This window comes from Staphylococcus muscae (genome assembly GCF_003019275.1).
Lineage (GTDB): Bacteria > Bacillota > Bacilli > Staphylococcales > Staphylococcaceae > Staphylococcus > Staphylococcus muscae.
The window spans coordinates 1,326,445-1,384,115 of the sequence record NZ_CP027848.1 but is presented as its reverse complement, the minus strand read 5'-3'; the positions used below and the strand labels follow the sequence as shown (position 1 = coordinate 1,384,115).

Annotated in this window: 54 protein-coding genes, 1 tRNA gene and 1 riboswitch (2 of these 56 only partly in view); of the genes, 33 read left to right on the top strand and 22 right to left on the bottom strand. The window is 38.8% G+C overall.

All coding sequences use genetic code 11. The features are described 5' to 3' along the window. Positions 1-112: the 3' end of a pyruvate, water dikinase regulatory protein gene (locus tag C7J88_RS06915; RefSeq protein ID WP_095118032.1), read on the top strand. Its footprint begins 701 nt before the window's first position; only the last 112 of its 813 coding nucleotides appear in the window; its start codon lies off the left edge, out of view; its stop codon occupies positions 110-112. A 68-nt stretch (positions 113-180) separates the two neighbouring features. On the opposite strand, the gene C7J88_RS06910 is transcribed toward C7J88_RS06915, so the two are convergent. Beyond that, complete coding sequence (locus C7J88_RS06910) at positions 181-372, bottom strand: hypothetical protein (protein WP_095118031.1); 192 nt, start codon at positions 370-372, stop codon at positions 181-183. Positions 373-565: 193 nt separating this feature from the next. Between C7J88_RS06910 and C7J88_RS06905 the strand changes: the two genes are divergently transcribed. Continuing rightward, on the top strand, positions 566-1,894 hold the full coding sequence (locus tag C7J88_RS06905; protein WP_095118030.1) for a sodium-dependent transporter: 1,329 nt from the start codon (positions 566-568) through the stop codon (positions 1,892-1,894). A gap of 46 nt (positions 1,895-1,940) precedes the next feature. On the opposite strand, the gene C7J88_RS06900 is transcribed toward C7J88_RS06905, so the two are convergent. Continuing rightward, positions 1,941-3,281, bottom strand: a complete 1,341-nt coding sequence (locus tag C7J88_RS06900; RefSeq protein WP_095118029.1) for a carboxylesterase family protein — start codon at positions 3,279-3,281, stop codon at positions 1,941-1,943. A 173-nt stretch (positions 3,282-3,454) separates the two neighbouring features. Between C7J88_RS06900 and C7J88_RS06895 the strand changes: the two genes are divergently transcribed. The 3 genes from C7J88_RS06895 (at position 3,455) to C7J88_RS06885 (ending at position 7,044) form a co-directional block, all read left to right on the top strand. Further along, positions 3,455-4,351 (top strand): PLP-dependent cysteine synthase family protein, encoded by an 897-nt coding sequence (locus C7J88_RS06895; protein WP_095118028.1) that lies wholly within the window; start codon positions 3,455-3,457, stop codon positions 4,349-4,351. A gap of 3 nt (positions 4,352-4,354) precedes the next feature. Then, positions 4,355-5,506 carry a bifunctional cystathionine gamma-lyase/homocysteine desulfhydrase gene (locus C7J88_RS06890; protein WP_095118027.1) on the top strand — a complete coding sequence of 384 codons (1,152 nt, stop codon included), beginning with the start codon at positions 4,355-4,357 and terminating at the stop codon, positions 5,504-5,506. 548 nt (positions 5,507-6,054) lie between these two features. Then, entirely contained in the window at positions 6,055-7,044 is a 990-nt protein-coding gene (locus C7J88_RS06885; RefSeq protein ID WP_308671359.1) for a LysM peptidoglycan-binding domain-containing protein, read from the top strand. Between the two features lie 48 nt (positions 7,045-7,092). On the opposite strand, the gene C7J88_RS06880 is transcribed toward C7J88_RS06885, so the two are convergent. Beyond that, positions 7,093-7,365: a hypothetical protein gene (locus C7J88_RS06880; RefSeq protein WP_095118025.1), complete on the bottom strand. Its 273-nt coding sequence runs from the start codon at positions 7,363-7,365 to the stop codon at positions 7,093-7,095. A gap of 284 nt (positions 7,366-7,649) precedes the next feature. Between C7J88_RS06880 and isaB the strand changes: the two genes are divergently transcribed. After that, positions 7,650-8,177: an immunodominant staphylococcal antigen IsaB family protein gene (isaB, locus tag C7J88_RS06875; protein WP_095118024.1), complete on the top strand. Its 528-nt coding sequence runs from the start codon at positions 7,650-7,652 to the stop codon at positions 8,175-8,177. Positions 8,178-8,226: 49 nt separating this feature from the next. Here isaB and C7J88_RS06870 read toward each other — a convergent pair whose 3' ends face one another. From C7J88_RS06870 to C7J88_RS06860, 3 genes are all read right to left on the bottom strand, one after another. Continuing rightward, the gene (locus C7J88_RS06870) at positions 8,227-10,278 is read right to left on the bottom strand and encodes a Mur ligase family protein (protein WP_095118023.1); all 2,052 of its coding nucleotides are present in this window, start codon (positions 10,276-10,278) and stop codon (positions 8,227-8,229) included. A gap of 238 nt (positions 10,279-10,516) precedes the next feature. Continuing rightward, positions 10,517-11,275 carry a YibE/F family protein gene (locus tag C7J88_RS06865; RefSeq protein ID WP_095118022.1) on the bottom strand — a complete coding sequence of 253 codons (759 nt, stop codon included), beginning with the start codon at positions 11,273-11,275 and terminating at the stop codon, positions 10,517-10,519. Beyond that, positions 11,272-12,381 (bottom strand): YibE/F family protein, encoded by a 1,110-nt coding sequence (locus tag C7J88_RS06860; protein WP_095118158.1) that lies wholly within the window; start codon positions 12,379-12,381, stop codon positions 11,272-11,274. The genes C7J88_RS06865 and C7J88_RS06860 overlap by 4 nt, the downstream gene beginning before the upstream one ends. A 166-nt stretch (positions 12,382-12,547) precedes the next feature. Between C7J88_RS06860 and C7J88_RS06855 the strand changes: the two genes are divergently transcribed. The 9 genes from C7J88_RS06855 to C7J88_RS06815 all read left to right on the top strand — a co-directional run bounded on the left by C7J88_RS06855 (position 12,548) and on the right by C7J88_RS06815 (position 24,082). Then, positions 12,548-12,640: transfer RNA gene (locus C7J88_RS06855), tRNA-Ser, on the top strand. A gap of 295 nt (positions 12,641-12,935) precedes the next feature. Beyond that, entirely contained in the window at positions 12,936-14,558 is a 1,623-nt protein-coding gene (locus C7J88_RS06850) for a poly(glycerol-phosphate) alpha-glucosyltransferase (RefSeq protein WP_095118021.1), read from the top strand. An 18-nt stretch (positions 14,559-14,576) separates the two neighbouring features. Further along, complete coding sequence (locus tag C7J88_RS06845) at positions 14,577-14,834, top strand: hypothetical protein (RefSeq protein WP_095118020.1); 258 nt, start codon at positions 14,577-14,579, stop codon at positions 14,832-14,834. A 211-nt stretch (positions 14,835-15,045) separates the two neighbouring features. After that, entirely contained in the window at positions 15,046-16,920 is a 1,875-nt protein-coding gene (gene nrdD, locus C7J88_RS06840; protein ID WP_268233733.1) for an anaerobic ribonucleoside-triphosphate reductase, read from the top strand. Further along, positions 16,917-17,456: an anaerobic ribonucleoside-triphosphate reductase activating protein gene (nrdG, locus tag C7J88_RS06835; protein ID WP_095118018.1), complete on the top strand. Its 540-nt coding sequence runs from the start codon at positions 16,917-16,919 to the stop codon at positions 17,454-17,456. Before nrdD ends, nrdG begins: the two co-directional genes overlap by 4 nt. A gap of 92 nt (positions 17,457-17,548) precedes the next feature. After that, a riboswitch (SAM riboswitch) is annotated at positions 17,549-17,648 on the top strand. A 105-nt stretch (positions 17,649-17,753) separates the two neighbouring features. Next, complete coding sequence (locus C7J88_RS06830) at positions 17,754-19,037, top strand: O-acetylhomoserine aminocarboxypropyltransferase/cysteine synthase family protein (RefSeq protein WP_095118017.1); 1,284 nt, start codon at positions 17,754-17,756, stop codon at positions 19,035-19,037. A 179-nt stretch (positions 19,038-19,216) separates the two neighbouring features. Beyond that, the gene (adcA, locus tag C7J88_RS06825; protein ID WP_095118016.1) at positions 19,217-20,830 is read left to right on the top strand and encodes a zinc ABC transporter substrate-binding lipoprotein AdcA; all 1,614 of its coding nucleotides are present in this window, start codon (positions 19,217-19,219) and stop codon (positions 20,828-20,830) included. Positions 20,831-20,952: 122 nt separating this feature from the next. Then, the gene (locus tag C7J88_RS06820; protein WP_095118015.1) at positions 20,953-21,891 is read left to right on the top strand and encodes a S41 family peptidase; all 939 of its coding nucleotides are present in this window, start codon (positions 20,953-20,955) and stop codon (positions 21,889-21,891) included. Positions 21,892-22,246: 355 nt separating this feature from the next. Further along, on the top strand, positions 22,247-24,082 hold the full coding sequence (locus C7J88_RS06815; protein WP_095118014.1) for an LTA synthase family protein: 1,836 nt from the start codon (positions 22,247-22,249) through the stop codon (positions 24,080-24,082). A 347-nt stretch (positions 24,083-24,429) separates the two neighbouring features. Here C7J88_RS06815 and C7J88_RS06810 read toward each other — a convergent pair whose 3' ends face one another. From C7J88_RS06810 to C7J88_RS06800, 3 genes are all read right to left on the bottom strand, one after another. Continuing rightward, positions 24,430-24,531, bottom strand: coding sequence for a type I toxin-antitoxin system Fst family toxin (locus C7J88_RS06810; RefSeq protein ID WP_106904261.1), 102 nt, complete (start codon positions 24,529-24,531; stop codon positions 24,430-24,432). Between the two features lie 241 nt (positions 24,532-24,772). Then, positions 24,773-25,708, bottom strand: a complete 936-nt coding sequence (locus C7J88_RS06805; RefSeq protein WP_095118013.1) for a ketopantoate reductase family protein — start codon at positions 25,706-25,708, stop codon at positions 24,773-24,775. A 123-nt stretch (positions 25,709-25,831) separates the two neighbouring features. Then, positions 25,832-26,521, bottom strand: coding sequence for an SDR family oxidoreductase (locus C7J88_RS06800; protein ID WP_095118012.1), 690 nt, complete (start codon positions 26,519-26,521; stop codon positions 25,832-25,834). A gap of 244 nt (positions 26,522-26,765) precedes the next feature. Here C7J88_RS06800 and C7J88_RS06795 point away from each other — a divergent pair, with 244 nt between their 5' ends. Further along, positions 26,766-28,088: an anaerobic C4-dicarboxylate transporter family protein gene (locus C7J88_RS06795; RefSeq protein ID WP_408640782.1), complete on the top strand. Its 1,323-nt coding sequence runs from the start codon at positions 26,766-26,768 to the stop codon at positions 28,086-28,088. A gap of 355 nt (positions 28,089-28,443) precedes the next feature. Here the strand turns inward: C7J88_RS06795 and C7J88_RS06790 are convergent, their stop codons facing one another. Then, entirely contained in the window at positions 28,444-29,385 is a 942-nt protein-coding gene (locus C7J88_RS06790) for a nucleoside hydrolase (protein ID WP_095118010.1), read from the bottom strand. Between the two features lie 157 nt (positions 29,386-29,542). Here C7J88_RS06790 and C7J88_RS06785 point away from each other — a divergent pair, with 157 nt between their 5' ends. The 3 genes from C7J88_RS06785 (at position 29,543) to C7J88_RS06775 (ending at position 33,608) form a co-directional block, all read left to right on the top strand. Then, a complete protein-coding gene (locus C7J88_RS06785) occupies positions 29,543-30,304 on the top strand; it encodes a class I SAM-dependent methyltransferase (protein ID WP_095118009.1) in 762 nt (253 codons plus the stop codon). Positions 30,305-30,437: 133 nt separating this feature from the next. Next, a complete protein-coding gene (locus C7J88_RS06780) occupies positions 30,438-32,009 on the top strand; it encodes an MFS transporter (RefSeq protein ID WP_229709385.1) in 1,572 nt (523 codons plus the stop codon). A 183-nt stretch (positions 32,010-32,192) separates the two neighbouring features. Then, positions 32,193-33,608, top strand: a complete 1,416-nt coding sequence (locus C7J88_RS06775) for an alkaline phosphatase (RefSeq protein ID WP_095118007.1) — start codon at positions 32,193-32,195, stop codon at positions 33,606-33,608. A 249-nt stretch (positions 33,609-33,857) separates the two neighbouring features. Here the strand turns inward: C7J88_RS06775 and budA are convergent, their stop codons facing one another. Then, entirely contained in the window at positions 33,858-34,562 is a 705-nt protein-coding gene (gene budA, locus C7J88_RS06770) for an acetolactate decarboxylase (protein WP_095118006.1), read from the bottom strand. A 134-nt stretch (positions 34,563-34,696) separates the two neighbouring features. Here budA and C7J88_RS06765 point away from each other — a divergent pair, with 134 nt between their 5' ends. Both C7J88_RS06765 and C7J88_RS06760 read left to right on the top strand, forming a co-directional pair. Further along, positions 34,697-35,395, top strand: a complete 699-nt coding sequence (locus C7J88_RS06765; RefSeq protein WP_095118005.1) for an MOSC domain-containing protein — start codon at positions 34,697-34,699, stop codon at positions 35,393-35,395. A 312-nt stretch (positions 35,396-35,707) separates the two neighbouring features. Beyond that, entirely contained in the window at positions 35,708-37,315 is a 1,608-nt protein-coding gene (locus tag C7J88_RS06760; protein WP_188595405.1) for a BCCT family transporter, read from the top strand. A gap of 39 nt (positions 37,316-37,354) precedes the next feature. On the opposite strand, the gene cudC is transcribed toward C7J88_RS06760, so the two are convergent. After that, on the bottom strand, positions 37,355-37,906 hold the full coding sequence (gene cudC / locus C7J88_RS06755) for a choline uptake/conversion transcriptional regulator CudC (protein ID WP_095118003.1): 552 nt from the start codon (positions 37,904-37,906) through the stop codon (positions 37,355-37,357). 221 nt (positions 37,907-38,127) lie between these two features. On the opposite strand from cudC, the gene betB reads away from it, so the two are divergent. The 3 genes from betB to C7J88_RS06740 all read left to right on the top strand — a co-directional run bounded on the left by betB (position 38,128) and on the right by C7J88_RS06740 (position 43,409). Next, a complete protein-coding gene (gene betB / locus C7J88_RS06750; protein ID WP_095118002.1) occupies positions 38,128-39,624 on the top strand; it encodes a betaine-aldehyde dehydrogenase in 1,497 nt (498 codons plus the stop codon). 49 nt (positions 39,625-39,673) lie between these two features. After that, positions 39,674-41,380, top strand: a complete 1,707-nt coding sequence (betA, locus tag C7J88_RS06745; RefSeq protein ID WP_095118001.1) for a choline dehydrogenase — start codon at positions 39,674-39,676, stop codon at positions 41,378-41,380. A 421-nt stretch (positions 41,381-41,801) separates the two neighbouring features. Continuing rightward, positions 41,802-43,409, top strand: a complete 1,608-nt coding sequence (locus C7J88_RS06740) for a BCCT family transporter (protein ID WP_231910262.1) — start codon at positions 41,802-41,804, stop codon at positions 43,407-43,409. Between the two features lie 87 nt (positions 43,410-43,496). Here the strand turns inward: C7J88_RS06740 and hisIE are convergent, their stop codons facing one another. From hisIE to C7J88_RS06695, 9 genes are read right to left on the bottom strand one after another with little or no spacing between them, the layout of a single operon-like run. Continuing rightward, positions 43,497-44,126, bottom strand: a complete 630-nt coding sequence (gene hisIE, locus C7J88_RS06735; RefSeq protein ID WP_095118000.1) for a bifunctional phosphoribosyl-AMP cyclohydrolase/phosphoribosyl-ATP diphosphatase HisIE — start codon at positions 44,124-44,126, stop codon at positions 43,497-43,499. Next, positions 44,117-44,881, bottom strand: a complete 765-nt coding sequence (gene hisF / locus C7J88_RS06730) for an imidazole glycerol phosphate synthase subunit HisF (RefSeq protein ID WP_095117999.1) — start codon at positions 44,879-44,881, stop codon at positions 44,117-44,119. Before hisF ends, hisIE begins: the two co-directional genes overlap by 10 nt. Beyond that, positions 44,878-45,582, bottom strand: a complete 705-nt coding sequence (hisA, locus tag C7J88_RS06725) for a 1-(5-phosphoribosyl)-5-((5-phosphoribosylamino)methylideneamino)imidazole-4-carboxamide isomerase (protein ID WP_095117998.1) — start codon at positions 45,580-45,582, stop codon at positions 44,878-44,880. The genes hisF and hisA overlap by 4 nt, the downstream gene beginning before the upstream one ends. After that, positions 45,575-46,150 (bottom strand): imidazole glycerol phosphate synthase subunit HisH, encoded by a 576-nt coding sequence (hisH, locus tag C7J88_RS06720; RefSeq protein WP_095117997.1) that lies wholly within the window; start codon positions 46,148-46,150, stop codon positions 45,575-45,577. The genes hisA and hisH overlap by 8 nt, the downstream gene beginning before the upstream one ends. Continuing rightward, entirely contained in the window at positions 46,147-46,728 is a 582-nt protein-coding gene (hisB, locus tag C7J88_RS06715) for an imidazoleglycerol-phosphate dehydratase HisB (RefSeq protein WP_095117996.1), read from the bottom strand. Before hisB ends, hisH begins: the two co-directional genes overlap by 4 nt. Then, the gene (locus C7J88_RS06710; protein WP_095117995.1) at positions 46,712-47,722 is read right to left on the bottom strand and encodes a pyridoxal phosphate-dependent aminotransferase; all 1,011 of its coding nucleotides are present in this window, start codon (positions 47,720-47,722) and stop codon (positions 46,712-46,714) included. Before C7J88_RS06710 ends, hisB begins: the two co-directional genes overlap by 17 nt. Next, positions 47,715-48,977: a histidinol dehydrogenase gene (hisD, locus tag C7J88_RS06705; RefSeq protein ID WP_095117994.1), complete on the bottom strand. Its 1,263-nt coding sequence runs from the start codon at positions 48,975-48,977 to the stop codon at positions 47,715-47,717. The genes C7J88_RS06710 and hisD overlap by 8 nt, the downstream gene beginning before the upstream one ends. Next, positions 48,967-49,581, bottom strand: a complete 615-nt coding sequence (hisG, locus tag C7J88_RS06700) for an ATP phosphoribosyltransferase (protein ID WP_095117993.1) — start codon at positions 49,579-49,581, stop codon at positions 48,967-48,969. Before hisG ends, hisD begins: the two co-directional genes overlap by 11 nt. A gap of 21 nt (positions 49,582-49,602) precedes the next feature. Further along, the gene (locus C7J88_RS06695) at positions 49,603-50,409 is read right to left on the bottom strand and encodes an ATP phosphoribosyltransferase regulatory subunit (protein ID WP_095117992.1); all 807 of its coding nucleotides are present in this window, start codon (positions 50,407-50,409) and stop codon (positions 49,603-49,605) included. Between the two features lie 266 nt (positions 50,410-50,675). Between C7J88_RS06695 and C7J88_RS06690 the strand changes: the two genes are divergently transcribed. The 6 genes from C7J88_RS06690 (at position 50,676) to dhaM (ending at position 55,122) form a co-directional block, all read left to right on the top strand. Further along, on the top strand, positions 50,676-51,005 hold the full coding sequence (locus C7J88_RS06690; protein WP_095117991.1) for a hypothetical protein: 330 nt from the start codon (positions 50,676-50,678) through the stop codon (positions 51,003-51,005). Positions 51,006-51,177: 172 nt separating this feature from the next. Then, positions 51,178-51,840, top strand: coding sequence for a deoxyribose-phosphate aldolase (gene deoC / locus C7J88_RS06685; protein ID WP_095117990.1), 663 nt, complete (start codon positions 51,178-51,180; stop codon positions 51,838-51,840). Between the two features lie 30 nt (positions 51,841-51,870). Continuing rightward, a complete protein-coding gene (gene deoB / locus C7J88_RS06680) occupies positions 51,871-53,049 on the top strand; it encodes a phosphopentomutase (RefSeq protein WP_095117989.1) in 1,179 nt (392 codons plus the stop codon). 158 nt (positions 53,050-53,207) lie between these two features. Next, the gene (gene dhaK / locus C7J88_RS06675; protein WP_095118156.1) at positions 53,208-54,173 is read left to right on the top strand and encodes a dihydroxyacetone kinase subunit DhaK; all 966 of its coding nucleotides are present in this window, start codon (positions 53,208-53,210) and stop codon (positions 54,171-54,173) included. A 12-nt stretch (positions 54,174-54,185) separates the two neighbouring features. Continuing rightward, the gene (gene dhaL / locus C7J88_RS06670; RefSeq protein ID WP_095117988.1) at positions 54,186-54,761 is read left to right on the top strand and encodes a dihydroxyacetone kinase subunit DhaL; all 576 of its coding nucleotides are present in this window, start codon (positions 54,186-54,188) and stop codon (positions 54,759-54,761) included. Position 54,762: 1 nt separating this feature from the next. After that, complete coding sequence (gene dhaM, locus C7J88_RS06665) at positions 54,763-55,122, top strand: dihydroxyacetone kinase phosphoryl donor subunit DhaM (protein ID WP_095117987.1); 360 nt, start codon at positions 54,763-54,765, stop codon at positions 55,120-55,122. Positions 55,123-55,182: 60 nt separating this feature from the next. Here the strand turns inward: dhaM and C7J88_RS06660 are convergent, their stop codons facing one another. Continuing rightward, a complete protein-coding gene (locus C7J88_RS06660) occupies positions 55,183-55,533 on the bottom strand; it encodes a zinc ribbon domain-containing protein YjdM (protein WP_095117986.1) in 351 nt (116 codons plus the stop codon). A 166-nt stretch (positions 55,534-55,699) separates the two neighbouring features. Here C7J88_RS06660 and C7J88_RS06655 point away from each other — a divergent pair, with 166 nt between their 5' ends. From C7J88_RS06655 to C7J88_RS10655, 3 genes are all read left to right on the top strand, one after another. Further along, positions 55,700-56,665, top strand: a complete 966-nt coding sequence (locus C7J88_RS06655) for an alpha/beta fold hydrolase (RefSeq protein WP_095117985.1) — start codon at positions 55,700-55,702, stop codon at positions 56,663-56,665. A 29-nt stretch (positions 56,666-56,694) separates the two neighbouring features. After that, positions 56,695-57,414, top strand: a complete 720-nt coding sequence (locus tag C7J88_RS06650) for a MerR family transcriptional regulator (RefSeq protein WP_095117984.1) — start codon at positions 56,695-56,697, stop codon at positions 57,412-57,414. A gap of 140 nt (positions 57,415-57,554) precedes the next feature. After that, positions 57,555-57,671: the 5' portion of a hypothetical protein gene (locus tag C7J88_RS10655; RefSeq protein WP_268233732.1), read on the top strand. 12 nt of this gene lie beyond the right edge of the window; the window shows 117 of its 129 coding nt (coding positions 1-117); it begins with the start codon at positions 57,555-57,557; its stop codon lies beyond the right edge, outside the window.

Here is a 57,671-nt window from a genome sequence, read left to right as displayed (position 1 = left end):
GTTGGCTTATGCAGAAGAAGTATTCGCAAAGCTTAATGCGACGGTTATTAATACGGAATACCGTTCAATTGAAGAATCTGCTTTTTATATTGAGAAGTTTTTACAAAAATAATATCGTTGAAATAGAAAAACAGCATGTCCCTTATTCAGGGGAACATGCTGTTTTGTGTTGTAGTGAGACTATTTAACGCGTCTACTACGATTGTCTGTTGTTGGTACTATGAAGTATACGACTGCGAACGTAAGGACGGCGATAAATGTGACTGTGGCTGTGATCGCAGGGTTTAAGCTGAATAGTACGGAAGACAATGCGCAAAGTGTACTGATAACAATCGCAAGAAGATAGATAAGTTCTTTTAGCTTCTGTGTCATCTTATGAATCACCTCTTTATTCAATTTAATCATACCAAATGAAAGGAAATATTCAATGTTTACACAGAATTTTCATAATATTTTTTTATAAAAAAGATTGTGGTATATTGATTGCATGTTTATAGTATGTTATAGTTCTATAAATTACGGTTAAAAAACACTTTATCGCTTTAACGTAGAAAGGGTGAAAGAGTTGCGAAAAGAGTCGCAGTGGAAAACCTCAACAGGATTTATATTGGCAAGTGCCGGTTCAGCGATAGGATTAGGCGCCATGTGGAAGTTTCCGTATATGGCGGGAATGTACGGTGGCGGTGCATTTTTGTTAATGTTTCTATTATTTACAATATTAGTTGGACTCCCTTTATTGATTATGGAATTTATTGTCGGAAGGGTTGGCCGTACATATACAACAGAGATATATAGTAAATTAACGAATAAGAAATGGTTGAACATTATTGGATGGAATGGGAATATCGCCGTCTTTGTATTATTTGGTTTTTATAGTGTTATTGGCGGTTGGATTGTTATTTATATCGGTATCGTATTGATGCAATTATTACACGTACTGCCATCTGGTTTGACAGATATTGCGTTTGAATCAATTATTAGTAATCCCGTTTACACAATTATGGGACAATTTATTTTTATCGGGCTCACATGTGCAATTGTGATGCTCGGTGTAGAAAAGGGACTTGAGAAAGCATCTAAGATTATGATGCCGCTACTCTTCATCTTTTTGCTTGTGATTGTCGCAAAATCACTATCATTAGAAGGTGCGTCAGAAGGCGTTCGTTTCTTATTCCAACCACGTACTGAAGATATCACGATGGAATCTATGCTGTTCGCCTTAGGACAGTCATTCTTCGCCTTATCACTCGGTACGACAGGGATGATTACATACGCAAGCTATGCTTCTAAAGAGATGACGATTAAATCATCAGCGTTGTCGATTGTAGTCATGAATATTTTTATTTCTATTTTAGCAGGTCTCGCTATTTTCCCTGCGCTACAAGTATTTGGTTACGAGCCGACGGAAGGACCTGGCTTATTATTCAAAGTTTTACCGCTCGTATTTGATAAGATGCATTACGGGACATTGTTCTATTTTACTTTCTTAATCTTGTTCTTGTTTGCTGCATTAACATCTTCTATTTCATTATTAGAATTAAATGTTTCAAATTTAACACGCAATGATAACTCAAAGCGCTCACGCGTTGCATTATTAACAAGTCTTGCTGTATTGATTATCAGTATCCCAGCTATGCTATCATTTGGGTCATTAAGCCATATCCAATTCGGTGCAGGAACCATTTTTGATAATATGGACTTTTTAGTATCTAATATTTTGATGCCACTTGGTGCGCTCGCAACGACACTTGTTGTTGGACAGTTGCTCGATAAAAACTTGCTCAAACAAGGATTTGGAAGCGATCGCTTTAAATTTTTCTACCCATGGTATGCATTGGTCAAGTATGTCTTACCATTCGTCATTCTAGCGGTATTTATTTTACAATTATTATAAAACATTCAGAGAAAAACACTTCCACCAAATGCGATGGAAGTGTTTTTTAGTTATAATGATGATGTTTTTCAGGAAGTTGACTCGTATGTGCAAATGTACTCAAGTCTTGAATCATCTGTTGGCTTAACTGTATATCATGGGCATTCACAGTGGCTCCTTGTGCCGTCATAATATCAAGTCGACCAAACCAGAACAGAATGTCTAATATATGATACGCACTCTGATATGAAGTGTGTGTTGGATGTACCCAATCAAAGATATATGTGTAGACGTCTGTATGTTGTTTCAGTGTTTTGAGATAAGCCTGAAAAGGCCTGTGGAAGTAATGATGTGTAATATAGTCACGCTGTTGTTGGGCTGTTTGAATGTCATGCGTTGCCGGTTTAGGAAGTCCTGCACGTGTCGTAACCTTTTGAAATTGTTTAGTATCTAACTTTTTATGTTCATTTTTAATATAAATATCACCTTCTGCTGACGTTACACCCATCCATATCGGACACGGTAAAGGGGCATTTGCCTGTATAGGCATTGTCTCTGTGTTAACAGGCTGATAGAGCAACTCAAGTCCTTTTGACTTGCCATACTGTGCTTGGTGTTGTGCCATGAGTTGTAAAATAGTCTCCGACGACAGTGTTTCCCAAGATGTCTCAGAGGCGATATTCGTTTTTAAAGCTTGAAATGTCTGTGCTTTTTGTTTGGCATATTCAGCTGTGTCAGGTTGTAAAATGCCGCTCATCAACACAGCGTTATTTACAAGTGGTTGGACGCTTGGGAGTTGCAGCAAAGCTTGAATACTCATAGCGCCAGCAGATTGACCGACGAGTGTAATGCGTGTTGGGTCACCACCAAAAGCATTGATGTGTTGGTGTACCCAGCGCAATGCACATATTTGATCGGATAAACCATTGTTGCTATTCCACGCAGCATTGATGGCTGACCAATCAAGGAAACCGAGTGCACCTAATCGATAATTACACGTGACGACGATGACAGGTTGTTGTTCGACAATGGCTTTTGGCTGATAGAGGTCTTGTGTGCTATGTCCATTGATAAAACTTCCACCATAAAAATAGAGTAAGACGGGCAAAGGTGCGTCCTTGCTATGTTGATTGGGTCGCCAAATATTGAGTGTAAGGCAATCTTCACTCTGTTCATATGTTTGATGATGGGTAGAGAAGAATGATTCGAGTGTATTCGGTGGTTGAACTGGAATGGCACTAAATCGTCGTGCATCACGAACGCCTTCCCACGATTGTGTCCAAAGTTCAGCATGTCGGAAACGTCGCTTACCGATGGGAGGTAATGCATAAGGAATCCCTTTAAAGCTATCACTCTGTTCGTGTTGCACACCTTGAATTTTCCCCAATGTCGTTCGGATAACTACCATATGAATACTCCCTTCTATTAATTCGTGTTGATACGTATATCTCTTATGAATAGTGTAACGCATATTCGATTTAAAGTGTGAATAGTGATATAGAGAGTGTATAGATTGAAATATTGGAAGACTTCGCCTATAATTCTTATTAATCAACTAGGTTTTGTAAAGGGGTCTATGCTGTGAATACGATAGATTTAATAGGTCAAACACCATTAGTGCATTTGCGACATTACAGTACAGAAAATGTTCGTATTTTTGCAAAGTTAGAGATGCACAACCCGGGTGGTAGTGTCAAAGATCGTCTCGGGAAACACTTGATTGAACAAGCAATTGCACGCGGTGACTTGCAACGTGGCGGTCAATTGGTCGAAGCAACGGCAGGTAATACAGGTATCGGATTAGCACTTGTGGCAACTCAGTATGATATTCGATGTGTAATCTTTGCGCCGGAAGGATTTTCTGAAGAGAAGATAGAGATTATGCGTGTGATGGGTGCAACGATATATCGCACACCACGAGCGGACGGGATGCTAGGTGCACGTCAAGCGGCCAAGCAATTTGCAGAAACGGAAGGTGCATATTACACGAATCAATTTGAAACACAAGATAATCCAGCCGCTTATAAAGAAACATTGGCACAGGAGTTGATACAGGCGTTGCCGTCGATGAATTACTTTGTGGCAGGTGCTGGTTCAGGTGGAACGTTCTCAGGTGTTTCAGAAGTACTCCAAGTACACGGTGTCAAATCCGTTGTTGTTGAACCGACGGGCTCTATTTTAAGTGGTGGTGAGAAGGGGAAACACGATACAGAAGGTATTGGTGTTGAAGTATGGCCGCCGTTTTTAGAGCCATCATGGATTGATTGTGTGGAAGTAGTGCCAGATGATATTGCTTTTCGTCATGTGCGTGAATTAGCTAGAAATGAAGGATTACTTGTAGGGAGCTCTTCTGGTGCAGCATTAGAAGGTGCATTGCGTGTCGCTAAGCGCATTGAACAAGGTGATATCGTTGTCGTATTCCCTGACGGTAGCGATCGTTATATGTCAAAACAGATATTTCAATATGGAGGCGTTTAAGTTATGAATAAAAAGACATTACTCATTCATGGAGGTAAGACAACAGACCCATACACAGGAGCGGTGACAACCCCCATTTATCAAACGAGTACATACGAACAAGATGGGATTGGCTCACTTCGTCAAGGATATGAATATTCACGTACGGCCAACCCGACGCGTACAGCATTAGAATCTGTGATTGCGGATTTAGAGCACGGCAAACACGGCTTTGCATTTGGATCTGGTATCGCCGCAATCAGCGCAGTCATCATGTTATTGGATCAAGGCGATCATGTTATCGTAGGATCAGATGTCTATGGTGGGACATATCGTGCAATGACAAAAGTATTTGAACGATATGGTATTTCATTCGACTTTGTAAATACAACAGATGTACAAAACATTGCAAATAAGATTCAACCACAAACGAAGATGGTCTTCATCGAAACACCATCTAACCCGTTATTACGTATCACGGATATTCGTGCTGTCAGTGAGTTAGCACGTAAACATGATCTGCTAACAGTTGTAGACAATACGTTTATGACACCATACTTCCAAACGCCACTTACACTCGGTGCGGACATCGTTGTTCACTCTGCAACGAAATATTTAGGCGGACATAGTGATGTCGTGGCAGGTCTTGTAGCTGTATCAGATGATGCCCTTGCAGAACGTATTGGTTTTATCCAAAACTCTACGGGTGGCGTACTTGGACCACAAGATAGCTATTTATTGATACGTGGAATTAAAACACTAGGCTTGAGATTAGATCAAATTGAAAAGAATGCGTTGGCAGTGGTGTCTATGTTGGAAGAACATCCCAATGTATTAAACGTATATCATCCAAGTCAAAAAGATCATTTGAATTACGAGATACATCAGGCGCAATCTGAAGGAACACCAGGCGTAGTTTCATTTGAAGTGGCAGATGTCGAGCAGGCAAAAGAATTAGTCACAGATACACGTTATTTCACATTAGCAGAAAGTCTAGGTGCTGTGGAAAGCCTTATTTCGGTACCGAGTTTGATGACGCATGCATCTATCCCGGCAGATATTCGTGCGAAAGAAGGTATTGCGGATGGGTTGGTAAGACTCTCTTTAGGTATTGAAGATACAGAAGACCTAGTGGCGGATTTGAAACAAGCATTGGACGCATTGACAACAAAATAAAGATGATGAAATATTGATTGAAAAGCGTTGAGAAGAGCTGGTTGCCAGTTTTTTTCAGCGTTTTTTAATTGTGTCGCAAGCGACCATATTTCACACAAGCTTATTATTTCCAGAAAGTGATCATAACAGAAGATATTGCATGTGAAAAGGCGTTATTTTTTTAACCGTTGAAAATAAAGGAATCCTAGCGTGTTTTTTTAACATGTGTCCCATTTCGACAGTATTTTGTAATAAGAATGTTATATAAATGGTATATATTTTCACATGTACGACGTGTATAATGAAAAAATGTAAAATAGTTACGTTAGGAGAGAGAAACTGTGCGGAAAAAAGTAATTGCAGCCGTTATCGGTACATCAGCCATTTCGACAGTGGCTGCAGTGAGTGATGCAGAAGCAGCTACATATCGTGTGCAAGCAGGCGATTCATTATGGTCCATTGCCACGAAACATCAAATAAGTATTGCACAACTGAAGTCATACAATAACTTGAACTCAAACTTGATTTTCCCTAATCAAGTGTTACAAGTATCTGGTGGCAGAACAGCCGTGCGTCAAACAAATCAAACGAACAATCAAAGAAGTTATACTGCAACAAATGGAACATATACGGTCAGAAGTGGTGACTCGTTATCAGCGATTGCAGCACGCTATGGTACAACGTATCAAAATATTATGCGTTTAAATGGCTTGAATAACTTCTTAATTTACCCGGGACAAAAGTTAAAAGTAACTGGAACGGCTACGAATCAAACAACGACGCAAAGTGCTAGACGTACTAATACGAATACAAGTAACGGAAATGGATCATATTACACGGTACAACCGGGCGATTCATTAGCGTTGATTGCGTCGAAATATGGAACGACATACCAAAATATTATGAACTTGAACGGTTTGAGCGGTTTTCTGATCCATCCGGGACAAAAGTTAAAGGTTAGTGGATCAGCAGTATCGAATCAAACGGTACAACGTCAAAATACAACTACTGTCAATACGACGAATGGGTCTTATTATACGGTACAACCGGGTGATTCATTGGGATTGATTGCGTCAAAATATGGTACGACATACCGAAATATTATGAACTTGAACGGCTTAAATAGTTTCTTGATTTTCCCTGGACAAAAGTTAAAAGTGACTGGAACGGCAACGGTTTCTCAAACGCAAACAACAACGACAAATTATGGCACGTCACCTGTTTTTAATCATAAAAATTATTATGACTGGGGACAATGTACGTGGCATGTATTTAATAAGAGACAAGCAGCAGGACGTGCAATCAGTGCATATTGGTGGAATGCCAATACATGGGATAATAATGCTGTAAGAGATGGTTATTTAGTAAATAATCAACCGGCAGTTGGATCTATCTTACAATCTGATCTTGGTTACTATGGACATGTTGCTTATGTTGAGCGTATCAATAGTGATGGTAGTATTCTCGTATCAGAGATGAATTATAGCGCAGGACCAGGCGTGTTGACATATCGTACGATACCAAGTTATAGCGTACGAGCATTTAAATATATTCATTAACATGAAAAGCAGTCAATCTCATCACATAGAGATCGACTGCTTTTATCATTATTGATTCTTGATAGATTTGAATTTATCAGCTTGTGCACGTAATTGGCGGCTGAGTGAGAATAGTGACCAAGCTTTGACGAATTTGTTTTTGGCACGAAATGATAGATAGAAATCTAACAACATATCGGCAGAACCAAGTCCTAGTGATAAATAACTTAGTTGTTTGTTTTTTGAGCGATAAACGTAGTAGTTATAGCTATCTAGTGCGATTGTTGTACCAGATAAAACAGTTGATAAAACGCTCAATCCTTTTTGTGATTTTTTAGCCATTTCAATGTCACTCCTTATAACTTCAATAATCTTGGGTACAGTATAATATATATCCTTTTTTAAATATTGTACACATAGTTGTTGTATTTTTTACTATTATACGGCTATTTATGACATGATATAGTGAAATACGTGTATATTGATGACAATTTTGTTACGATTAAAGTATCGTATAAAAGTAATATCTCGTCAAATAGGTAACTAGCAACTACTATAATGACATAGCGAATACGATATCGTGTGATTGTAGAACAATATCACGAAAGAAAAGAGGAGTGACTCAAATGAATAAATATATGAAGATGCTTGTTGCGACAAGTGTATCAGCAGGATTGTTATTAGGTGGGGTTTCAGTGTCATACGCTGCGGATAAGTCAACACATACTAACAAAAAGGCAGAACAAAAACCGTATTACAGTTACAAAGGAACATTTAATCACAAAAATAATAATGCGTTGAAAGATAAATACTTCTATCAAGGATTAGCGGCAGACAATTTCAAATATGAAGGTTTAAAAGTTGGTCAATCAACAAAAGCAGATATGGATAAAGTGCTTGGTAAAAATGTGAAGTCGATTGGAACAGAAGCAGGCATTGCATATTATGAAAAGAATGATGTCATTTTAGGATTTGATAAAAATCAAAAATTGGTAGACTTAGTGCTTAAGATTGATAAAATTAAAGATAATAAGAAAGATATTCAAAAACATGCAAACAAAGAAGCATTTTATGATACAGATACAACACAAGTTTCTTTCTTCCCGAATGAAGTCGTTACAATCTCAGCGAAAGATCGTGTGGTTGTAAAATAATAATAAAATCGCACCACTACATACAAACGTGTAGTGGTGCGATTTGTTATTAGAAGTTAATCAAAGATTTGAGTGCATCTGGATTGGTATGGGAAGTGAAGATAATGGTTTGATCACATCCACGAATAAATCCACTCTTATGTTTATGACCAATCATAAATGTATTGCTGAAGCGGAATAAGTCATATTGATAATCTTTCAATATTTGATACAAGTCATGTACAGAATAACTTTGACGTTCTTTCTTCATAAATCGTCCGGTAAGGTTAATCGATACAGATGGGTTGAAATCATATTTCTCAATTAATTGACGTGTATACTGACTTCTATTTCGAAAATTTTTAAATAAACGATCTGACAATTCGTATAGTACAGACGGATGTGGACTATTTGTAGCATATTTCAAAAGCTCATATGTCGATATAGGTCGTCCTGTATAGAATGTTTCGTTGTTTGTTCCCCATTCCTTGAGTGGTTGTGTTATGTTCTCTATGTTGTTGTCCATTGCATATAGATAGAAGATAAATGGACCTATCCCATCAATTGTCATTGAATTGTTAGCGTTATGCGCACGAGTAATCTCGAGCGTATCGTTATCAATAATGAGATAACTCTCTCCTAAGCGTGACATTTCATCAAACAACTCTGCTTGTTGATATTGAGTACGATTGGCTGATAGGATGTGCGGTAGTTTTCGAGCAAGCACAGGGAAGTCTGTACCGCCACTGGAAGACTTCAATAATGTCAATGAATCTTCATTACATAAAAACTTCAAGTCATTAATCATTGTTTCAATACTTGCATACCATGAGATGTTTTTGTTTTTCACTTGACCGACGACAGGACGTAAATCGTTATTCAAGCAGAGAATGTAATCAGCATTTGATTCTGATAACACAGGAACCAGTTCTTCATGGACTGCTCGTGCTTTATCTCCTAAGTCACTAATCTGACCGATTGCGATGATTTTATTTCCTTTGAAAAATTGTGTTTGACTATCAAATGCTTTGATAGCGTTAATCATTGCTGGTAATGAAGCGTTGTGTGTATCATCGATAAGTGTTAATTGATGATGTTGTGCTTGAACTTGTTTCATTTTGAGTATTTTTGAGAATGGTTGGAAATCTTCTAATGCTTTAGGGTTAATTGATATACCGAGTTTTTTCAATGTGAGTAATGCAGCAAGTGTATTAGAAATCATACCTGAACTAATCGTATTGAGTTTGTATGTTTCAACACTGTCAGCTTCTGAGATACCGAATTGAATATATCCTTTTTGGTATTGGATGAACTCCGGTGTAAGGTCAGCATGAGATGACGTAACTGTCGAATACGTAAAAACGTGTTTTGTCTGTTTTGTTGCTTGTTCTTTCAGATAGTCAACGAATAATGTATCGCCATTGATAATGGCAATCCCATCTTCGGATAAACCATTAAAGATACGTGCCTTCAGTTGTGCAATTTCTTCTATGCTTTTGAATGATGAAAAGTGTGCTGCGCCAATCCCTGTCACAACGGCGACGTCAGGGCGTAAGTTCACGGCAGTATCCTCAATATAATTGATGGCGTTGAGAGATGTTTCAATCACCGCAAAGTCAGGATTTTTAATCAACTTCAACATGTTTGAATAGATTGCACCACGTACATTGTTATTCCCTCTATTCTCTAACACATGATAATCTTGCAAGAGTGAAGCTGTAATCATACGTGTAGAACTCTTACCCATTGAACCAGTGATTGCGATGAGTGGGTTTGTATATTGATTACGAATATAAATTGCTAATTTTTTAAAAGATGCAACAGAGTCTTCGATAATAATTTGTGGAATTGGGTGATGTAATCCTTCTACTTCTTTTTCAGTGATGATTAGTCCAATGTCTTCTTGTTCAAGGTTGATTAGATCGTTACCGTCTGGTGCATTTTTGCCTCTACCTAAAAAGCGAGACCATGTTTTTTTATTTGGTGAAAAGAATGCAGTGCGTTTTGAATCCACATAGTTAAAAATAGTTTCGAAGTCATCGATAATATTATTTTCATTATGTTGATCCACGTTAATTGTTTTGCCATTAAGGATGTTATTGATTGCTTTAATAGTTAACATAGATAAATATACCCCTAGAATATAAGTTTTCAGTGTTGATTATAGCATATTGAATGGGTTTTGAAGCGCCGAATATACTTTTGTATAAAATTTTTACACAAAATCAATAAGAAGTAGTAACGAAAAAAACTGCATAGAGATGAGACGTAAGAAATTTATACTTTGGGATATACCCCGAAGTATAAATTTTGTCTTAATCTCAAGCAGTTCGTATCATCTAAGTTTGAGGAGAAGTCATTCAATTATTGTTTTGTCGTGTGAGCAAGGTCGCTGTCATAAAAGCTGTAATAGGGATACATATTGCAATCGCAATTCCACCAAGTGCAATCGTGATGATTTCTTGTGTGAAGAGTTTGGTATTTATCAGATGCTCTAAGCGATAATCTAAGTTAAAAAACCAAAACAGTAATGTTAGAGATCCGCCTAAAAAGGCGAGATAGATTGTATTTGCAGAAGTCGCTAGAATTTCTCTACCAACACGCATACCAGAAACAAAGAGTTGTTTTCGTGTTAACGTAGGGTTTGTCACGTGCAACTCATATACAGGTGAACTGATTGTGATAGCCAGATCAATGACTGCTGCAATAACTGCTAATATGACTGTAAATATCATGAATTGCGTCATATTAATACCGATATTTAAAGAATACACATATGTTTCGTCTTGTTCTTCAGGTGTGAACCCTTGTAGATGTCCAGTGTGCACTGAAAAATAAATGGCTGCCAACATGAGTAGCGTAGTGAAAATACTCGCAATAAAGGCGGCAACCGTTTTGATATTTACGCCGTTCAGAAGAAATAGATTGACTGCTGCAATTAACAGGCTGAAAACGAAACACATAATATAAATTGGTGCACCGAACACAATGAACAACAGTGTGATAAATAGAATAATAAAGTTCAAAAACAAAGTGAAAAATGAAACGACACCTGTTTTTCCACCAAGCAGGCTCATCAAGATGAATAGGATGAGCATCAGAATCAAAATTGCGTTCATTGGATGTGCCCTCCTTTCCATCGATGCCAAATCTGCATAAGAAGAATGGTAAGTGGCACAGTTAATACGATACCGATACCACCTGTGATCGCACGACATATTTCAAGAGACCAGTTCATTGAAATGCTGTATGTCAATGTGTTGCCATTCTTTAAAAATAATAACAACATTGGAAGGCTTCCTGCTAAATAAGAAAATAATAAAATATTCGTCATCGTCCCCATAATATCTTTTCCAATATTTTGACCAGCTTTAATCCAACGTTGTGTTGGAATCGATGGTGTGCGCTGTAAAATCTCATACATTCCACTGGATATCGTGATGGCAACATCCATCACCGCACCAAGTGTACCAACTAACACAGAAGTTAGAAAAATCATTTTAGGTTGTACCGTTAAAAAACTCATCGTCTCATATTTGATTCCTTGACTATTGGTTAAGGTAATGACGAGCCACGCAATACCAACGCAGATAAATGTACCGAGTATGGTACTCGCAATCGTCACAACCGTCCGTGACTGCCACCCAGTGACGAGTGCTAGCGTTAGACTCGTTGCTACAACAACTGCAATACTCATCAAAAGAAATAGGTTTAAGTTTGGATTTTGGTTGTATAACCATACAGCAACTAGAATTGCCCCAGTGTTCATCATTAATGAGACAATTGATTGTAGTCCGATTCTTTGACCGATGACAAGTAAGGAGAGTATGAATACACTCAGTACTGTCACAACAAGTGTATCTCTTTTCTTTTCCACTACATAAGCTTCATTTGTTGAAGCATTGATATGTAATAGAAGTCGATCTCCTACTCGGTATGGCTGAGCTTCAGTATGAGAGGCATTGTACTGATGTTCCACCTTCAAAGTCGCTCCTTTTTGAGCAGTGTTCAACAGTTTGACTGATAATTGGTCTGTATAGTGTGTGTCACGATTATGCTGTTCATCAACTGTTTTTTTACTGTGATGCGATGTTACTTTTGTCACTTCTCCAATAGGTACTTGATAAAAGGATGCATTGTAATAAGTGAAGCTGACAAGTCCAATAGTTAATGCGAGACAAATACCGATGATGACATGCCATGGGTTTCGAAATAATCGATGAATCAATGGAAGTCGCTCCTTTTATGAACAAAATACAAATGAATAAAATAAGCGTATCTTAGTAATGAGTGAATATCAAATGTGAGCCACAAAAAAGTATGAAAAAATTTGAAAATAATGTTGACATTATATGGGAGCTATTATATTATGGTTATTGTGTTCGAGATACGGAGGAATACCCAAGTCCGGCTGAAGGGATCGGTCTTGAAAACCGACAGGGGCTTAACGGCTCGCGGGGGTTCGAATCCCTCTTCCTCCGCCATTATAAGTAAAATCCAAGACTAATAGATAAAAATCTGGATGATCCCAGAACACAGAAGAAGCATCTCATAACGATATGAGATGCTTCTTTTTTTATGTTTAAAAACGGTTAATATTGATTATAAAAGTATTAAATCATATTAGTTCTATATATATTTATTATTAAAACTTTAATCAATATAGATTTTTCAATGGATAGACATAGGCTATTTTAAGACATCATGCTTTTATTAACCGTTGCAGAAATCCTTAAATACTTGTAAAGTATAGTAAATGGGATTAAAAGGAGAAAAGGTATGACGCTAGAAAATAATATTCAAGCACTTGTTAAAAAAATCGAACAAGAGTCGTTGGCGTATGACTATGTTTTCATTAGTTTAGGTGTTCCAGATAGGAAAGCACAAGTCAGTTTATTCAAAAATCGTCGTCATCTTGATCGCGATATTCATAAATATTGTCAAAAGTTTAGATCGAAAGTAGGCAAGTTTCCAGAATGGATTAAGGTTGATATCGTAACAGAAACAGAACCGGTATTATTCGATGATGTGGCAGAAGAATTAGTGCGCACACGACGAAACTATATAGATTTTGGTATCGCATTAGATAAAAACTGGTATTTAACATTTTTGCCAGAAGAGATTAATGCGAATGCCTTTATTCGTCCTGAAAAAGGGACATCAAACATGTATTTATCAGAAGACAATATCAACAATTATTTGAAGAAATATACAGGTCATCGTCGCAAATTTAGCATTGCTGCATATAAAGGTGAGACAGTTACAAAATTCTATACACAAGGGTTCGTTTTTGATGGAGATGGTATTTATCGACTTCACAATAAAGGTTATCAAAAAAACCTTCGTCAAATAGAAGATTTAAATGTTGAGATGGATCGCTTAATCGCTCATAGTACGACATTTTTAGAAGGTATGTTACAAGAAGATGGGCGCTACATTTATGGTTACTTCCCACATTTTGATAAGACGATTAACTTCTATAACATGTTACGTCACTCATCATCAACATATTCATTGGTAGAAGGCTTATCATACTTAGGTAAAGACTTAAAGCCAGTTGAACGTGCGATTGAGTACATTATTAAACATTATATTGCAACGGATGAGACGGGTGCACAATTTGTCTTTGATGATACGAAAGATGTTAATGAGATAAAACTCGGACAAAATGCTGCGTTTATTTTTGCGGTGTGTGAGTATTTAAAACATGGCGGCCAAAACACAAGCTACTTGAAATATGCACAAAGTGTTGCAGAAGGTATATTGAAGATGATTGATCCAACTACGGGTGAAACGGTGCATATTTTAAATTACCCAGACTTCTCAGTTAAAGAGAAATACCGTATCGTTTATTATGATGGGGAAGCAGCACTCGGTTTATTGCGTTTGTATCAACAAGATCATGACGAACGCTGGTTGAAAACGGTGCAAACATTATTTGAGCACTTCATCAAAAATGATTATTGGAAGTATCATGACCACTGGCTTGGGTACTGTACGAACGAATTAGTTCAAGTGACACCACATGAGAAGTACTTCAGATTTGGTATCAATAACGTAAGTTCATATTTAGATTATATGAAACAAAGGGAAACAACCTTCCCGACGTTCCTAGAGATGTTGATGGCAACGTATCATTTAGTTGAAAAGGCCAAAGCATCAGGATACCAATATTTAGTTGATGAATTATTAGATGAAGAGAAATTTTTAGATACGATTCATACACGTGCAGACTATGAGCGCACAGGCTTTTTCTACCCTGAAATTGCAATGTATTTCAAAAATCCAAGTCGCATTTTGAATAGTTTCTTTATTAAGCACCATGGTTATCGTGTACGAATTGATGATATTGAGCATTACTTGTCAGGATATGTACAGTATCAGCATGTATTTAAAAAATAGTAGTAAGGAGTTAGTCAGATGACAGAAGAAAAAGTAAGGGACCATGATGTCGTCGATGAAAAGCATGAAGATCCGAATGAAGCAATCAACAAAGAGATTGAAGCTGAGCTACTTGCTTATTTAGAAAGTGGAAAAGATAAGGAAGAAAAGAAAGAAAAAAAGAAATATAAATCAGCGATATTTATATCAACGCTCATTATTTTAATACTTTATTTAACGAAATTGAGCAAAAAGATGTTCTTCATATATTATGGCGTTCTAGATTTTATATTATAAGATAAACGAAGCGTTACATTCTGAAATCATGAGTGTGACGCTTTTTTGTATCTTCAAGAAAATAAATAGTGCAAACGCATGTAATGATCAAGACATGATTGTGCAAGATATAAAGTTCACATAACGTTCTCAAAGAAATGACAAATCAGTTAACAGCTTAGTTGTGAGTTGAAAGCACTATATATAGTATCTAAAATGAGTGTCAGACACTATATGTAGGAAGAAGCGTGAAAATATGAATCAGTTAGAAAAAGACCTTAAAGGACTGATCACAAAAGATCCGGCAATTGTGAATGAAAATGCAAATAAAGACAGTCAAACATTTGCGACGATGCGTGATTTGACTGCCGGGGTTGTTTCAAAATCATACGGTTTGATGTATCTGTTGCCACAACACGTAGCTGCAGCACATCAATCAGGAGAGATTCACTTTCATGACTTGGACTATCATCCTTTTCAACCACTCACGAATTGTTGCTTGATTGATGCGAAAGATATGTTGGCACATGGATTTCAAATAGGCAATGCACATGTAACATCACCGAAGTCTATTCAAACGGCGGCAGCACAACTTGTACAAATGATTGCGAACGTATCGAGCAGCCAGTACGGCGGTTGTACGATTGACCGAATCGATGAAGTGCTCAGTGAATATGCGATACATAATGAACGTAAACATCGTGCAATGGCTGAAAAGTACGTCCGCAAAGAAGACGTCGAAAGCTATGTCGATGAACAGGTTACGCAAGATATTTTTGCAGCGATTGAAAGTTTAGAATACGAAGTGAATACACTCTATACTTCTAATGGGCAAACACCTTTCGTGACATTTGGTTTTGGCTTGGGCACGGATGAGATGAGTCGTAAAATCCAACAAGCAATTCTACAAACACGCATTAAAGGATTAGGAAAAGATCGTGTGACAGCCATTTTCCCAAAACTCGTCTTTTCTATTAAGAAAGGGGTTAACTTTGCTCCAAATGATCCCAATTATGACATTAAGCAATTAGCGTTAGAGTGCTCAATGAAGCGGATGTATCCAGATATTTTGAACTATGACAAGACGGTTGAACTTTTAGGAGATTTCAAGGCGCCGATGGGTTGTCGTTCGTTCTTACCCGCTTGGCAAAATGAACAAGGCGAGTATGAGAATAGTGGACGTTGTAACTTAGGAGTTGTGACATTGAATTTGCCGCGTATCGCTCTGGAGTCAAATGGCGACCAGGCACAGTTTTGGTCACTCTTCAAAGAACGCATGCGTGTTTTGCATGATGCGTTGGCGTTTCGTATTAAACGTGTGAAGCAAGCTGAACCGAATAATGCACCAATCTTGTACAAGCATGGTGCGTTTAAATATCGTCTGCAAGAACAAGATGATGTGTTTACATTATTTGAAAACCGACGTGCGACAATCTCAATGGGGTATATCGGTCTCTATGAAGTGGCGACTGTGTTCTATGGTCCCGACTGGGAGACGAACCCAGAAGCCAAGGCGTTTACGATTGATATTTTAAAGGCGATGCGTGACTATCAACATGCTTGGACCGAGCAACACGATGTATGGTTTAGTATATACAGTACGCCAAGTGAATCATTGACTGATCGCTTTTGTCGTTTAGATTATGAACAGTTCGGAGCGGTGCCCGATGTAACGGATAAAGGCTATTATCAAAATTCCTTCCATTATGATGTGCGCAAAGATGTGACACCGTTTGAGAAGTTAGATTTTGAACAAGACTATCCATACTATGCGAGCGGTGGTTATATTCATTACTGCGAGTATCCGAAGTTAGATCACAACAAAAAGGCGTTAGAAGCGGTATGGGATTATTCGTATGATCGTGTCAGTTACTTGGGAACGAATATTCCAATCGATCATTGTTATGACTGCGGATTTGAAGGTGACTTTGATACGACAGATACAGGCTATCGCTGTCCGAACTGTGGTAACCAAGATCCTGAAACGGTCGATGTAGTGAAAAGAACGTGTGGCTATCTTGGTAACCCAGTACAACGTCCGACAATTGAAGGACGACATAAAGAGATTTGTGCACGGGTAAAACATATGAAGGTGCCAAAATCATGAAAGGTACGCCAATAATACAAGGATCAGGTTATGTTGCCAAAATTGAAACGCATAGTTTTGTAGATGGTGAAGGGGTTCGTTGCAGTCTTTACGTATCAGGGTGTCCATTTCGTTGTCCAGGATGTTACAATGTCGCAGCACAACATTTTCGCTATGGTGAACCCTTCACAGATACCATCGTTGATGAAGTGATTGCAGCTTGTGAGCCTTCATATATTTCAGGGTTGAGCATTCTCGGTGGTGAACCTTTCTGCAACTTAGCAGTCATTGAACCGCTTATCCGTGCTTTTCGTCATCATTTCGGTCATGCGAAAGATATTTGGGTGTGGACAGGGTATCAACTCGAGTATTTGTGGCGTCAAGATGATGAACGCAAAGCACTTCTTCAAGATATCGATGTTCTTGTGGATGGCATGTTTGTACAACATCTCTATCGTCCTAACCTTGCCTATCGTGGATCGTTGAATCAACGGGTGATTCATATACCGACCTTTGGCGAAACATTATCAATAGGAGATGCAATCTATGTTGAATAAACTTCTCGGAATTTGAAAAAGATTGGTTGACTTTCGGAATTTTCTGATATATGATAGCGTTACATTTAAAAGTAACAGGTGACAATAAATATATCTTATCAAGATTGGTGAAGGGACAGGCCCTATGAAACCAGGCAACCTATTGAGTTAGGTGCTAATTCCTGCAGGTGATATAAACCTGAGAGATAAGCCTTTTATAATCAAATCAACTATTGATTATACGAATAGATGCACGCAGGGAATCTTGATATAATTTGAGATTTGCCTGTGTGCTTTTTATTTATAGGAGGAAATCATATGACGGAATCATTCGAATTTGAAACATTACAATTACATGCAGGACAAGAGGTAGATGCAGTGTCCAAGTCACGTGCCTTACCAATTTATCAAACGACTTCATTTACATTTGATGATACAGGGCATGCGGCGAGATTGTTTGGCTTGGAAGAAGTAGGTAACATTTACACACGATTGACAAATCCAACAACGGCTGTGTTAGAGACACGTGTTGCGGAATTAGAAGGTGGCGTTGCGGGTGTTGCAGTGGCGTCAGGTATGGCAGCAATAACGTATGCTATCCAAGCTGTCGCACAAAACGGCGATCATATCGTAGCGAGTGACAAATTATATGGTGGCACACATACACTTTTCAGTCATACATTGCCTAAGTTTGGCATTGAAGTGACATTAGTAGATACAACGAACGTGGAACAAATTGAAGCAGCAATCCGTCCAAATACGAAAGGCCTTTTTATTGAAACAATCGGTAATCCAGAAGGGAATATTGATGACTTTGATGCTTTAGCCGCTGTGACAAAGAAACATGGTATTGTGCTTATTGTCGATAATACATTCGCATCACCATACTTGTTCCGTCCGATTGAACACGGTGCGAATATTGTTGTTCACTCAGCAACAAAGTTTATCGGTGGTCACGGCACATCAATGGGTGGTGTCATTGTGGACGCGGGTAACTTTGACTGGGACAATGGTAAGTTTCCAGGATTAACTGAACCAGATCCGTCATATCATGGTCTTGTATTTCATCAAACATTTGGTGAAGTCGCGCTCGCATTCAAAATTCGTACGACACTATTGCGTGATACAGGCGCAGCGCTGTCACCATTCAATGCCTTTTTATTAACACAAGGCTTAGAGACGTTATCATTACGTGTTGAACGTCACGTTGAAAACGCAGAAAAAGTAGCACGTTATTTAGAAGCACATGATCAAGTAGCATGGGTAAAATATGCTGGTTTAGAATCAAACGAATACTATGAAAATAAACAGCGATATTTACCAAAAGGTGCGGGATCTATCTTTACATTTGGCGTGAAAGGTGGTTATGAAGCAGGTAAACAGTTCATTGAAGGATTGGAACTGTTCTCATTACTCGCTAACGTAGGAGATGCGAAGTCATTAGTGATTCATCCAGCATCCACAACACATCAACAATTAACAGAAGAAGAGCAACGTGCTGCAGGTATTGAGCCGGAAACGATTCGCTTGTCTATCGGTATTGAACATATCAATGATATTATCGCTGACTTAGATCGTGGCTTTGCGGCAATTCAATCATAAAACACAAAACACTTCAGATTCCCTTCACACAGGTTTCTGAAGTGTTTTTATGTGTGTAATTCAATAAAATGAGCATTAAAAAAGTTGACAAATGAATAAAAAACGTCATTGCACATTTGTCTAGGCTCATGTATAATTCTAATCGTAATGATTACTATTTGAAGGAAGGCGTCTAATAAATGAAGAAAAGTTTAAAAGTAGTAGCGACAGCAGCACTTACAAGCTCGTTATTAGTAGCATGTGGTCAGTCTGATGATAATAAAGCTTCTTCAGGCGACAAAATGAAAGTAACAACAACAGTTTATCCGCTCCAATCATTTGTTGAACAAATCGGTGGGAAACACGTTGAAGTGGATTCTATTTATCCTAAAGGTGCGGACTTACATAGTTTCGAACCATCACAAAAAGATATTATTAACGCAAGTAAATCAGATGTGTTCGTATATACAGGTGATAATTTAGATCCAGTTGCTAAAAAAGTAGCTGGTGCGATTAAGAAGGACGATCACAAGTTATCTCTTGAAGATAGCCTTGATAAGTCAGAGTTGTTAACAGATCAACACGAACATGGGCATGAGCATGAAGGCGAAGAGCACGATCATGACCATGAAGCTGAAGGTCATGACCACGAAGCAGAAGGACATGAACATGATCATGAGTCAGATGAACACGGTCATGCACATCACCACCACGGCGGTTACGATCCACACGTATGGTTAGATCCAAACATGGATGAAGCATTTGTTAAAGCAATCCGTGATGACTTAAGTAAACGTGACCCAGAACATAAAAAAGAATACAAAGAAAATGCTGACAAGTTATTAAAAGATTTAGATAAACTTGATAACAAAATGGAAAAAGCAACAGAAGGTCATGAAGGTCATGCGGTATTCGTATCACATGAATCACTTGGCTACTTAGCAGACCGCTATGGTTTCGTTCAAAAAGGTGTTCAAAGCTTGAATGCTGAAGACCCATCACAAAAAGAGTTAACTAAAATTGTAGATGAAATTAACGAAACTGGTGCGAAATACATCTTATACGAAGAAAATGTTGCGAACAAAGTAACAGACACAATCCGTAAAGAAACAGATGCGAAACCATTGAAGTTCAACAACATGGAAGCTGTATCTAAAGATCAAGCAAAAGATGCAACTTACCAAACATTAATGGACGAAAACATCAAAAATATTGAAAAAGCATTAAACGATAAGATCGAAGTTGAAGATGAAAAAGCTGCTGACAAACACTCAAAAGCAATTCAAGACGGTTACTTCAAAGATAGCCAAGTGAAAGACCGTGAGTTATCAGACTATGCGGGTGAATGGCAATCTGTATATCCATTATTAAAAGATGGTACATTAGATGAAGTATTCGAACATAAAGCTGAAGAAAAAGGCGACAAATCAGCAAAAGAATACAAAGAGTACTATGATGTGGGTTACAAAACAGACATTGAAAACATCAAAATTACAGATGACACAATAACATTCACAAGAAATGGTAAATCTGTAACAGGTACGTACAAATATGACGGTAAAGACATCTTAGATTATGAAGGTGGTAACCGTGGTGTTCGTTACACGTACAAATTAGAAGGTGAAGCTTCTAAAGACTTACCGAAATATGTACAATTCAGCGACCACAACATTGCACCAGTTAAAACAGGTCACTACCATATCTTTATGGGTAACGACCGTGATAAAGTCTTAAAAGAATTAGACAACTGGCCAACATACTACCCTGCTGACCTTTCTAAAGAAGAAGTAAAAGATGAAATGTTAGCACACTAATATTGAAATGAGAACACCTATGATGGGAAATGACCCTTCATAGGTGTTTTTTACAGCTGATTAAAGATGCAATTAAGCATGTTATAATTGTATTGATACTAGAAAGGTAAGGAGTGTTTCGGATGAAGAAGATTGTTTGGTGGAGTATTGGTGTTGTGACAGTACTCGCAATTACCGTGTTCTTTTTACTTAAAACATATGGACCTTATTACAATATTTATGTGATGAAACCATCGACAAAAGACTATGTCAAAATTGCTATCACACAAATGGAGAGTCAAGGTCTCTATGCAAAGGGAGAACAGTGGGAACGCGCCAAAGAAGAAGCTTATCAAACGACGAAAGACGCAAAGTCATATGAAGATACCCATGATGCATTGCGCAAAGCATTGAAAGTGGCTGGTGGTAAACACGCATTTCTTCAAACACCATCTGAACAAAGCGATGTGAAAGATCAAGTAGCGTATCCAACGAGTAAAAAGGTGGGCACAACACTTGTATTAGAATTACCAGGATTCATGGGCAGTGAAAAAGAAGCAGAACGTTATGCGAAGACATTGAATGATGCGCTTGAAAAACATGACTATGAACGTGTGATTGTGGATTTACAAAACAACGATGGTGGCGATATGGGGCCGATGATAGCAGGATTGTCTAAGATTATTCCAGATGGGACACTCATGTCATGGGTTGATCGTAAAGGGAACAGCTTTGATGCAACGTTGAAAAAGGGCAAAGTCAATGGCGGTGGTACACCGATACAAGTGAAAGCTGGGTCGAAGGACTTGGAGACACCTGTGGATGTATTAATTGGTGATAAAACAGCAAGTTCTGGAGAGATTACTGCCCTTGCCTTTAAAGGTCGTTCACATATACAGTTTATCGGTAAAGACACTGCGACGTATACGACAGCTAACACAACACTGACACTTTATGATGGTACGCAGATGAATATTACGAATTATAAAATTAAAGACCGTACAGGTAAATATTATGAAAACAACCCGATTCATCCAGATATTACGAGTGACAAAGCGCTTGAAACAGCACTCAGTCAGTAGAACGTTATGCAAATGTACAAAAGTACAAGCATATTCTCTTAAAATCTAAATTCAAATAAACAAGAGATAGTTATCAATCTAGATAGAACTTCATATATTTTAAAAATAAAATATGTGGGGTTCTTTTGATGTTTGTTATACTACAAGGTTTTTAGAAATGTTGAGAGATAGGAACGTTGAAAGTGACTATAAATATTAAATAACTTTAATTAATGATTGGAATATGCAGTGTTGAATAAGGTGAAACATCGAAATATTTTGTCAAATCACTTTTTCTCAAAAGTATGTGACAAGGGGGACAAGACGACGTAAAATAAATATGATTATGTAGACAAATAGGAGGTATTCGCATCAGATGCAATGGATTATTTATCTTGTAGCAGGGCTTTTAGTCACAACAATCGATGTCACAATTTTAAAACAACATAGAACGATAGGACGTATCATTGAGAAGGGATTATTTTACTTTATTACTATTAATATCGTTACACTCGGACTATTTGTTTTTGTGTTAAAACGTCCAGATAGTGTAGAAAATGCAACCTATCAACCATTTTTCTCATTGTATTACATAGGCGTCGCATTGTTCATCGGTACATTATGGATTGCAGTTAAATATGTATTACAGCGTCAAACACAGATCCAACTTCACAAAACATCAGTGAAGCGTCGTTGGATTGATGTGACAATCAAAATCTTGACGATGTTATTTGTAATTATTGGTTTACTTGCAGTGTATTTTTCAAATTGGTTTATTGACTACTTCGGTAATATTACGCCTGAACAATTTTTATTTAACTTGAAGTCACCAATCAAAGGGACGTCGGACGGCATGGTTGAAGAAATGGTTCGCACACCTATTTTAAAAGCACTATTCTTAGCAATGCCGCTATTTATTCTAGTTGTGTATAACCGATACGATGTGATTGGCCAACGACAACGCACCTTCTTGAAACGAACAGTGGCGAGAACATTGTTGTTGCTTGTCTCACTCGTAGTGTTAGTCACAGGTGTTACGTATAGTTCACAAAAATTGCGTTTACCTGAAGTATATGAAGCTTATGCAAAAGACTCACAGTATATTAAGCAGAACTATGTGGCACCTACAACGAAACAGTATCAGTTTCCAGAGAAGAAGCGTAACTTAGTACATATTTATTTAGAATCTGTTGAAAACTCTTATTTATCGAAAGATCTAGGCGGTTATATGAATGAAAACTTAATGTCTGAGTTAACAGAACTATCGAAAGAAGGTGTACACTTTTCAGACTCGAAAGACCCATTTGGTGGTCCGCATCAAACGTATGGTTCAAGTTGGTCCGTAGCAGGCATGGTGAACATGGGTATGGGTATTCCACTGAAGATTCCAATGAATGGAAATAGTTATGGAAAGTCAGGTTACTTCTTGCCAGGTGCTCGTGGAATGGGCGACATCTTGCATGAAGAAGGTTATGAACAAACGATTATGTTCGGTGCAGACGCTGATTTTGGTGGTTTGACAACGTATTTCAAATCTCATGGTAATTTTAATATTTGGGATTGGAAATATGCACGTAATCATGGTTATATTCCGAAAGATTACAAAGTATGGTGGGGCTTTGAAGATGATAAGCTGTATGACTATGCGAAGCAAGAAATCACACGTTTGTCACAAACAGGGAAGCCTTTCAACTTTACGATGGAAACAGCAGATACACACTTTCCAGATGGATACGTGTCGAAAAATACACCAACACCTCGTGATAACCAATATGCGAATGTGATTGCTTACTCAACATCAGAAGCAGTAGCATTTGTCCGTTGGTTACAACAACAGCCTTATTATGAAAATACAACGATTGTCATTACGGGGGATCATCTCAGCATGGATAAAAAGTTCTTTAAAGACTTCGATCCAGATTATAAACGTGACATTTTTAATCTCATCATTAATCCAGCGAAAGAACCTGAGAAAGTACAAAACCGTCAATTCGCACCATTAGATATGTTCCCAACTATTTTATCGAGCATGGGTGTTGAGATTAAAGGCGATCGTCTCGGTTTAGGAACAGACTTATTCTCAGAGACACCGACATTGATTGAACGAGATGGGCTAGAGAAGTTTGATAGTGAGATTAGTATGAATAGTAACTACTACAATAAACAATTCGTTAGTGAGCGAGGCTCTGGTAAGCAAAAAGTTGAACAATAATCGGATACGATATTGGAACTAGAAGTTTTACCGTAGCTGATTGATGTGTGACTGCGTTCACTTAATCATCCTTGTAGTGTGCCAGAGTTTTAAAACCATATTTTTACTTCAGATACCCACGACCACTATACTCATTGTTTCAACCAAAACGAAGGATTGAGTATCATATCTCACTCCTTAAAAAAGTATTTTAACATAATGGTTGACATATAATTGAATTTTCCGTTATACTTTAAATGTGTAATATATACGATATTCAATCAACAGTCATGATTGAACACTAAACGCCATCTACTATTGCCGTAGTAGATGGCGTTTTTTTGTTAGTGATTGGTGGTTAATCGTCATCAACGCTTGCGATTACTTAACCAATGCTTGTAAGTCGCAAGTACAATACCAACGATTATTGGCGCGAGCAATGTGCAATATACGATAGATATTACAGTCATAATCAAACACCTCCTATCCTGTCAGATTTCAACAGATAGTGTGTTGATGACGAAAAAATTATATCATGATAGTAGTTTAGGTGGGGTATGGAACAGAAAAAGAAATTTAAATGCTTTTTATATTTTGTTGAATTAAGATTATCGTACGACAAATCTTATCAGAAGAACTGTATGTAATTTTTTAAATTATACAAAGAGCGAGGAGCGATGACATCATCATTCATCGCTCCCCGCTTGTATCTTATTTGACATACTTCATTTCTAACTGGTGAATCAAGTGTGTTAGCATGTCATTGTTAGGTGTTGGAATATTCGCTTCACGTCCATATTTACTGATTTGTCCATTTAAATAGTCGACTTCTGTGTAGCGCCCATTGTATAAATCTTGATGCATAGATGGATAGTGTAATCCTTGTGTTTCTTTAGGGTAAGCAGCTTCTATTTTCTCAAGCATGGCATGAGCATCGAGTGTTACGCCACGTGTTTTTGCCACAGTAACAATCTCATCGATGACAGGTGTAACCATATCACGTGAGTACTCATAGCTACCGAACTCATAGATTGTTTTATTCAAAATACTACACAATGGATTTAACACACTATTCAATGTCGCTTTAGACCAAATTGATTGGAATACATTATCGCTAATTTTAGCGTTTAGTCCTGCATCATTGAAAATTTTATTGATTCTCTCAGTGCGTTCATCAGATTGACCGTCTGCACGTTGCAGTTCGATACTGCCTTGTCCTTCTAGCAAAATTTGTCCGGGACCACGCATACCAGCTGTCCACATCGTTACAGCTAAAAAGACTTGCTCATGTGGTACAATTTTTGCGAAACGCTCATCATGTCCAAGTCCATTCATCATTGTTAGGATGGCTGTGTCTTGATGAATGGTATCACGTTCTTTTAATTCATGAATCATTGCTTCTGAGTGCATTGATTTTGTAAGAATGATAATCAAATCAAATGAACCAGTGACATCTGTTGGTAAAACAGCAGGAATGTCTACGATGTATGTATCTGTTTCTGTTTGAATTTCTAGACCTTTATCATTGATGGCCTGAACATGGTCTGGCCATGTATCAATTAATGTGACATCGTATCCTGCTTGCTTAATGTAACTTCCAATACGACTCCCCATAGCACCTGCGCCAGCAATAGCAATTTTCGTCATTTGACATCCTCCTTATTTTGTAAACGGTTTAATTCAAGTTTAGAATTTTCGAAAAGATATGTCAATTACATGTAAAAAAACACGAGATACTTAAGTGTCGTATCTCGTGTGTGTAATCTGTTGTTATACAGGGCGAACGGTTATCTCGTTGACATTGACATGTGCAGGTTGTGTTAATGCGTAGAGTACAGCATCTGCAATGTTCTGTGCTTCAAGCATTTTACGATCACCGAAGTCATATCCATCATTGAGCGGTGTGTCTACCATGCCTGGTGAGATACTTGTTGAGCGAATACCTGTGCGTGCTAATTCTTTCTCAAGTCCTTGTGTAATCGCATGTACAGCCGCTTTTGTTGCGCTATAAAGTGTACTTACTTTTGTGACTTCAAAGCCTGAGATTGATGAGATATTGATGATATGTCCACTAGATTGTGATTGAAGATGTGGCATGACAGCATTAATCGCATAAAGTGTCCCTTTCACATTAACATCAATCATCGCATCCCAACCAGAAACATCTCCTTTTGTAATAGCTGAAGAAGTCATTAAACCAGCACTGTTGATAAGAAAATCAACTTGTCCGAAGTGTGCAATTGTGTGTTCAATTGCTTGTTCCACTGATGCACGATCCGTGACATCTGTTGGGATTATTAATGCATCTGTAAAATCTTCTGCAACGGTATTCATTTTATCTTCATTACGTGCGAGTAATACAATCTTTGCGCCATTGTCGTTGAGTTGTCGTGCAATAGCAGCACCGATACCACTGCTTGCACCAGTGATCACTGCGACTTTATCTTTGAGTATTTCCATATTATTTTCACCTTCCAGAAGTCTGTTTTTAAAGCTGTCGGGGCTGAGATATTATAAATCTGTACTTTGGGTAGAAAGTAGAATGATTATCTCAACTGTTTTCCTAACGTCATTCATAACCTAACACATTCATAAAACATAAGAAAATCAATTGCTCTTGACGTAAGTTAACAAATATGTCAAAAAGCGTATAAAAAACGCATTATCAAGAAGAAAGTATTATGTTAAAATATTCACATTGAAAATGAAAAGAGGAAGAAAAAGAATGCTTCTTTTTAGTATAGAAATTATAATTATGGTTCTTGCAATTGTTCTCGGATTGCGTACGGCAGGCGCACTCGGTTGTGGGATCTTTGCGATTGTTGCACAATTAGTGATGATATTTGGCTTTGGCTTATCACCGGGATCAGCCCCAGTAACGGCCGTGTTAATTATTTTATCAATCGGGATTGCAGGCGGAACACTTCAAGCAACAGGGGGCATTGATTATCTCGTCCACTTGGCATCAAAAGTGATCGAACGTTTCCCGAAATCTATCATCTTCATTGCGCCTATGATTGTCTTTTTATTTGTATTTGGTATTGGGACAGCAAATATTGCCCTTTCATTAGAACCAATTATTGCGAAAACAGCGTTAAAAGCACGTATTAAACCTAAAAAACCACTAACAGCTTCTGTGTTGACAGCGAATATCGCATTGTTGTGTAGTCCGGCTGCATCAGCCACAGCATACATGATCTCAGAATTTGCAGGATTAGGCATTACAATGGGACAATATTTATCGATTGTTTTGCCGACAGCGCTCATTAGCATGGTTATCTTGAGTACTTTTGTGACGTTCGTTGGAGAGACAAAAATGGATGAGCGTCAAGCGCAGACAATGCTTCAAAAAATTGTTGAAGAAGATACAACAAAAACATATTCTACACGTGTTAAGTTAGGTGTATTGTCATTTATTGTGGCAGTCGCTTGCATACTTACATTCGGTATTTTCCCTGAATTTGGTCCATCATTTAAAGTTGATGGTGAAATTGTTAAGTTACAGATGACAGATCTTGTACAACTTTTTATGTATATGAGTGCGATGGTTAATCTGTTACTCATTAAAATTCAGCCGACTGAAATTTTAAATTCTCATATTACACAAGCTGCGATTGGGGCTTTATTTGCGGTGCTCGGGCCTGGTTGGCTAGGGGCAACCATCTTCAGCGCTCCTTCTAACCGAGATATCATGGAGACGCAAATAGGAGGACTTGTTGAACAAGCACCGTGGCTCTTGATCTTGTTCGTCGGGCTGGTATCAATGGTTGTGATTTCACAATCAGCCACAGCATCTATCATGGTGCCGATTGTGATGACATTAGGCATTCCGCCTACATTCTTCTTAGCCATTGTTCAAACGTTAAATGTGAACTTTGTTATTCCAGCACAACCAACGATTCTCTTTGCGGTAGATGTCGACGAAACACGTTCAACGAAAACGACCAGCTTCTTGTTACCAGGATTTTTCTTAATTGCAACAACGGTCTGTGTCGGTTTATTGATTAAAACAATTTTAGGTGCTTAATAGAATAGATAAAGATACAAGCAGGTAGATATTCATGATCTACTTGCTTGTTTTTATATAGGCAAATACTGGTATGAAAGCAATTGTCCTATGTTATAATTGTAGAACACTAAATAAAAAAACAGAAATTTTCGATTCAAATTGTATAAATTTAATATTAAATTGTGCTATAATAAAATTACAGTGTTAATTATTTTCATATTTTGAATTTTTTAGCCTACGTTCTCCCCATAGTAACGTGGGCTTTTTTGTATGGAAAATGAAGTGCTGATGATATTTCCTGTGAATGCTAATAATCAGGGTAAGACCCTCACAAATTCGTATGATTGTGAGGGTCTTTAAATTGAAAAAGTATTTAATCACGTACTTTTTTAGCAAGGTCAGTAATATATGCAAAAAAGGCATCGTGATCTACATGATAAACGAGATTAAGTGGTCGCCCATGTTCTTCATCTAGATAAGTGCGCCCTTGACTTGGTCCGTGTGTGATAACGGATGCATGGACTGTTTTTTGACGGACGAGGTCAGGTTTACCTGTATATGCTGTTGTGAGTACGTCCCACAAGAAATATGTTGAATTTGTTTGAAAGTGCGTTAATGGTGGAACAGCCGCGTAACTGACGCCTAGAAAGTCAACACCCGTATGTTCATGTTGATCTGCCCAGTACTGACGAATGGCAGGTGTGAGTGGGACTTGGTTGGTGCTTTCCAAAGCGACCATGTCAATCGGGATATCCGTTTCAAAAACATGTGCAACAGCTTCAGGATCCCAGAAAGCATTCCATTCAGCCGTTCCATCATGCTCAGGCTCTTCAACATTTCCTCTATCTAAAAATGTCCCACCCATCCATACGAGTCGTTCGATATTGTCTGTAATATTTGGTGCCACATCTAATGCTTTCGCAAGGTCAGTTAGCGGGCCAGTGAACAGGAGTGTCACAGGTTGTTGAGAAGCTTGGACTTTTTCAATGATATCTTCGTAAGCATGTGTTTTGAGTGTGTGTGATTGTGACGGACGTTGCTCGTTTAAGATGGGTAAAGCATCCATAAAGAAGGCATGCATGCGCCAATCTTTTGGAAAAGGGTTTTTCCCGCGCTCATAAGAAGTTGCCACATCAATCGGATAATGGCTAAAGCGATTGATAATTTTGCGTGAAGCACTTTCAGCAGGTTCGACATAACAATCAGCACCGATCGCACTCACACCAATCAACTTGATATTATCCATATGTAAGAGTAGGAAGAGTGAGACTAAGTCATCGACACCGCCGTCGTGGTTAAAGTAAACAGGTTTCATCATTTTTCTCCTTTATCTGTGATAGTTCTATCATAAGTGACATGTGTTAAAAAATCACGAATTCTTGCGTTCATAAATTCGCCATAAAATAAAGAGAAAAAATAGTTATGTCTCATGATATAATAATGATAATCATTATCAATTAAGAGGTGATACGATGAGAAAAGAAGCAGGCCATACATTTTTAGCAAAACTAGGAAAAACACGATTACGTCCGGGTGGAAAGCGTGCGACGGATTGGTTAATCGATAAAGGACATTTTTCTTCGGATAAACAGGTGTTAGAAGTCGCATGCAACATGTGTACCACATCGATTCATTTGGCGAAAACTTACGGCTGTCAAATCGAAGGGATCGACTTGAATAAAACAGCATTGGCACAAGGTGAAAAGAATGTAGCGGCAGCAGGGTTGTCGGATAAGATTCATTTACAACAGGCAAATGCGATGAACTTACCATTCGATGATAACAGTTTTGATATCGTACTGAATGAAGCGATGCTGACGATGTTACCTGTTAAGGCGAAACAACAAGCGTTAAACGAATACTATCGTGTACTGAAGCCAGGTGGTGTGTTACTGACACATGATATCGTTATTCAAGTACCTTCTAAAGAAACAGAAATCATCAATGACTTGTCTCAAGCTATCAATGTGAATGTGTCACCACAATTGAAAGAAAAATGGCATGAACTGTATTGTCAAGCAGGTTTTGATAACATCGAAACACAACATGGACCTATGACTCTCATGACACCAAAAGGGATGATTTATGATGAAGGAGTCAAAGGGACGTTGAAAATTGTTAAAAATGCAATGAAGAAAGAAAATCGACCGATGTTTATACGCATGTTTAAAACATTCAAACGTCACAAAGATGGTTTGAATTATATTGTGCATGCAGCCCATAAAGAGCAATAGCATTTCTATTAATAATGATGACTACATGATCGTTACGTATGTGGGGATGATGTAGTCATTTTATTTCTATGTGTGTTCACATTGCCACCACAAAGTAGTAGTATTAAGACAAATAATGTGGGAGGATAATCGAGTGAAATCATCAGTTAAAGAAACCAAGTTTAATTTGGTTGCGCTACTTTTACTTATCGGTGTATTTATGGCAGCATTGGATAACGGAATTATTAGCGCAGCATTGACGACGATTAATCAATCGTTTGAAATACAGCCACAGATGGGCGCATGGGGAATTGCTATTTATACGTTAGGTATGGCGGTTGCAACGCCAATAGCTGGTAAGTTGGCTGATATGTATGGTCGCAAGAAAGTTTATATTGTTGAAGTAGTCTTATTCGGCGTCGGCTCATTGCTTGTAGCATTAAGTCCCAACTATACATTTTTCATCATCGCACGTCTCATTCAATCACTCGGTGGTGGTGGACTTTTTGTCATCGCGAGTGCCCACTTCATCTCGACGTACGATCGTTCTAAGCAAGGGACGATGTTAGGTGCGCTCGGTGCAATGAATGGGATCGCCTCTGTACTTGGCCCTAACTTAGGAAGTTTACTGATCAAAGTGACTGGTACATGGCATTGGTTGTTCTTAATTAATGTACCAATCGCAGTGTTTATTACAATATTTGTGATGTTGAAAATGACAGAAACACAACGTCCTGTACAGAAAAAGATGGATACATATGCGATTATTATGTTCTCACTTTCGACATTGTTCGTGATGTTCGGAATTTATAACATTCGTGCAAGTAGTGCAATGAGCAGTACGATGCGATGGTCTGTTATTGCCTTCTTCGTACTAGCAATTTTAGGCTATGCCATGATGATTTGGATTGAAAAACGTAATGAAGGCAAAAATGTCGATGCGTTTTTACCATATGAATTATTACGTAAACCAACATTTTCAGCGATTCTCGTAATGGGGATTTGTTCGGGTATGCTGATTGGTGCTATTATTTTCATTCCATCTTTTGTCGAAAATGTTTTGCATGTGAGTGCGGCAGATAGTGGCTTTTGGCTTACACCACTTGCACTCGCTTCTGGTGTTGGTGCATCGATGGGTGGCCGTATGGTTGATAAGAAGGGGCCTGTCTTTGCATTAGTTGTTGCGAGTCTTATTAGTATTTTGGGATATGGTGGGTTAGCGATATTAACATCGGGTGTCATCACATTCTTAATCTTTTCTATCATAGCCGGTCTAGGTTTTGGTTTTACAATCGGTGCACCGATGACCGTATTGGCAACACGAACGGCAGGTTATGGTGATGACCGAAACAGTACAGTCATTGCGACGTTATCTGTTTCACGCCAGATGGGTATTACCATTGCCCCAACACTTTTTGCGACGTTGATCCAACTAGGATTCAGCAAAACTGTCTCAAAAGTGACGACAGCATTAACTGATCGACATTTAACACAACAAGATGTTCCGCAACAATTGATGTCTCAAGTTGAACAGGTGAACGGCAGTACTTATGCTTTGTGGCAGAAGCTTGAAATGATGCCAAATACACCTGTACGTCAGGCGCTTATGGAAGGTTTGGATGCTGTTGCGAGTGCTGCATTTATGCCTGTATTCTTAACGGCAGCATTTGGTTCAGTTGTAATATTAGTACTAACATTAATATTTAGACGTTCATTTAGTGAATAAATGAGTATGAAGGAAGGCTACCGTTATAGAGCGGGAAGTCTTCCTTTTGTACATTAATAAGATGTGTTTCATGTGGAACTTTAAAAATCACCTTAACAAAATCTTTATATTTAATTCAAATTCTCTTCAAAAATTAAAACTATAATGACATTGAATCTAATATTGAAAAGGGGTTTTTGAAGCATGAAATTACGTTCATCTTTAGGCAGTATCATGATTGCAAGTTCATTAGTCAGTGCATCAATTTTAGGGACGGCACCTGAAGTCAAAGCAAACAGTCAGCACCAAGATCAAGTGACTGTCTACGGCGATAAAGAAAGTCCTAAAAATATTATTTTCATGGTTGGAGATGGTATGGGACCGTCCTACCAAACAGCATATCGATATTTTGCTGATAATCCGGATACAGAAGAAATGGAAGAAACAGCTTTTGATGATTATTTTGTCGGAAGTCAACGTACATACTCGGCAGATAAAGAAGAAAATGTTACAGATTCAGCAGCAGCAGGTACAGCGATTAGTTCAGGGCATAAAACATACAATGGTGCGATTGGTGTTGATGAAAACCAAAAAAAAGTGGAGACCGTATTAGAACGTGCTAAGTCAATCGGTAAGTCAACGGGGTTAGTGACAACAGCTGAGTTGACAGATGCGACACCTGCAGCCTATGCAGCACACGTGACAGACCGAGATAAAAAGAATGAGATTGCGCAACAATTTTATGACGAACGCATTGAAGACGCACATAAGGTAGATGTGTTACTCGGTGGTGGCGCAAAATATTTTGGTAAAGAAAACGGGAACCTTGATAAGCAATTTGAAAAAGATGGCTATGATGTCGTAACGAATAAGGAAGGATTAACTGAATCAGACAGTGACCAAGTATTGGGGTTATTTGCAGATGAAAATATGCCACTACAAATCGATGCACCTGATGATAATCCGAGTCTAGCTGATATGCAAAAATCAGCTTTGGATCGTTTGTCTAAAGATGAAGATGGCTTTTTCTTAATGGTAGAAGGCGCATCAATTGATAAGCAAGGTCATACACACGATGTAACAGGTGTGATGTCAGAGATGAAAGGATTCGAGAAGGCATTTGAAGATGCGATGGCATATGCCGAATCAAATCCAGATACACTCGTCGTAGCGACAGCAGACCATTCAACTGGTGGTTTATCGGTAGGAAAAGATGGAGAATATGCGTGGGATGCAGAGCCAATACGTAATATGAAGCATTCGCCACAATGGATGACAGAACAGATTGCATCAGGAGAATCAATCGATGATACGATTCAAGCAGGTTACGGTTTTGATGTTGATAAGAAAGAAATGAAAAAGATAAAACAAGAAGCAGATCAGTTAGCGAAACTAAATAAGAAAAAAGATGAAGAGAAATACGAAAAACAATATCAAGCGTTGCAAGATGCGATTCAACACCCTATCAATGATGCTTCAAAAACAGGATGGACATCATCTGGACACACTGGCGTAGATACGAATACTTACGCTTACGGTCCGGGCTCTGAAGCCTTTCGAGGGAATATGAATAATGTAGAAAATGCAGAGCGTATCTTTAAATTTTACGAAAATAAATAACATAAACAACAGCCCATTCACACGAATTGAAGTGAATGGGCTGTTAGTGTTCAGGGGCGTAAAAAAGGACTTTACTCATCATTCGAATTCTGCTCAATCCCTAAACGCTTCTCTCACAACCTCGTGATGTCAGTGTTCGAGAAGCAGGGCTTTCGACAGAACGTCGCAATTCCCCAAAATAAAAAAGCTATTTTGAGAATTGCTTGGGTTCTGCTCAATCCCTAAACGCTTCTCTCACAACCTCGTTCTTTATTCTGCTTGGCGGATGTCTTCGGCGATATCTTGATAGTCGAATGTTTTATTGATGAAGCTTGGGTCGGTTGATAAGTGTTGTTCCAAGGTTGCGCAGTTTTGAATTTGAACAGTTCCTTCTGCCAAGTCAAAGTCTAAAATGTGTCCAACAAACTGCTGATCTTCTGAAATGAAGTGTGCATGAAAGCCAGCGGCACCAATGCCGTGAAATGCTTCGGGTGTATAGACTGCAACGATTGTACCTGAGATGTGCTGACGGTGATATTCAGGTTGCGCTTTAGCAGAAGTAACCAAACGTGTATACGGTGGATCCTGTTTTGGCATGATGCGAACGTGCATGTGACTGAATGTCCCTTTAATTTTAATCATTGCAAATAGATTCTCGCTCAGCATGCGTTCACGAATTTGTTGATACAACGCTTCGTGGTTTGCGGCAGTTGCTTCAAAAGCCGTATCTGCTGAGAATTTTGAGACAGATGCATAAGGTGTGAGCGCTTCCCCAGAAAGTATGCGCACTTTATCGTCTGTTGTTGTCGCATGGAATGCTTGACCGTCGACAAAAATTACTTCGCCATCGGAGCCCGTTAATGTCGCAATCCCATGATCGCCGTGTTGAAGTAACGTGTCAATACTGCATGTCCCTTCCAGTGCACCTGCCATCAGGGTGCCTAATGTGCCATGTTGATATAACGCATGTTGCATAAGTTGTTGCCACCTTTATCTTTATTGTTTAATGATAGTGTATAAGGCATCTATGTCGGACACAAGTATAAAGTTTGTGCGATAATGAAGGTAATAAATGTGTTGTATAGTAATGAAAAGAAAGGGGAAACACGATGACACGTCAAATTCAAAAACTTTATGTAGGCAAAGTAAAGGAACACGGCGATGCAAATGCGACAGACTTGATGTCACAAACATGGACGACTGCGGCTTTTAAACGAGAAATCTCAGAACCGGTATGGCTTGGAACGGAAGGGCTTCAAGGTGATGCTGTCGGAGATACCCGCCATCATGGTGGAACAGAAAAAGCATTATTCGCATATGCCGCAGATTATTACCCAGTGTTTAGTGCGCAATACGAGCAAGAAATTCCTACGGGGAGTAATGGGGAAAATATTTCTGTGATAGGTATGAATGAACAAACGGTTTGTATCGGTGATGTTTATCAAGTCGGAGAAGCAGTGATACAGGTTTCTCAACCGAGACGCCCATGCTGGAAACCAAGTCGTCGGTTAGGAATTCTTGAGTTTGCGAAAATGTTAGAAGACACAGGTAAAACAGGCTGGTACTATCGTGTGTTGCAAGAAGGTTATATCCAACAAGGCGATGTACTAGTGCTGCAAGAGCGACCATATCCTGATTGGACGATTCAGCGGATGAATGACACATTACAAGGGAAAGCTGATAAGACAGACATAAAAGTATTACAAGAAGCAGATTTTACACCTGAAAGCTGGCATCATAGTTTAGAAAAACGTCTAACTGGTGCAGCAATCGATGACAGTGCGAGATTGTATGGTCCCAATATTTAACTTAATATCATGACATACCTACTTTTTTAGAAAGGTAGGTATTTTTAATGATTTTAAAATAAATAATTATTAGTTTCAAATGTATAAAAATTCAACGTTAAGTAATTACTTAACGTTATTAACCTACTTTACACCGTTGTTTTAACAATGTTTGATTGTTATTTTAGTTATATATATTCATAATAAAACGTGTATGTTATTGAATTGAATTTGCATTAAAATGTAAACTTCGTTAGTCTAAAGCAGAAGTTATCTCAGATCGTGCAACAGATTAATGAAGGGGGATTCACTGTGCATAAGGATAATAAATTAATGGATTGGATCGTATTTTGTGGTGCAGCGTTTGTATTGTTACTCGCTGTGATACCGATGATGGTATTTCCAAAACAAAGTCGTTCCGTCGTTGTAGCGATGAATGAATTTGTTACAACAAATTTAGGTGCGACGTACCTCGTGTTAGGTCTCGCCATTTTTTGTTTTGTATTATATATTGCGTTCGGTAAATATGGTTCGGTCACATTAGGACGTGCAAGCGATCGACCAGAATTTAGCGACTTCGCATGGGCGTCTATGCTTTTCTGTGCTGGTATCGGCTCAGACATTTTATACTGGGGTGTCATCGAGTGGGCATATTACTATCAAGGACCGCCACAAGGTGCGGAACCGATGAGTGATACAGCACTAAGTTATGCCACAATGTATGGCATGTTTCATTGGGGACCAATTGCGTGGGCGATTTACGTCTTGCCTGCATTGCCGATTGGCTATTTAGTCTTCGTAAAGAAACAACCCATTTTTAAAATTAGCCAAGCATGCCGTCCAATCTTAAAAGGACAAACAGATGGTTTTATCGGTAAACTCGTTGACATTTTATTTATTTTTGGTTTGATCGGTGGGACTGCAACGTCACTTGCACTCGGTGTGCCGATGATTTCGGCTGGACTAGAGAAATTGACGGGTGTGGATGGTTCCAGCATGGTTGTGAAAAGTTGTGTCTTAGTAGGTATTACAATCGTCTTTGCTTACAGTTCTTATCGTGGACTGAAAAAAGGTATTCAAGTATTGAGCGACTTGAATGTTTGGTTGTCATTCCTATTACTCGGTTTTGTTTTTATTATTGGACCGACTATTTTTATTATGGAAACAACTGTTACAAGTTTCGGCAATATGATTAAAAACTTCTTCCAAATGGCAACATGGTTAGAACCATTTGGTGGTGTGGGTGGTCGTGAAGAGACGAACTTCCCACAACAATGGACCATTTTCTACTGGGCTTGGTGGATTGTATATGCGCCATTTATTGGACTATTCATTGCACGTATTTCAAGAGGACGTACATTGAAAGAAGTGATTCTCGGAACGATTGTTTATGGGACATTTGGCTGTGTGCTGTTCTTTGGTATTTTCGGAAACTATGCGACATATTTACAAATTACAGGTCAGTTCGATGTGATTTCATTCTTGAATTCACATGGTACAGAAGCAACCATTATTGAAGTTGTGAATCATCTGCCGTTTGCGCCGGTACTGATTGCTTTGTTTATCCTATCAGCGTTTTTATTCTTAGTGACAACGTTTGATTCTGCGTCATATATCGTAGCAGCAGCAACGCAATTACGTGTGAAAGGTGAACCGCTCAAAATGAATCGTTTGTTCTGGGCGTTTGCATTATGCTTATTGCCATTCTCATTAATGCTCGTCGGTGGCGAACGTGCATTAGAAATCTTGCAAACAGCATCCATCGTCGCCGGTGTACCACTCATCGTCATCTTTGTTATTATCATGATATCATTTATGATGATCTTGTCTGGTGACCGCATTGCATTACAAACTCGTGCAGAGCGTTTTAAAAAGATTGAGCGTCGTTCATTGCGTATTTTGCAAGTGAGTGAAAAAGATGATGAAGATAATAATTTATAGCAAAAAAGAAGTCTGACAAGCGTGTGTCAGACTTCTTTTTTAAGCATTTTCATCTGGTATTGGAAAGTATTTAAATATTTCTCCTGATTTAATCGCATCACTAATTGAGTTGAGCCATTGGTAATATAACCGTGAATGTGTCATGTGTGCTTTGACTTCTTGCGCCTCTTGTTTCACGTCATTCTCCACATCATCCGCCGCTATAATCGCATCAATCATCGCTTCTGCTTCTTGTAAGGCAGCCATATTAATCTTGATCTCACGATACCATTTTTGTGTGAAAAAGTTGCTGAAAAAAGCAAAGAAGTCTTTTTCAGCTTCAAAGTGCTGTTTACGGCTTCCACGTGTGAAGCGTTGTTTGACCACATCAAACTCTTGTAACTTTTTGACCCCTGCACTCATACTTGGTTTACTCATCTGTAATTCACTACGCATCTCATCCAATGTCATGCTGTCTTCAAACAACATTGTGCCGTATAAATTTCCTGTACTGCGATTAATTCCATATAAATCCATCGTCTCTGCGATAGAATTGATAACAATATCTTTTGCTGCTTCTAATTGTGATGCATAATCTGCCCCATTTGTCATTTTATGGTCACCTCCCTTAAGAAACCTATCGGCTAAATTGTACGCTTCTTTTTAACGGAAACACAAGTTTTTCTGTTAAAAAGATGTAATTTTTAAAAAAAGAGCTATGTATTCAATAGTATACCAGAGGGAAAGTTGACACTATTTTAAAACCTGTGTTAGAGTTAACTTTGTGAGATTCGTTAAATAAAAACTTAACAAACTTAACAGAGGTGTATAGGATGGAATCAATTAAAAATTTATCACGCCGTCAATTTATCGATGGTGAGTGGGTTGGAAGTAGCAATCAAAACACACGTGACATTATTAATCCATACAATCAAGAAGTCATTTTAACTGTTGCAGAAGGTACAACAGAAGATGTGGAACGTGCCATTCTAGCAGCACGTCGTTCATTTGATGAAGGAGAATATGCACAAGCAACGGCTGAATATAAAGGGCAAAAAGTACGTGAACTTGCTGACAAAATTAAAAAAAATCGTGAAAACTTAGCAGAATTAGAGACTTTAGATACAGGTAAGACACTAGAAGAGTCTCGTGCAGACATGGATGATATTCATAACGTATTCATGTACTTTGCTGGTTTAGCAGATAAAGATGGTGGCGAATTAATCGACTCACCAATTCCAAATACTGAGAGTAAAGTTGTCAAAGAACCAATCGGTGTTGTGACACAAATCACACCTTGGAACTATCCATTGCTTCAAGCATCATGGAAGATTGCACCAGCATTAGCAACAGGTTGTTCACTTGTGATGAAACCAAGTGAAATCACACCGTTAACAACAATTCGCGTATTTGAATTGATGGAAGAAGTTGGTTTCCCGAAAGGCGTTATCAACCTTGTGTTAGGAGCAGGTTCTGAAATTGGTGACATCATGTCAACACATCCAGAAGTGGACTTAGTATCATTTACAGGTGGTATCAAAACAGGGAAACGCATTATGAAACAAGCAGCTGACAATGTAACGAAAGTGGCATTAGAGCTAGGTGGTAAGAACCCGAATGTTGTATTTGATGATGCAGACTTTGACTTAGCGGTTGACCAAGCATTGAACGGTGCGTATTTCCATGCAGGTCAAGTATGTTCAGCAGGTTCTCGTTTAATCGTTCATAATGCGATCAAAGATGAATTTGAAGCGGCATTAATTGACCGTGTGAAACATATTAAAATGGGCAATGGCTTTGACGATACAACAGAAATGGGACCACTGATTTCAGCGGAACATCGAGAAAAAGTTGAAAGCTATATGGACGTTGCTAAAGAAGAAGGCGCAACCATTGCGATTGGTGGTAAACGCCCTGATCGTGAAGACTTACAAGACGGCTTTTTCTTTGAACCAACAGTCATTACAAACTGTGACACATCAATGCGTATCGTTCAAGAAGAGGTGTTCGGACCTGTTGTGACAATTGAAGGATTCGATACAGAAGAAGAAGCCATTCGTCTCGCTAATGACTCAATCTATGGTCTTGCAGGCGGTGTGTTCTCAAAAGATGTTGGCAAAGCACAACGTGTCGCAAACAAATTACGTATGGGAACAGTTTGGATTAACGACTTCCACCCATACTTTGCACAAGCACCATGGGGTGGTTACAAACAATCAGGTATCGGTCGTGAACTCGGTTCTGCGGGTCTAGAAGAATACCTTGAAATGAAACATATTTTAACAAATACAAATCCAGAACCAGTCAATTGGTTTAAAAAAGACAAGTAGGTTTCACTGAAAAACAATCACTTAAAGTTAAATTTTAGGAGGATGTTCGATGGGTAAAGCATACGATAAAATGTACGACTATATTATTATTGGTGGCGGTAGCGCCGGATCAGTATTAGGTGCACGTTTAAGTGAAGAAAAGGATAAAAAGGTGTTAGTACTGGAAGCAGGTCGCAGTGACTACCCTTGGGACTTATTCATTCAAATGCCTGCAGCACTCATGTATCCATCAGGTAATCGTTTCTACGATTGGAAATATGAGACAGATGGCGAACCACATATGGGTGGACGTAAAGTGTTCCATACACGTGGTAAAGTACTCGGTGGCTCAAGTTCAATCAACGGTATGATCTATCAGCGTGGTAACCCGTTAGATTATGAAAAATGGGGGAGCGCTAAAGGGATGGAAACTTGGGACTATGCACACTGTCTTCCATACTTTAAACGCTTAGAAACAGCATTCGGTGCAACGCCAGATGATCCAATTCGTGGGTTAAATGGACCTATCAAGTTGCGTCGTGGACCAGCGGACAATCCACTGTTCCATTCGTTCTTTGATGCAGCAGTAGAAGCGGGTTACAAAAAGACACAAGACGTGAACGGTTACCGTCAAGAAGGCTTTGGCCCATTTGACAGTCAAATTCATAACGGTCAACGTGTATCAGCATCACGTGCTTATTTACGTCCAGCTATGAAACGTAAAAATTTAACAGTGAAAACACGTGCATTTGTAGAAAAACTACATTTTGATGGAAATACTGTGACAGGCGTGACGTATAAACGTAACGGTCGCTTGCATAAAGTGTTAGCACGTGAAGTGATCTTATCGGGTGGGGCATTCAACACACCACAATTACTACAACTTTCAGGTATTGGTGATACAGAATACTTAAAAACATTAGGTATCGAACCACGCTTACACTTACCAGGTGTGGGTGAAAACTTTGAAGATCACCTTGAAGTATACATTCAACATACTTGTAAAGAACCTGTTTCAATGCAACCAAGCTTGAACAAGTTGAAAATGCCATTCATCGGTTTAGAATGGATTACACGCCGTACAGGTGCTGCATCAAGTAACCACTTTGAAGGTGGCGGCTTCGTTCGTTCAAACGATGACGTGGCTTATCCAAACTTGATGTTCCATTTCTTACCACTGGCAGTTCGTTACGATGGGCAAAAAGCAGAAACAGCACATGGTTATCAAGTTCATGTCGGTCCAATGTACTCAAACTCACGTGGTAGCTTAAAAATCACATCAACAAACCCATATGTGAAACCGAAATTTGTCTTCAACTATTTATCAACAGAAGAAGATAAACGTGAATGGGTAGAAGCGATTCGTGTTGCACGTAACATCTTAAATCAACCAGCGATGGATCGTTATAACGGTGGTGAAGTCTCTCCAGGACCAAGTGTTCAAACGGACGAAGAGATTTTAGACTGGGTACGTCGTGATGCAGAAACAGCCTTACACCCATCATGTAGTGCAAAAATGGGACCTGCTTCAGATCCGATGGCAGTTGTTGACCCATTAACAATGAAAGTACACGGTATGGAAAACTTACGTGTTGTTGACGCATCAGTTATGCCGACAACAACAAACGGAAACATCCATTCACCAGTACTCATGTTAGCTGAAAAAGCAGCAGATATTATCAAAGGTGTAAAACCTTTAGAACCCGAACATGTGGATTACTATGTGCATGGTAAAAACGACCCAGAAGATGGCGCCGTAACATCATATCGTATTTAGAAATATAAAGCCTTTAACAGCACGCAAGACATGTGTCGTTAAAGGCTTTTTAGCATGTGCAATTGTATTTGGAGACGAGCATCCATTATCTTGAACCCATTTAGTCTATAATTTTTTGTGAAAAATAAATAGGCTATTTCTTTTGTTTTATATATGATTTCAAAATGAATGAAAATGTTATGTATAAAAAATTAGCGTTATACATATTGTATAAATCCATGTACCTTCTTTTATTACTTTAAACAACTGTTTTGATAATATTTAAATCAGACTTCAATTATATATATTCATTTTATGGTGTGTATATTATTGAATATAATTTGCATTAAAATATAAATTTCGTTAGTGTAAAATAAAGGGTGTAAGATATTATGTCAAAAAATTACAAGGGGGAGTTATGGTGCATAAAAATAATAAGTTGATGGATTGGATTGTTTTTTGTGGTGCAGCATGTATCTTATTGCTTGCTGTTATACCAATGATGGTTTTTCCAAAACAAAGTCGTGCCGTTGTTATGGCGATGAATGATATTGTTACAACAAATCTTGGAGCGGCTTATCTTGTTTTAGGTCTCGCTATTTTTTGTTTTGTATTATATATTGCATTTGGAAAATATGGTTCGGTTACGTTAGGGCGTGCAAGCGATCGACCAGAATTTAGTGACTTTGCGTGGGCTTCTATGTTATTTTGTGCTGGTATCGGTTCAAACATTCTATATTGGGGTGTGATTGAGTGGGCGTACTATTTTCAAGGACCACCACTAGGCGTCAAACCAATGAGCGATGCCGCACTGAGTTATGCGACAATGTATGGTATGTTCCATTGGGGACCGATTGCATGGGCGATTTATGTTTTGCCAGCATTGCCGATTGGCTATTTAGTCTTTGTTAAAAAGCAACCAGTTTTCAAAATTAGCCAAGCATGTCGCCCGATTTTAAAAGGCCAAACAGACAAATTTATTGGAAAGTTAGTAGATATCTTATTTATTTTTGGCTTAATCGGTGGGACTGCCACATCACTCGCACTAGGTGTACCAATGATTTCAGCTGGTTTGGAAAAATTAACAGGTGTCGATGGCTCCAGTATGGTTGTGAAGAGTTGTGTATTAGTGGGAATTACAATTGTATTCGCATACAGCTCTTATCGAGGCTTGAAGAAAGGCATTCAAGTACTCAGTGACTTAAATGTATGGCTGTCATTGATTTTACTTGGATTCGTTTTCATTGTAGGACCAACTATTTTTATGATGGAAACGACAGTTACAAGTTTTGGGAATATGCTGAAAAACTTCTTCCAAATGGCAACTTGGCTTGAACCATTTGGTGGTATGGGTGATCGTGAAGAGACAAACTTCCCACAACAATGGACGGTTTTCTACTGGGCTTGGTGGATTGTGTTTGCGCCATTTATTGGTTTATTCATTGCCCGAATTTCAAAAGGTCGTACATTAAAAGAAGTCATTCTAGGGACGATTGTTTATGGTACATTTGGATGTACGTTATTCTTTGGTATTTTTGGAAACTACGCAACATATTTACAGATTACGGGTCAATTTGATGTCATTTCTTTCTTAAATAAGTATGGGACAGAAGCGACAATTATAGAAGTTGTGAATCACTTGCCGTTTGCGCCAGTGATCATTGCTCTATTTGTGCTATCAGCTTTCTTATTCTTAGTAACGACCTTTGATTCAGCATCATATATTGTGGCATCAGCGACACAACTACGTGTGACAGGTGAACCTATCAAATTGAATCGTCTGTTTTGGGCATTTGCGTTATGTTTACTGCCATTTTCACTGATGTTGGTAGGTGGAGAGCGTGCGCTTGAAATTTTACAGACGGCGTCTATCGTTGCAGGTGTACCGTTGATTGTCATTTTTATCATTATTATGATTTCATTTATCATGATGTTGTCAGCAGATCGTATTGCACTACAAACCCGTGCAGAAAGATTTAAGAAGATTGAACGGCGCTCACTCAGTATTTTACAAGTGAGTGAGAGAGATGAAGAAGATAATAATTTGTAGGCATAAATGTGATTAACTTATGTAAAGTTATTGTGCGCTGAGATACGATATTAGTTTCTCAGCGCACAATGACTTTTTTAATGATTATCACCAATTCTCAATATCTTGGCGTTCGCCTTTAAAGTTATTTTGTGTGTTGTGGCGTGCACTGAGCAATGATTCAACCTCATTAATCGTTACGCCTTGTTCGTGCAAGAGGACAAACAGGTGATAGAGTAGATCGGCACTTTCTGAGATGAGTTCGGAACGGTCATTTTTCATAGCTGCAATCACGACTTCGAATGCTTCTTCGCCAAATTTCTTAGTGATTTTTTCTTTACCTTCTGCCAGTAAATATTGCGTGTAAGACTTATCTGACTGCTCGCTTGCACGTTGTTGAATGGTTGTTTCGAGTTGTTGTAGTTGATAGGGCACTGCTGTGTTGAAACAACTTTGGGAGCCGGTGTGACATGTTGGTCCCTGTGGATGTACAAATAATAAAATCGTATCATCATCACAGTCCAGACGTATGTCGACAACTTGCTGTGTATGTCCGGAAGTTTCACCCTTCTTCCATAAACGTTGCTTTGAGCGTGAATAGAACCATGCGACACCGTCATTGACCGTACGTTCAAATGCTTCTTCATTCATGTAGCCTAACATCAAGACTTGTTGTGTTGTGGCATCTTGTAAAATTGCAGGTAAGAGTCCTTTGGAAAAGTCTGGTTTTAGTGCCATCTGACTGGAATCCCTCCTTGATCAAGTGTTGTTTTTATTTCTTTAACTGTGGTTTCTTTATCATGTAAAATACTTGCGGCAAGTCCAGCTGAGACGGGTGTTTCATTGAATAGTGTTACAAAGTGGTCAGCATTGCCGCCACCACCTGAAGCGATGATTGGGATATTCACCCGTTGTGCAATCCCATTTAAGTGATCAAGATCAAAGCCGTTTTTCATGCCGTCATAGGCCATACTTGTCACGAGTAATTCACCTGCACCGAGTGCCTCTACTTCTTGAACCCACTCATACACACGCTTGTCTGTACGTTGCTTACCACCGTGTGTACAGCAGTAGTAATCATCTGTTTCAGGATCATATTGGCTATCAATCGCAATACAGATACATTGGCGCCCGAACTTTTCACTTGCTTGGCGAATCAGGTCAGGATTTTTGAGTGCAGCTGAGTTAAGCGATACCTTATCTGCACCATGTCTAAGCAGCTGAGAAATATCATCAAGTGTTGAAATGCCACCACCGACCGTTAATGGAATAAACAGTTGAGATGCTGTTTTTTCAATAATATCTAATGTCAGATCATGACCTTGTTCTGTCTTAGAAATATCTAGAAAAACAAGTTCGTCGGCACCGCTGTCGTTATAATACATGGCCAGTGCGACGGGATCACCAATATCGCGCAATCCTTTGAACTGAACCCCTTTAACCACACGTCCATCTTTAACGTCGAGGCAGGGGATGATACGTTTTTTAATCATCGTAATCCCTCCCAGAATTCAGGTTGGTTTGCGGCTTTTCCTACAATAGCTGCTGCGACACCTGTCTCTTCAAGTTGGTGCAAATCTGCTTGATGACGAATCCCGCCTGATGCGATAACAGGAAGTTGGGTATGGGCTGCCAGTTGTGCTGTCCGTTCAAAGTTTGGACCTTGTAACTTTCCGTCTTTTGAGATGTCGGTATAAATCACACCGCCAAGTGGTAAGTGTTCAATAGCAGATACATAGTCAAACAAGTTAAGTTGGGCATCTTCTAACCAACCATTTATTTTGATATCCGTATCATACGCATCCACGGATACATAGAGTTTCCCGGGAAATAATGTTGCCATTTCTGTTAACCAGTCGATATCTTGAATGGCTTTCGTTCCGACAATACAGTAATCTACGCCATGTGAGAGATAGTTACGAATGGTATCCACATCACGGATGCCACCACCCACTTCGATCGGTTTCGTACTACTATTGATGAGTTGGCGAATGTAATCCATTTCGACTGCACGTTGTGACTTAGCACCGATTAAATCAATAATGTGAATACGATCAACACATTCAAACTGCTGATAAAATTGAATGCTGTCCTCTGCTGAACGTGTCATTGCCTCTGATGTATCATAATCTCCCTCTGTTAAGCGCACGCTTTGTCCTTCAATAAGGTCAATTGCTGGCCATAATTTAAGCATGTTGCCATCCTCCTTTGAGTGCTTGTGCAAGTATATTCAAGCCACTTTCACCACTTTTTTCGGGATGAAATTGAATGCCGATATATGATTCGTGTTGCACAATACCTGGAATATCTGTGCCATATTCTGCATAAGCGATTACATCTTCATTCATGGGTGCTTGATAGCTATGAACGAAGTAAACATCTTGTGTTAAGTCAGCTTTAGATGAGATTAAATTATTCCAACCGAGATGTGGGACGGTGTAGGGTGTTTGTATTTCTGTAATACGCCCTTTTAAAAGCCCTAGTCCAGATACATGTCCTTCTTCGCTTTCTTCATACATTAACTGCATTCCAAGACAAATGCCGATGATCGGTTTGTCGTATTGTTGCAGTATCTGATCAAGACCATACTGACGTATTGCTGTCATCGCATCTTTAAAGTGTCCGACACCCGGTAAAATGAGTTGATCTGCGGCATGGATGGTTGCTGGATCGCGTGATAAAACAACTTCGTAACCTAAGTGTTCCACAGCACGTTTAACATTATGAATATTTCCTAGTCCATAATCTACAATGACAATCATGATTCAATCACACCTTTGGATGAGGGGATACGTTGCGAGTCAGCAGGTGCAAGCGCTTGTTTTAGTGCACGTGCAAAGGCTTTGAAAATCGCTTCAATCTCGTGGTGTGTATTGCCTTGGTGTAATAAATCGATGTGAACCGTTAAACGTGCATTGATGACAAATGCTCGGAAAAATTCTTCTACCAGTTCTGTATCAAACTGACCGACTTTCTCCTTACTGAATGTCGCATTAAAGTGAAGGTATGGACGACCACTAATGTCTACAACGGCACGTGCTAATGTTTCATCCATCGGTAAATATTGTTGACCATAACGTTCATAGTAAGGATTTTCTTGTGTGAGTTGTAAGAGCAATTGCCCTAAAACGATACCGATATCTTCTGTTGTATGGTGGTCGTCTACCCATGTGTCGCCTTGAACATCAATATTTAAAGTAAGCCCGCTGTGAAAGCTAAACAGTGTGAGCATATGATCTAAAAATCCAACGCCTGTTTGAATGTTACTTTCTTGATTGGATTGTGAGAGACGAATATCAATTTTTGTCTCTTTTGTTTCACGTTTAATTTGAAAGGTCATGTTGTTCACTCCATTCTTTCACAATACTTTCGAAACGGTCTAGATCTTCTTCTGTCGCAATCGAGTAGCGCACACAATCACTCATAGGCTGTTCAGTGATAGGATCATAGAATCTTGGTTTAAATCCGTGATCATATACATACTCACCTAGTGACACGGCATAAGAGCCTGCTGTTAAAATAAAGTTCGTTTCACTCGGATATAACTTGATTTTGTCACCTACATAGCGTGAAAATATGTTTTTCAGACGGTCACTTAAGTCACGCTGTTGTGCAACGAATACTTTTGTTGAGTCTGGATGTTCAAATAAATATGTCGCAATGCGCAGAGATAAAATATTAAGTGGATATGGGTGTTCAATGCGACGTACACGGTCGATGGTTGGCTCTGTTCCGATTAAGACACCGACACGTAAACCGGCAAGTCCAAATGCTTTTGATAAAGTGTGCATCACGACAATATGATCTTCCAATGTAATATCAAGTGGCGTTGAAAAGTCGATATATGCTTCATCAATCACAAGATAGCCACCTAGTGCTTTCATTTTATCTGCAATTTGTAAGAGATATGTTTCATCAAAGCGTTGACCAGTTGGATTGTGTGGATTACTTAAAATAAAGAAGCTTGGTTTGACTTCATCGATACGTGTTAATACAGCGTCAATTGGAAATTGTAAGTCGGTTGTTGCATCTACAAATTCAATAGGACGTCCCACTTGTTCTGCAAATGCTTGATACATAAAGAAGTCAGGATTTAATGTCAGACAAGGTCCTTCTGGCATAATAAACATCAGCTTTTGAATAAGTTCATCCGACCCATTTGCAGCACAAACTTGGTCCTTTGTAAAACCACCAAAATAGTTCGCATATGCTGTGCGGAAGCGGTCATAATCATCATCGTGGTAGAAGTTATAATCTTGTGCATTGAGTATTTCAAAATAGGTTTCCGGTGATAAAGGCGTTCCAGCACTTTCATTTTTATCCATTTTAATCATTTTGTTCCCCTCGCATTCTGACAGTTAAAGATTGTTGGTGATTGTATAATTGTTCATCCTGTGCAATCGTAGCGGCTGCACGATATGTTTGTTGGTACGTCTCTTGTGATAATTGAATAACAGTATGTTTTGTTAGAAAATCATTGACTGATAAGCCATGTTGAAAACGTGCGGTGCGATTGGTTGGTAAGACGTGACTCGGACCTGCAATATAGTCACCAATAGCTTCTGGTGCATAGCCCCCTAAAAACAGACTGCCTACATAGTGAATATGTGGTACAAATTTTTCTGGTTGTGCCGTTTGGATGGATGCATGTTCCGGAGCGATTTCGTTCATCAGTCGGCAACATGCATGAAAGTCTTCTGCATGAATCGCATAGTGATAATCACGTAAACTTGCTGCAACAATTTCTTGGCGTTCGGATGTTGTAGTGAGTGCTTCCAAGCGGTTTTCCAATTGTTCAAGCAATGATTGATCCGTTGAAATCACATAAGTACGTGCCATTTCATCATGTTCGGCTTGTGCTAGTACATCATAGGCAACGGCTTCTACATCACATGTCTTGTCGATAATAAGCGCAATTTCACTTGGCCCTGCAATCTGATCAATACCGACTTCGCCATATACATACTTTTTCGCATAGGCAACGTACTGGTTACCAGGGCCGACAATTTTATCTACTTTTGAAATCGTTTCTGTACCATAAGCCAGTGCTGCGATACTTTGAGCACCGCCCACTTGATAGACGTGATCGACACCCACAATATGACAAGCAGCTAATACACTTTGTGCAACGCCATTTTTTTGAGGAGGTGTCACGACAACAATGTCTTTCACGCCTGCCACTTTTGCGAGTGTTGCAGTCATTAATACAGTAGAAGGGTAGCTTGCTTTGCCACCAGGGACATAGACACCCACACGTTCGATCGGATGATACACTTCATACATTTCTTTATTGCTCTGCTGATTTTGATAGCGAATACTTGCTTGGTAGTCACGAATTCGTGTGTAACTGAGTTCTAAAGCTTGGCGTAAATCATCATCTAATGTGTCATACGCTTGTTGTAATTGAGCTTGTGGGACTTCAAGTGTTTCTACTGTGACACGATCAAACTGTTCATTATATTGATATAACGCACGGTCACCTTGTTGCTTAACAGTTTCACAAATGGTCGCAATTTGCTCATGCAATCGAGTATCTAATTGGGCTGTTGTTTGATATTGGTCAAGAAATTGTTGTGTATTATAAATCAATGAGCGACACTCCTAACATCTTAATAAAGGCATCAATCTCTGCTGACGCTGTAAAAAAGCTTTGTCGGTTTGTAATGAGTTGTGCTTGAACATCTGTAATAAACTCCTTCTCTACAAGGCCATTTGACCGTAACGTATTTCCTGTTTGAACGATATCGACAATTCCATCCACCATGCCGATAACACAAGCAAGTTCAATCGACCCAGATAGTTCTATTAATGATACATCTCTGCCCGTTTCTTTAAAGTACCGCTGTGCTGTTTTAGGGAAAGACGTCGCAATTTTACGGTATTCTGTCGTGTCTTCAAAGGCAGCTACTGAGAAATGGCAAGCACCAAATGGCAGGCGAATCAACTGGTTCACGTCATAAGATTGTTCGGCTAAAATATCGCTACCTGTAATGCCAATGTCTGCAATCCCTTGCTCTACATAAATCGGTACATCATTGCCTTTCACAAATAGGAAGTGATACTGTTCTGTTTGAATTTGAAGTTGCCGATCGCGTGACTCGATCAACTGAACTAATTCATCTTCATCTTGTTGCTTTAAATAAGCGATAAAACTTTTTAATAATCGTCCCTTGGCTAATGCAATCGTAAGCATGCCAGAACCCCCTTTGTATCGTTATATAGTCAGACCGAGTCCAAATCCTTCAAGCACGCCTTTGTAGTAACCACCATTTAATGTCGTTTGACGCTCTTTTAGTACCGCATTGATAAAAATCCCTTTGTAGTATGAGCGTGGTGGTTGAGGCGTTATGTCTAAATGGATTTTATTAATTCCGAGAGAACGGAAGAAACGATCCCAATGATTGAGTGTTGCCACAATTTGATGACTCGCATCAAAACGTGTATTGAGTTGTTGTAGTTGTTCGTGTGTAGGCGTTAACAACAACTGTACGAGTGGATGATCAACACCGAGTTCTGACTTCAAAGCAGAAATATTTCGTTGTGTAATCCAAGTCATGACCTCTTGTGTTTGTTGATCTCCTAATAATAAATGAACCAGTTCATAATGACCGATCACCACATAATCGATGTCATCACTTAATGTGTCACGAATATAATCATAGAATGTCGTGAAAGCTTGATGCATCGCTTGAATCGTTGGTTGATAACATTCGACTCCGAGTTGTGTGGAAACTTTTTGATGTCGAACAATCGGCCCAGTGTATGCAACTGACTGATGTTGACGGTCATACTGCTGATAGTAGCGTACCAGTTGATCTGTAAAGTCATTGCGTAGTGCAAACAGCTTTTCATGATCTTGCCATACACTCCTTTCTTGCATTTGTTTCAAATCATCTGAAGTTAATGTCTCCCAATTCAACGTTTCGATAAACGATGTATCAATGAGTTGAAAACCACGTTGTTCGGCTAAACGTAAAAAGTCAACTTCATTTAACTTCGACGTAATCAAAGCATTTTCCATTTTGCCAACCTCACTTTCACTCTCTACCAAACTAAAGCGTTTTTATAATATGAATATCGTAGCACACAGTAATTGAGTTTTCAACAGAATAATCAGAAAAATATTTCAATTCTGTCTTGTAAGGGGTTAAATTTTGATTAAAGTTATAGAATGTTATGATAAAAATGGGAATGTATTCATAAAATGAGATAAGTATGTGTAACTGAGCGTCAATTATTGGGTGTATGAATTTGATTAAAACTTTAAAAAGAAAGTGTGTGATTTCAATGAATCATGAAGAATTAGAATCTCAACTTTTATTAATGAAACAATCCATAGACGTTTTACAAGAAACATTAGCACCTGATTTGAAAACAAAAGACTTAGTTTTATTGCGATACGGTTATCGTGTTCAAGAAATTCAACGTTTAAATGATTACTTATTTGAATTAACAACAAACAATGAAAAAGTAAGTAAGAGGGTGTTTAGAAATAAATTATGTGAGATAAGAAATCTTCCTACAATTCCAATGGGACAAGTAAATGATATTTTGGAAGGTTATAAAAATAGTCACTTACATGTAAAAGTCATCAATGATATCTTACGTGATAATTGATCGAGGTGAGTTTTGAGAATATGAGTCGAAAAAGGCATTGAGCAGGTGATGATATAAAGAAAATAAGTACAATGCAGCTTATAAGAATGATACGTGATACTCAATCAATCGGTTTTTATCACACACAATGTTATAATTAAAATATTAAATAGAGAGATAGGAGCATGATAACATGAACTACGAAAAATATATTGATCACACATTATTAAAACCAGAATCAACTCGTCAACAAATTGATAAAATTATTGAAGAAGCGAAAGAATACCACTTCAAATCAGTTTGTGTCAATCCAACACACGTGGCGTATTCAGCAGAAAAATTAGCGGATTCAGACGTACTTGTGTGTACAGTGATTGGATTCCCATTAGGCGCTTCAACATCTGAAGTGAAAGCATGTGAAACGAAAGATGCCATTTCTAAAGGCGCAGACGAAATCGACATGGTTATCAATATCGGCGCATTGAAAGATGGTCGTTACGATGATGTTCAAGCAGATATCGCGGCAGTTGTGGAAGCGTCTGGCGACAAAACAGTCAAAGTCATTATTGAAACAGTATTATTAACAGACGAAGAAAAAGTGAAAGCATGTGAGTTATCAAAAGCAGCAGGTGCAGACTTCGTGAAAACATCAACAGGCTTCGCAGGCGGTGGCGCAACACCGGAAGATGTGAAGTTAATGAAAGATACAGTAGGTGACGCACTTGAAGTGAAAGCATCAGGTGGTGTACGTAACTTGGCAGACTTCCAAGCGATGTTAGAAGCAGGCGCAACACGTGTCGGCGCAAGTGCAGGCGTACAAATTATGCAAGGATTAGAAGCAGACACAGATTACTAAGAGAGACAAATCATACGAGGAGTGATTGTGATGACAGCACCATTTCAACGTGTCCATTTAATCGTTATGGACTCTGTCGGTATCGGGGAAGCGCCTGATGCGAAAGCGTTCAACGATGAAGGGTCACATACGTTAAAACATACATTAGAAGGCTTTGATCAAACATTACCAAACTTAGAACGTCTCGGTCTTGGAAACATTGATGACTTACCAGTCGTTGGGCGTGTCGATACCCCATCTGCATACTACACAAAAATGAGTGAAGCATCCGTTGGGAAAGATACGATGACAGGTCACTGGGAAATCATGGGCTTAAACATTAATGAACCATTCAAAGTGTATCCAAACGGCTTCCCAGATGAACTTGTTTCAGAAATTGAACGACTGACAGGACGTAAAGTTGTCGCGAACCGTCCAGCATCAGGAACACAAATCATTGATGAATGGGGGGCGCATCAGATGGAAACAGGCGACTTGATCGTCTACACATCTGCAGACCCTGTGCTACAAATCGCAGCACATGAAGACATTATCCCACTTGAAGAACTGTATGATATCTGTGAGAAAGTCCGTGAATTAACGAAAGATCCGAAGTACTTAATCGGACGTATTATTGCCCGTCCATATGTGGGTGAACCAGGTAACTTCACACGTACGAGTAACCGTCACGACTACGCATTGAAACCATTCGGCCGTACGGTGATGAATACATTGAAGGATACCGATCATGATGTCATTGCGATTGGTAAGATTAATGACATCTATGACGGTGAAGGTGTGACGGAAGCGATCCGCACGAAGAGTAACATGGACGGTATGGATCAGCTGATGAACGTTGTGAAGAAGGATTTCAAAGGCTTGAGTTTCTTGAACTTGGTAGACTTTGATGCGCTCTACGGTCATCGTAGAGACAAGCCAGGCTATGCGCAAGCGTTGAAGGATTTCGACGAACGTTTGCCTGAACTATTAGACAACATGCGTGAAGACGACTTGTTGATCATTACAGCTGATCACGGTAATGACCCGACAGCGGATGGGACAGACCATACACGTGAATATATTCCGGTATTGTTTTACAGTCCGAAATTCAAGGGTGGCGCAGCCCTTGAAGGCGACACAACATTTAGCTCAATCGGCGCAACAATTGCGGATAACTTCGGTGTTGAATTACCAGAATTTGGTCGTAGCTATTTAACAGAATTGAAATAGTACTATTAGGAGAGTGGAGACTAAAATTAGTTTCTGCTCTTTTTTAATTTATAAGAATTCAAAAATGCATCACTCTTTCGTACAAGCTCTTGTGAAATATTATTCAAATCTGATTGAAAGCGTTATACTAAAAATGATAAAGAGAAAGGGTGATGTACATGAAAAAGTTAATCCAAGATAAAACATATTTTTTGAAGGACATGCTTGAAGGTATGAAATTAACGAACCCAGATGTAGATGTGATTGAGGATACAGTTGTTGTTCGTGCCGAGAAAAAACAAAAAGGTGTCGCACTCGTATCGGGTGGTGGCAGTGGGCATGAACCTGCACATGCAGGATATGTGGCACAAGGTATGTTAGATGCGGCAGTCTGTGGTGAAGTATTCACATCGCCTACGCCTGACAAAGTATTAGCAGCGATTAAAGCAGTTGATAACGGCGATGGTGTCTTATTAATCGTTAAAAACTACGCCGGAGATGTCATGAACTTTGAAATGGCACAAGAGATGGCGCAGATGGAAGACATCTCTGTGGAAATGGTTGTTGTCGCAGATGATATTGCGATTGAAGATGTTGATAAACGCCGTGGTGTTGCGGGTACAGTACTCGTACATAAATATGCAGGATACTTATCTGAACAAGGCGTATCATTAGCTGATTTGAAAGAAAAAGTAGCGTCATTATTAACAGGTATTCGCTCAATTGGTATGGCATTAACACCACCACTTGTACCAACAACAGGCAAATATGGTTTTGATATCGAAGCAGATGAGATGGAAATTGGTATCGGCATTCACGGTGAGCGTGGTATTACACGCACGACTGTTGAAAGTGCAGAAAATATTGCGCAGCGTTTGGTTACACGGTTAGTTGCAGAAGTGGAAGCAACAGAAGTCGTTGTGATGTTGAATGGCATGGGTGGTACGCCACTCTCTGAATTACAAATCATGACGAAGTATGTATCTGAACAATTGACTGCACAAGGCAAGAAAGTGACACATTGGCTTGTTGGTGACTATATGACAGCATTAGATATGCAAGGATTTTCAATCACACTTGCCCCACATGATGACAGCTTGTTAACAGCAATTAAAGCAGACACGGAAAGCCATTACTTCAACTAAGGAGAGATCATGATGAATACAGAGACATTAAAAGAACGTTTATTGGCATTAAGAGAAACATTTAAAGCAGAAGAAGACACATTGACGGACTTAGACCGTGCCATTGGTGATGGTGATCATGGTGTAAATATGTTGCGTGGCTTCGAAGCTTTACCAGATAAATTGGATGATAGTTCAATGGCGAACTTATTAAAATCAACCGGAATGACACTTATGTCAAATGTAGGTGGTGCTTCTGGCCCGTTATATGGTTTCAGCTTTGTGAAGATGTCTCAAGTAGCACAAGATGAGATGGATCGTGAACAATTAGGTGCGTTACTGAATGCGTTTGCTGAGGCTGTGGCGCAACGAGGGAAAGTAACACGTGGCGAAAAGACGATGTTTGATGTGATAGACCGTGCACGTGAAGCTGTTCAAAATGGTGACAAAGTAACGTTAGAAACATTACAAAGTTATGCAGAAGATACGAAAGCATTAGAAGCAACAAAAGGACGTGCAGCTTACTTTAAAGCAGATTCTATCGGCCATATGGATCCGGGTGCACAAAGTAGTGTCTATATCTTGAATGCCTTGATTGGAGATGAATAGTATGACACAGATTGTACTAGTGAGTCATAGCGAAAAAATTGCACAAGGTACAAAAGAATTGCTTGAACAAATGGCACCGGGCGTATCAGTTATTGCGATAGGTGGACATGACGGTGGTATTGGAACATCTTTTGATACAATCTTTGCGACGATTGAAAGCTTGGAAGATGATGCTGTTTGTTTCTTTGATATAGGCTCATCTGAAATGAACTTAGATATGGCGCTTGAGATGTACGCAGGTAGCCAGCGAGTTGAAAAAGTAACAGCACCAATCGTGGAAGGTAGTTTTATCGCAGCGGTATCTATTTCAACAGGAAATGATATGGATGCAGTCATTCAAGCAGTTAAAACAGAATTTTAAAAGTATTAAAAAAGACATTGGTAAGGTCGAAAGGACTGTATACCAATGTCTTTTTGCATATTAGTTTGTCTTCTTTACAACTTCTGATTTTAAGCCAATTTGGCCAAAACCAGGAATTTTACAATCGATGTCATGACCATCTTCTGGGTCTACAAGTTTGATGTTTTTCACTTTTGTTCCTTGTTTAATTGCGTTTGAACTTCCTTTGACTTTCAAGTCACGGATGACTGTAACGGTATCGCCATCTTGTAGGACGTTACCATTTGCATCACGTACAATCGCAGCTTCTTCTGCTTCAGCAACAGATTCAGCTGTCCATTCGTGTGCACACATTGGACATACGTATAAAGCACCATCTTCGTATGTATATTCAGAGCCACAACTTGGGCAGTTTGGTAAAGCTGTCGTCATAATTTACTGAGACCTACTTTCATCATTTGATATTACTAATCTAGCATAATCATAGTGAAAGCACTAGTGTCTATATGACGAAATATAAATACGAGATGATTTTGGAGCACAGATACGCATCTTGTTGATCTCTATACTTTATAATAGAAGTGAATGGGGTGGTGACATGAAGCGATATTCTGAACAAGATGGTAAGCGTATTTTAAAACAATATTTAACGATTAATGGTGTGAAGCAAGGGATGATCATTGAAACACGTGATTTTTCGAATCCTATTTTGTTTGTTATACACGGTGGGCCAGGTTTTCCGCTGTATCCATTTTTTCGGGCACACGATATTGATTTAACACACTGGTTTACAGTTGTTTTCTGGGATCAGCGTGGTACAGGAATGTCTTATACGAAGCAACAAGTCAAAATGGAAGAAGTCATTCAAGACGCAGAATGGCTCATTCAATATCTATGTTATCACTATCATAAAACACAAGTTTATGTCATGTGTCATTCTTTTGGAACGATTATTGGGGCGATGTTGACACATAGACGTCCGTCTTGGATTACGGCCTATATTGGTATCGGTCAGCTCGGAGATGTCTATCGTAATGAGCGTGTGATTCTGGAGAGACTGCGTCAATACGCACACCTTGAAGGGAATACACGTGCCATTCAAGCACTACAAAAAGTTAATCTTGGACGTTATTTTAATAAAGATAAGTATTATGACAAGATTCGGATGCGTTATACAGAACGGTATAAAAGTGGATTTTCACGAAAAGGTTATTCTGCACTGAAGATGTTCCGTGCTATGATGTCGACACCTTATTACACACTGCAAGAACGCATTAATATTGTAAGGGGGAGTTTGTCGTCGTTTGAACAATTGACGACAGAAATGGTGGAGACGAATTTAATGATAATTGCCCGGGAAATAAAAATTCCATTTTATTTAATACAAGGGGAGTATGATTTACAAACAACCGATGTAGATAGTCGAGCGCTTTTTGAACATGTCGCATCACAAGATAAGCGCTATTACTATTTTGAACAGAGTGCACATGCACCATTTATTGATGAACGTGAAAAATTTTTAGACATCATACGTGAAATTCTTGACCTTCACGCGACGTCATAGATTATAACGAAGGTAGGAGGTGAAGATCCATGACGACTTATTCTATCGGTGAATTGGCACATGAATTTGATATTTCAACACGGACTTTACAATACTATGATGAGACAGGTATCCTATCGCCTGCATCCGTTAATGAGAATCGCTACCGTATCTATACAGATGCAGAAGTTGAAAAGCTGAAGCTCATACAAATTATGAAAGCGCTCGGTATGCAGCTAAAAGAAATTAAAATTTTATTTGAGACAGAAGGAACACTTGATACAGTTCGACTGATGTTAGATCAAAAAAATAAACAATTACAAGAAAACATTGAAAAACAACAAGCGCAACAAAAACAGATTCGAGCGATGCAAAACATGATTCATGAAACATCCCAATCATCGGTAACCCAATTAAAAAAGATGGATCGTATGCTTATGAAAAATGAAAAATTGAAACCTTTACGCATGAAAATGATTGCACTTGGAAGTGTGGGTACATTAAGTTTATGGTCAGGTATAGGTATGGGAATCAAGACCCATCACTTGTTATATCCTGCTTTAGGCGTTAGTGCAAGCATCGGTATTGCAAGTTACTTAACACATACGTACTACCATCAAGTGCAGTATATGTGTCCAACCTGCCAACATGTGTTTATTCCGAGTATGAAAGAGATGATATTTGCCCCACATACACCGTCGACACGTTATTTAGCATGTCCATCTTGTCAGACTAAGGGGCATTGTGTCGAAGTATATCAGCCACATTAAGTTTATTAATCCAATGAAAGGTATTGTAATTGGAAGTTTTGTGAGAAACAAGCTTTCAGTACAATGCCTTTTTTGATGTGATATGCATAAATATTAAAAACAAGGAAAAGAGAGGAGAAAAGATCAAGGGGGAAATGGGTATGAAGTACATGAAAATCTCTGTGATCACTGTCATGTTGCTTATACTTACGCTTACGGCATGCGGTTCACAAACAACCGACAATAAAAAAGAAGTCTCACAGCAAAAGAATGAAACA

Excerpts from the sequence above, each read along its gene's own strand:
- cudC (WP_095118003.1), bottom strand. The coding sequence starts at position 37,906 with ATGACAAATGGGGCAGATTATGCATCACAATTAGAAGCAGCAAAAGAT.
- C7J88_RS06765 (WP_095118005.1), top strand. The coding sequence starts at position 34,697 with ATGACACGTCAAATTCAAAAACTTTATGTAGGCAAAGTAAAGGAACAC.
- C7J88_RS06790 (WP_095118010.1), bottom strand. The coding sequence starts at position 29,385 with ATGAAACCTGTTTACTTTAACCACGACGGCGGTGTCGATGACTTAGTC.
- C7J88_RS06710 (WP_095117995.1), bottom strand. The coding sequence starts at position 47,722 with ATGATTAAAATGGATAAAAATGAAAGTGCTGGAACGCCTTTATCACCG.
- C7J88_RS06845 (WP_095118020.1), top strand. The coding sequence starts at position 14,577 with ATGACAGAAGAAAAAGTAAGGGACCATGATGTCGTCGATGAAAAGCAT.
- C7J88_RS06800 (WP_095118012.1), bottom strand. The coding sequence starts at position 26,521 with ATGGAAATACTCAAAGATAAAGTCGCAGTGATCACTGGTGCAAGCAGT.
- dhaM (WP_095117987.1), top strand. The coding sequence starts at position 54,763 with ATGACACAGATTGTACTAGTGAGTCATAGCGAAAAAATTGCACAAGGT.
- C7J88_RS06775 (WP_095118007.1), top strand. The coding sequence starts at position 32,193 with ATGAAATTACGTTCATCTTTAGGCAGTATCATGATTGCAAGTTCATTA.
- C7J88_RS06900 (WP_095118029.1), bottom strand. The coding sequence starts at position 3,281 with ATGGTAGTTATCCGAACGACATTGGGGAAAATTCAAGGTGTGCAACAC.
- C7J88_RS06870 (WP_095118023.1), bottom strand. The coding sequence starts at position 10,278 with ATGTTAACTATTAAAGCAATCAATAACATCCTTAATGGCAAAACAATT.
- deoC (WP_095117990.1), top strand. The coding sequence starts at position 51,178 with ATGAACTACGAAAAATATATTGATCACACATTATTAAAACCAGAATCA.
- C7J88_RS06815 (WP_095118014.1), top strand. The coding sequence starts at position 22,247 with ATGCAATGGATTATTTATCTTGTAGCAGGGCTTTTAGTCACAACAATC.
- C7J88_RS06650 (WP_095117984.1), top strand. The coding sequence starts at position 56,695 with ATGACGACTTATTCTATCGGTGAATTGGCACATGAATTTGATATTTCA.
- C7J88_RS06830 (WP_095118017.1), top strand. The coding sequence starts at position 17,754 with ATGACGGAATCATTCGAATTTGAAACATTACAATTACATGCAGGACAA.
- isaB (WP_095118024.1), top strand. The coding sequence starts at position 7,650 with ATGAATAAATATATGAAGATGCTTGTTGCGACAAGTGTATCAGCAGGA.
- dhaL (WP_095117988.1), top strand. The coding sequence starts at position 54,186 with ATGAATACAGAGACATTAAAAGAACGTTTATTGGCATTAAGAGAAACA.
- C7J88_RS06880 (WP_095118025.1), bottom strand. The coding sequence starts at position 7,365 with ATGGCTAAAAAATCACAAAAAGGATTGAGCGTTTTATCAACTGTTTTA.
- C7J88_RS06690 (WP_095117991.1), top strand. The coding sequence starts at position 50,676 with ATGAATCATGAAGAATTAGAATCTCAACTTTTATTAATGAAACAATCC.
- C7J88_RS06660 (WP_095117986.1), bottom strand. The coding sequence starts at position 55,533 with ATGACGACAGCTTTACCAAACTGCCCAAGTTGTGGCTCTGAATATACA.
- C7J88_RS06820 (WP_095118015.1), top strand. The coding sequence starts at position 20,953 with ATGAAGAAGATTGTTTGGTGGAGTATTGGTGTTGTGACAGTACTCGCA.
- hisIE (WP_095118000.1), bottom strand. The coding sequence starts at position 44,126 with ATGGCACTAAAACCAGACTTTTCCAAAGGACTCTTACCTGCAATTTTA.
- C7J88_RS06740 (WP_231910262.1), top strand. The coding sequence starts at position 41,802 with ATGGATTGGATTGTTTTTTGTGGTGCAGCATGTATCTTATTGCTTGCT.
- betB (WP_095118002.1), top strand. The coding sequence starts at position 38,128 with ATGGAATCAATTAAAAATTTATCACGCCGTCAATTTATCGATGGTGAG.
- nrdG (WP_095118018.1), top strand. The coding sequence starts at position 16,917 with ATGAAAGGTACGCCAATAATACAAGGATCAGGTTATGTTGCCAAAATT.
- C7J88_RS06850 (WP_095118021.1), top strand. The coding sequence starts at position 12,936 with ATGACGCTAGAAAATAATATTCAAGCACTTGTTAAAAAAATCGAACAA.
- C7J88_RS06865 (WP_095118022.1), bottom strand. The coding sequence starts at position 11,275 with ATGAACGCAATTTTGATTCTGATGCTCATCCTATTCATCTTGATGAGC.
- adcA (WP_095118016.1), top strand. The coding sequence starts at position 19,217 with ATGAAGAAAAGTTTAAAAGTAGTAGCGACAGCAGCACTTACAAGCTCG.
- C7J88_RS06890 (WP_095118027.1), top strand. The coding sequence starts at position 4,355 with ATGAATAAAAAGACATTACTCATTCATGGAGGTAAGACAACAGACCCA.
- C7J88_RS06805 (WP_095118013.1), bottom strand. The coding sequence starts at position 25,708 with ATGACGAAAATTGCTATTGCTGGCGCAGGTGCTATGGGGAGTCGTATT.
- C7J88_RS06810 (WP_106904261.1), bottom strand. The coding sequence starts at position 24,531 with ATGACTGTAATATCTATCGTATATTGCACATTGCTCGCGCCAATAATC.
- betA (WP_095118001.1), top strand. The coding sequence starts at position 39,674 with ATGGGTAAAGCATACGATAAAATGTACGACTATATTATTATTGGTGGC.
- C7J88_RS06760 (WP_188595405.1), top strand. The coding sequence starts at position 35,708 with ATGGATTGGATCGTATTTTGTGGTGCAGCGTTTGTATTGTTACTCGCT.
- C7J88_RS06795 (WP_408640782.1), top strand. The coding sequence starts at position 26,766 with ATGAAAAGAGGAAGAAAAAGAATGCTTCTTTTTAGTATAGAAATTATA.
- C7J88_RS06655 (WP_095117985.1), top strand. The coding sequence starts at position 55,700 with ATGAAGCGATATTCTGAACAAGATGGTAAGCGTATTTTAAAACAATAT.
- hisA (WP_095117998.1), bottom strand. The coding sequence starts at position 45,582 with ATGCTTAAATTATGGCCAGCAATTGACCTTATTGAAGGACAAAGCGTG.
- deoB (WP_095117989.1), top strand. The coding sequence starts at position 51,871 with ATGACAGCACCATTTCAACGTGTCCATTTAATCGTTATGGACTCTGTC.
- C7J88_RS06785 (WP_095118009.1), top strand. The coding sequence starts at position 29,543 with ATGAGAAAAGAAGCAGGCCATACATTTTTAGCAAAACTAGGAAAAACA.
- hisG (WP_095117993.1), bottom strand. The coding sequence starts at position 49,581 with ATGCTTACGATTGCATTAGCCAAGGGACGATTATTAAAAAGTTTTATC.
- hisH (WP_095117997.1), bottom strand. The coding sequence starts at position 46,150 with ATGATTGTCATTGTAGATTATGGACTAGGAAATATTCATAATGTTAAA.
- C7J88_RS06910 (WP_095118031.1), bottom strand. The coding sequence starts at position 372 with ATGACACAGAAGCTAAAAGAACTTATCTATCTTCTTGCGATTGTTATC.
- hisB (WP_095117996.1), bottom strand. The coding sequence starts at position 46,728 with ATGACCTTTCAAATTAAACGTGAAACAAAAGAGACAAAAATTGATATT.
- C7J88_RS06695 (WP_095117992.1), bottom strand. The coding sequence starts at position 50,409 with ATGGAAAATGCTTTGATTACGTCGAAGTTAAATGAAGTTGACTTTTTA.
- hisF (WP_095117999.1), bottom strand. The coding sequence starts at position 44,881 with ATGATTAAAAAACGTATCATCCCCTGCCTCGACGTTAAAGATGGACGT.
- dhaK (WP_095118156.1), top strand. The coding sequence starts at position 53,208 with ATGAAAAAGTTAATCCAAGATAAAACATATTTTTTGAAGGACATGCTT.
- budA (WP_095118006.1), bottom strand. The coding sequence starts at position 34,562 with ATGCAACATGCGTTATATCAACATGGCACATTAGGCACCCTGATGGCA.